Source organism: Microbulbifer sp. SE14 (assembly GCF_059834885.1).
Genome location: NZ_JCBAJA010000041.1, coordinates 1 through 43,335, shown reverse-complemented (window position 1 = coordinate 43,335; position 43,335 = coordinate 1). Strand labels below are relative to the sequence as shown.

Annotated in this window: 32 protein-coding genes; 21 read left to right on the top strand and 11 right to left on the bottom strand. The window is 59.6% G+C overall.

Annotated features, from left to right (window positions below; translation table 11 throughout):
• Positions 1–665 precede the first annotated feature (665 nt).
• From AC6R19_RS21060 to AC6R19_RS21045, 4 genes are all read right to left on the bottom strand, one after another.
• Positions 666–1,685 carry an alpha/beta hydrolase gene (locus AC6R19_RS21060; RefSeq protein ID WP_500581848.1) on the bottom strand — a complete coding sequence of 340 codons (1,020 nt, stop codon included), beginning with the start codon at positions 1,683–1,685 and terminating at the stop codon, positions 666–668.
• A 40-nt stretch (positions 1,686–1,725) separates the two neighbouring features.
• The gene (locus AC6R19_RS21055; RefSeq protein WP_500581847.1) at positions 1,726–2,154 is read right to left on the bottom strand and encodes an organic hydroperoxide resistance protein; all 429 of its coding nucleotides are present in this window, start codon (positions 2,152–2,154) and stop codon (positions 1,726–1,728) included.
• 168 nt (positions 2,155–2,322) lie between these two features.
• Complete coding sequence (locus AC6R19_RS21050) at positions 2,323–2,784, bottom strand: MarR family winged helix-turn-helix transcriptional regulator (protein WP_500581846.1); 462 nt, start codon at positions 2,782–2,784, stop codon at positions 2,323–2,325.
• Between the two features lie 72 nt (positions 2,785–2,856).
• Positions 2,857–3,894 (bottom strand): lipid A deacylase LpxR family protein, encoded by a 1,038-nt coding sequence (locus AC6R19_RS21045; RefSeq protein ID WP_500581845.1) that lies wholly within the window; start codon positions 3,892–3,894, stop codon positions 2,857–2,859.
• A gap of 383 nt (positions 3,895–4,277) precedes the next feature.
• Between AC6R19_RS21045 and AC6R19_RS21040 the strand changes: the two genes are divergently transcribed.
• The 3 genes from AC6R19_RS21040 to AC6R19_RS21030 all read left to right on the top strand — a co-directional run bounded on the left by AC6R19_RS21040 (position 4,278) and on the right by AC6R19_RS21030 (position 5,924).
• Positions 4,278–4,760 (top strand): RNA polymerase sigma factor, encoded by a 483-nt coding sequence (locus AC6R19_RS21040; RefSeq protein ID WP_500581844.1) that lies wholly within the window; start codon positions 4,278–4,280, stop codon positions 4,758–4,760.
• 2 nt (positions 4,761–4,762) lie between these two features.
• The gene (locus AC6R19_RS21035) at positions 4,763–5,353 is read left to right on the top strand and encodes a hypothetical protein (RefSeq protein ID WP_500581843.1); all 591 of its coding nucleotides are present in this window, start codon (positions 4,763–4,765) and stop codon (positions 5,351–5,353) included.
• Positions 5,354–5,642: 289 nt separating this feature from the next.
• On the top strand, positions 5,643–5,924 hold the full coding sequence (locus tag AC6R19_RS21030) for a superinfection immunity protein (RefSeq protein WP_500581842.1): 282 nt from the start codon (positions 5,643–5,645) through the stop codon (positions 5,922–5,924).
• 7 nt (positions 5,925–5,931) lie between these two features.
• On the opposite strand, the gene map is transcribed toward AC6R19_RS21030, so the two are convergent.
• Entirely contained in the window at positions 5,932–6,711 is a 780-nt protein-coding gene (gene map, locus AC6R19_RS21025; protein WP_500581841.1) for a type I methionyl aminopeptidase, read from the bottom strand.
• On the bottom strand, positions 6,704–6,910 hold the full coding sequence (locus tag AC6R19_RS21020; RefSeq protein ID WP_500581840.1) for a ParD-like family protein: 207 nt from the start codon (positions 6,908–6,910) through the stop codon (positions 6,704–6,706). The genes map and AC6R19_RS21020 overlap by 8 nt, the downstream gene beginning before the upstream one ends.
• A gap of 157 nt (positions 6,911–7,067) precedes the next feature.
• On the opposite strand from AC6R19_RS21020, the gene AC6R19_RS21015 reads away from it, so the two are divergent.
• Entirely contained in the window at positions 7,068–8,768 is a 1,701-nt protein-coding gene (locus tag AC6R19_RS21015; RefSeq protein WP_500581839.1) for a phytoene desaturase family protein, read from the top strand.
• A 202-nt stretch (positions 8,769–8,970) separates the two neighbouring features.
• Positions 8,971–9,639, top strand: a complete 669-nt coding sequence (locus AC6R19_RS21010) for an RluA family pseudouridine synthase (protein ID WP_500581838.1) — start codon at positions 8,971–8,973, stop codon at positions 9,637–9,639.
• A gap of 153 nt (positions 9,640–9,792) precedes the next feature.
• Here AC6R19_RS21010 and AC6R19_RS21005 read toward each other — a convergent pair whose 3' ends face one another.
• The gene (locus AC6R19_RS21005; RefSeq protein WP_500581837.1) at positions 9,793–12,138 is read right to left on the bottom strand and encodes a Tex family protein; all 2,346 of its coding nucleotides are present in this window, start codon (positions 12,136–12,138) and stop codon (positions 9,793–9,795) included.
• Between the two features lie 385 nt (positions 12,139–12,523).
• On the opposite strand from AC6R19_RS21005, the gene AC6R19_RS21000 reads away from it, so the two are divergent.
• From AC6R19_RS21000 to AC6R19_RS20960, 9 genes are all read left to right on the top strand, one after another.
• Complete coding sequence (locus AC6R19_RS21000; protein WP_500581836.1) at positions 12,524–13,789, top strand: efflux RND transporter periplasmic adaptor subunit; 1,266 nt, start codon at positions 12,524–12,526, stop codon at positions 13,787–13,789.
• 2 nt (positions 13,790–13,791) lie between these two features.
• Complete coding sequence (locus AC6R19_RS20995) at positions 13,792–16,926, top strand: efflux RND transporter permease subunit (RefSeq protein WP_500581835.1); 3,135 nt, start codon at positions 13,792–13,794, stop codon at positions 16,924–16,926.
• Between the two features lie 156 nt (positions 16,927–17,082).
• Positions 17,083–17,817 (top strand): 16S rRNA (uracil(1498)-N(3))-methyltransferase, encoded by a 735-nt coding sequence (locus tag AC6R19_RS20990; protein ID WP_500581834.1) that lies wholly within the window; start codon positions 17,083–17,085, stop codon positions 17,815–17,817.
• An 85-nt stretch (positions 17,818–17,902) separates the two neighbouring features.
• Entirely contained in the window at positions 17,903–18,268 is a 366-nt protein-coding gene (locus AC6R19_RS20985; protein ID WP_500581833.1) for a hypothetical protein, read from the top strand.
• A 3-nt stretch (positions 18,269–18,271) separates the two neighbouring features.
• Positions 18,272–18,919, top strand: a complete 648-nt coding sequence (locus tag AC6R19_RS20980) for an HAD family hydrolase (RefSeq protein ID WP_500581832.1) — start codon at positions 18,272–18,274, stop codon at positions 18,917–18,919.
• Positions 18,920–18,991: 72 nt separating this feature from the next.
• Positions 18,992–19,588, top strand: coding sequence for an OmpA family protein (locus tag AC6R19_RS20975; RefSeq protein ID WP_500581831.1), 597 nt, complete (start codon positions 18,992–18,994; stop codon positions 19,586–19,588).
• Positions 19,589–19,723: 135 nt separating this feature from the next.
• A complete protein-coding gene (locus tag AC6R19_RS20970) occupies positions 19,724–20,281 on the top strand; it encodes a YciI family protein (RefSeq protein WP_500581830.1) in 558 nt (185 codons plus the stop codon).
• Positions 20,282–20,361: 80 nt separating this feature from the next.
• The gene (locus AC6R19_RS20965) at positions 20,362–20,772 is read left to right on the top strand and encodes a VOC family protein (RefSeq protein WP_500581829.1); all 411 of its coding nucleotides are present in this window, start codon (positions 20,362–20,364) and stop codon (positions 20,770–20,772) included.
• A gap of 80 nt (positions 20,773–20,852) precedes the next feature.
• Entirely contained in the window at positions 20,853–22,100 is a 1,248-nt protein-coding gene (locus AC6R19_RS20960) for an RNA polymerase sigma factor (protein ID WP_500581828.1), read from the top strand.
• A gap of 26 nt (positions 22,101–22,126) precedes the next feature.
• Here AC6R19_RS20960 and metF read toward each other — a convergent pair whose 3' ends face one another.
• From metF to AC6R19_RS20940, 4 genes are all read right to left on the bottom strand, one after another.
• Positions 22,127–22,951: a methylenetetrahydrofolate reductase [NAD(P)H] gene (gene metF, locus AC6R19_RS20955; RefSeq protein ID WP_500581827.1), complete on the bottom strand. Its 825-nt coding sequence runs from the start codon at positions 22,949–22,951 to the stop codon at positions 22,127–22,129.
• Positions 22,952–23,039: 88 nt separating this feature from the next.
• Positions 23,040–24,425 (bottom strand): adenosylhomocysteinase, encoded by a 1,386-nt coding sequence (gene ahcY, locus AC6R19_RS20950; RefSeq protein WP_500581826.1) that lies wholly within the window; start codon positions 24,423–24,425, stop codon positions 23,040–23,042.
• A 180-nt stretch (positions 24,426–24,605) separates the two neighbouring features.
• The gene (gene metK / locus AC6R19_RS20945) at positions 24,606–25,826 is read right to left on the bottom strand and encodes a methionine adenosyltransferase (protein WP_500581825.1); all 1,221 of its coding nucleotides are present in this window, start codon (positions 25,824–25,826) and stop codon (positions 24,606–24,608) included.
• Between the two features lie 16 nt (positions 25,827–25,842).
• The gene (locus AC6R19_RS20940; protein ID WP_500581824.1) at positions 25,843–26,823 is read right to left on the bottom strand and encodes a metalloregulator ArsR/SmtB family transcription factor; all 981 of its coding nucleotides are present in this window, start codon (positions 26,821–26,823) and stop codon (positions 25,843–25,845) included.
• Between the two features lie 278 nt (positions 26,824–27,101).
• Here AC6R19_RS20940 and tkt point away from each other — a divergent pair, with 278 nt between their 5' ends.
• From tkt to AC6R19_RS20905, 7 genes are all read left to right on the top strand, one after another.
• Positions 27,102–29,105, top strand: coding sequence for a transketolase (tkt, locus tag AC6R19_RS20935; protein ID WP_500581823.1), 2,004 nt, complete (start codon positions 27,102–27,104; stop codon positions 29,103–29,105).
• Between the two features lie 126 nt (positions 29,106–29,231).
• A complete protein-coding gene (gap, locus tag AC6R19_RS20930) occupies positions 29,232–30,254 on the top strand; it encodes a type I glyceraldehyde-3-phosphate dehydrogenase (protein ID WP_500581822.1) in 1,023 nt (340 codons plus the stop codon).
• 398 nt (positions 30,255–30,652) lie between these two features.
• Positions 30,653–39,655 (top strand): RHS repeat-associated core domain-containing protein, encoded by a 9,003-nt coding sequence (locus tag AC6R19_RS20925; protein ID WP_500581821.1) that lies wholly within the window; start codon positions 30,653–30,655, stop codon positions 39,653–39,655.
• Positions 39,619–40,023, top strand: a complete 405-nt coding sequence (locus tag AC6R19_RS20920; RefSeq protein ID WP_500581820.1) for a hypothetical protein — start codon at positions 39,619–39,621, stop codon at positions 40,021–40,023. The genes AC6R19_RS20925 and AC6R19_RS20920 overlap by 37 nt, the downstream gene beginning before the upstream one ends.
• A gap of 8 nt (positions 40,024–40,031) precedes the next feature.
• On the top strand, positions 40,032–40,382 hold the full coding sequence (locus tag AC6R19_RS20915; protein ID WP_500581819.1) for a hypothetical protein: 351 nt from the start codon (positions 40,032–40,034) through the stop codon (positions 40,380–40,382).
• Positions 40,383–40,637: 255 nt separating this feature from the next.
• Entirely contained in the window at positions 40,638–42,317 is a 1,680-nt protein-coding gene (locus AC6R19_RS20910) for an RHS repeat-associated core domain-containing protein (RefSeq protein ID WP_500581818.1), read from the top strand.
• On the top strand, positions 42,314–42,925 hold the full coding sequence (locus tag AC6R19_RS20905; RefSeq protein WP_500581817.1) for a hypothetical protein: 612 nt from the start codon (positions 42,314–42,316) through the stop codon (positions 42,923–42,925). Before AC6R19_RS20910 ends, AC6R19_RS20905 begins: the two co-directional genes overlap by 4 nt.
• Positions 42,926–43,335: the final 410 nt, after the last annotated feature.

The window sequence follows — 43,335 nt, the reverse complement described above, 5'->3', positions numbered from 1 at the left end:
AAAGCACGTTTGCTCCGATCCATACCGGATAATTTCCTGATTTTATGATGGGCTCAAGCTCCTTAAACCCTTTTCTTGTTATTGCAAATATGACCATGATCGAAATTTAACATTTATATCGTAGCCCTGAAGGCCGATTTTCCCTCGCCTCATATCTCCAGACGCAACTCACGCCAGAATGTGACGAAACCCTTGCAGCGTCAAGCCTGAGAAAGACTTGGTGCAGGCGTACAAGCTGGGAAAAACGGTCTGCACGATTGATATCCGCATTTCCAACGATATCTATAACTTTTTGATTTTTCTATATTTTTATTGACTTTCAAAGTTCGGCCACAAATATCGGCCCCGACGACCGAAATTGTCCTGCTGACTTGGTCACATTACGCAGGTTGCCGTATAAATAGACAGGTCCGCTGCAGAGTTTGGTAGGCGCTGCTTAAAAATCGATCAGCGATGATCTCTTGATCTGGCCGCTGCTGGCAAAAAAGTGCGCTTTTCTGTGTGCTTGCGGTGAATCTCATTGCCCATGCCCAAACTGGCTCCTGAACAAATCAACTACTTATAATTTTCCGGACCCAGATACAGATACTCATCCCACCGGGTTCAGGGGCCGAGAATGCAAAAAGGCCCCAATAGGGGCCTTTTTGCTTTGATTGCCGGAGATCTTACTGAAGATGATCCCTCAACTCCGCCCCCGCCTGATCCAGCGCATCCTGCACCGCCGGTACATCGCTCAGGGCATTGAGCAGGCCGAAGTCGTGGATCATGCCGTTGTAGCGCACCGTGGTGACGGTGACGCCGGCGTCGTTCAGCTTGCGTCCATAGGCCTCGCCCTCGTCCCGCAATACGTCCATTTCCGCGGTCTGTATCAGCGCCGGTGGCAGTCCCTGCAGTTGTGCGGTGGTGGCGCGCAGGGGGGAGGCGTAGATCTTGGCGCGCTGCTTGGGGTCGGTGGTGTAGTTGTCCCAGAACCACTGCATCATGTTGCGGGTCAGGAAGTGGCCCTCGGCAAACTCCTTGTAGGAGGCGGTATCGAAGCTGGCGTCGGTCACCGGCCACAGCAGCAGCTGGAAGCGGATTTTGGGCGTGCCCTTCTCCTTGGCTTTCAGTGCCACCACCGCGGCCATATTGCCGCCGACGCTGTTGCCGGCTACTGCGAGACGGGAGCCGTCCACGCCGATTTCTTCGCCGTGCTCCGCGACCCACTTGGTCGCGGCGTAGGCCTGGTCGATCGCGGTGGGATACTTGGCCTCCGGTGACGGCGTGTAGTCCACATAGACTGCCGCCGCACCGGAGCGGTTGACCAGGTCGCGGATCAGGCGCTCGTGGGTGGGGTAGTCACCCAGTACCCAGCCGCCGCCGTGGAAGAACATAAATACCGGCAGGCTTCCCCTGGCGCCTTTCGGCTTGACGATGACCAACTTCAGGGGCTTGCCGTCCGCCTGAATGGTCTTCTCGGATACGTCCGCCGGTGGCAGTTTGGCGCCTTTCTGGGCGTTGGTCAGGACCGCGCGCGCTTCCTTCGGCGACAGTTGTTCTATCGGCTTGCCGCCGCCCTGTTCCAGGGCTTCGAGAAACTTCTGGGTGTTCCGCTCCACGCCGGGGGAACCGGCGGCGAAGGCGATGCTGGTATCCAGGGCGAAGAGGGCCGCGAACACCAGTCGGGCCAGGGGTGACTTTTTCATGGGGCTTTCCTCCGTACTTCGGGATTCACTTCTGGCTCTCTCAGGTCTCGATATGCAGGCGCACATCCACATTACCGCGGGTGGCGTTGGAGTAGGGGCAGACTTCCTCGTGGGCGCGGTTCGCGATCTTCTCTGCGGTTTCCTTGTCGAGACCGGGTAGGCTGACGTAGAGATCGATATCCAGACCGAAGCCCTTGCCGCTGTCGAGCGGGCCTATACCCACCTCGCCGCGCACGCTGGTGTCTTCCGGTACCTCGACTTTCTCCTTGCCTGCGACGAATTTGATCGCGCCGATAAAGCAGGCGGAGTAGCCGGCGGCAAACAGCTGTTCCGGGTTGGTGGCGTCGCCGCCGGGGCCGCCCAGTTCCTTCGGGGTGGTGAGTTTGACGTCCAGGATGCCGTCGGAGGATTTGGCCTGGCCGTCGCGGCCTCCGGTGGCGGTGGCTACGGCTTTGTAGAGTACTTGCATGACAGTTTCCTCTCTGTGGGTGGTTCTGAAGTCTAGGTGACTGTGCTGGGCACGGGGAGAAAGTTATCGCGATTACAGTTATTGCGATAATCGCTTTTGGCTATGGCGCTGATAGCCTGGCCGAAGGTGACGGCTGGCAGGGGGCGACTCTTCGGAAGGGGAGATGGCCTACTGGTCGGTGGCCTCGGCGAGGCTGTTCAGGGCCCGGCGCACCGCCTCTATCTGCGCCTTCAGCTGGCGCGCGGACTTGCGGTCCAGGCCGCTGGCGCGCAGTACCTGCTGCGGTATCGCCTCGGCCTTGCGGCGCATGGATTTGCCGGCGGCGGTGAGCTGCAGGTGGACCCGGCGCTCGTCCTTGGGGTCGCGGCGGCGGTCGATCAGGCCCTGGACTTCCAGGCGCTTTATCACCGGGCTCAGGGCGCCCTTGTCCTGCCCCAGGCGCCGGCCCAGTTCGGTGGCGGTGATGCCGTCCTCCTCCCAGAGCACCAGCATCATCAGGTACTGGGGGTAGGTGAGCCCCAGCTTCTCCAGCAGCGGCTTGTACATCTTGCTCATGGCCAGGGAGGTGGAGTAGAGGCTAAAGCAGAGCTGGTTGTCGAGTTTCAGGTCTTCGAACGCGGATTTGGCCATGGGTGTGCTCGATAGGGGCGGCAAACTTGCGCCAGTTTAGCGCAACTGTGAATGGGGTGGTTCACCGGCCGCTCAGAGTTCCCGCTGGATGGTCAGGCTGCCCAGTTGCGGCGGCACCGACTGCCCGGCGAACTCGCGCGTGCGCAGGTAGCGCGCGAAGGCGAGCCGCCAGTGTCCGTAGCTGGCCGCCACACCCACGCCGAGGCCGGCCACATAGGGGTTGCGGTCCACGTTGTGGCTGTCCTTCCAGGTGTTGCCGTCGAGCGTGATATCGTGAAAAACGATGTCCAGGTTCGCGACCACAAATCCGTGTATTTCCATTCGCGAGGGGAAGCGGCGGGCGCGGGTCGGTGCCGAGTTCACGGCGGCGGGTACCAGGGGGGCACTGCCGAAGTTGTCCGGCAATTGCGGGCCGAAACGCCATTCCGCGCCGAAGTTTACGGCGGAAACCAGGTTGCCGATACTGCCGCCGCTGCGCAGGATCAGGTCCCGCTGCCAGTCTCCCGCCGACTTCCGTTCGAAGCGGAAGCGGTGCAGTCCCGCGGACTGGATGCGGAAGACAATTTCGTCGTCGAGCTGGTTGCGCCAGCCGCGGAACCTGTCCGAGCCCAGCAGCCTGTGTACCCCCTGCTGAAGCTCCTGTCCCCGCGCGGAAGGGCCGACCATCCCCAGGTTGATCGAGACACTGCGCATGCTGTCGTCATCCCTGCCGTTGTAGTCCACTCCGAACAGCAGCACGCCCGCATAGGGCCGGTCATCCTCGATCAGGTCGCGCTGTTGCCAGTCGCCGGGGGTGAAAATGCCGTGGCCGACGTTGACCGCCATGTTGTATTCGGAAAACCCCTCCGGCTGCAGCCAGCCCAGCCCGCGGTTGAGCCAGCGGTAGCCTGCCGGCAGGCGCCTGTCCTGAAAGTGCCCGACCGTCTGCGACAGGAAGCCGATTTCAATCCCGTTGGAATAGCCCCGGTCGCTACCGGCAAACAGGTCGTTGTCGAAGCGCAGGTTGACCGCCTGCAGGGACGAATCCCCGTGCTCTGTGCCGGGGATTTCAGCGGCGGCAGTGGGCAGGGTGCTCGCGGCGACTAATACCGCAACCGCAAATCGGCTCAACTGAGCGTAAAAAAACTGGTGAATGGGCGAAATCTGCTTGAGGCTTGGGGTACAGCTGGGCATGGCCTTACAAAAAATGGGGTGGAAAAACTCTGATTCCGATGGCGCAATCTATGGGCTTTGAATGCCCTGGAAAATATCGGTTGCCGGGAAAAGCCATCGACTCACCGCAATCCGGAAGGCGCTGGAGGGATGCCTTCCCGGCGCCGGCAAAGTCTGCGGCAGCCGTGGACATTCCGGTTAGCACAGGTCTGCGCAATACTTGCCGGATTCTCCACGGGCGGCCCTTTCCCATGTCCGCCAAAAAATTTTGTAAGTTTTTCCGCCCCGCCGATACAGTACTCGCAAAATCAGTGGAGAGACCGGTGGACCCTCGCGATCGAATGTTCCGACAAGCCATGGCCGAATGCGGCGCAGGTGTCGCGCGCGTCGCCGGCAGCTATGTGCGCAACAGCGCCGAGCGCGACGACCTGGTGCAGGATATCTGGCTGGCGGTGTGGCGCGCGCTGCCGTCCTTCCGCGGTGACGCCAGTCTCAGGACTTTCATATACCGCATAGCCCACAACCGCAGTGTCACCGCGCTGGCGCGGCGGCGCGCCGTCCACGGCGGAATCGAGGCGCTGGAAGCGCTCGAAGACGAGGCCCCCGGCCCCGAGGAGCAGCTGGCAGCCCGGCGCGATGCCGAGCGGCTGGTGCAGGCGGTGCGAAAACTGCCGCTGGGCCTGCGCCAGACATTGACCCTGCGTCTCGAGGGCCTTAGCTACGCGGACATCGCCGAGGTACTCGGTATCAGCGAATCCAATGTGGCGGTGCGCCTGAACCGCGCCCGCGAACGCCTGAGTGCCCGCCTGGGCCGGGAGAGATAAGCATGAATGCGGAAAAAGAACGGGACTGGCAGGAACTGGAAAACCTCTGGCGCGAACAACCTGCCGCGGCGCCGGTGCCGGAAGAAATCCGCCTGCGCATCCGCAGGCAGGAGCGGCGTATGCGCGCCGCCGCCCTGGTCGAGTGGCTGGTGGCGATAGCCCTGTGCACCTTTGCCCTGTACCTGGCGGTCAGCGATTTCACACCGGTCAATCTGGTATGGGGGCTGATAGTCTGCGCATTGGTCGCCTGGGCCCTGAATTTTTCCACTGTTAATCGCCGCGATCTCTGGCACCCCGTCGCGGAGAGCGCCCAGTCCTATATCGAACTGGCCCTGCTGCGCCTGGCGCGCAAGCGCCGCGCCATCTGCTTTGCGTGGGTTCTGTTTGGAGTGGAGCTGGCGATATTTACGCTGTGGGACCTGCTCGCGCTGCTGGGGTGGTGGGAGCCGCTGCTGTCGGGAACACCGATGCGCAGCTTTGCCTGGCTGGCTGCGATCGCCCTGTTGCTGGCTGCCTGGAGCCTGGTTTCCCTGCTGCGTGTAAAACGGGAAGCCGAGGTTCTCGCGGGGCTGCGACGGGAATCAAATTTGTAAGGAATTTGTAGATTCGCGGACAGTAGTGGGTGAGTCAGGTGGTTTTACGGAGATGGCGATGACAGTCGCGCGACTTTACATTTTTCACGGCACGGCTTTTGTTTTGCTGGCTGTCCTGTGCGGAGTGGCGGAATCCGGTTTCCGTCCCGGTGATAGTGCCGGCTTGATAACCGGCTGCGCCGGACCCACTAAGGATGTTACCCCTGGCCGCCCATTTATCCGCGTTATCTAGTGTGGAAAGGTCGACAGGAAAATGAATGGACTTATCGATAACAGGGATATGAAAACTATGAACTTTGATCTCTCGGAAAAGCTCGACGCCTTCCTCGCGGTCTTCGAAAGCCTCAGCCTGCTACAGGGCTTGATCTTCGCGGTGCTTTTTCTCGCCGTCTGGTTCCTGCCCAGTATTCTGGCGGCATTCCTGAACCGGAAACATCTGGGCAAGATAGCCGTGGCCAATGTGCCCGCCGGGCTTTCCTGGGTCGCCTGGGTGGCGTTGCTGGCCTGGGCGGTCACCGGAAAAATGCGTAATAAAAAAGGGGCGGAAAGCCCGGCGGAACCATCCCCCTGATATTCGTTTACTGGCGAGGTAACTCTTCATTCCTGAGGGTCAGCACCTCACAGCCGCTCCCGGTGACGAGCACCGTGTGCTCCCACTGGGCGGACAGCTTCCCGTCCCGGGTGACCACCGTCCAGCCGTCCTTTTTGACTTTCGCATTGCGGCCGCCCTGGTTGATCATCGGCTCTATGGTAAAGGTCATGCCCTCTTGCAGCACCGCGCCGCTGTTCGGGCGGCCGTAGTGCAGCACCTGCGGCTCCTCGTGCATGTCCCGGCCTATGCCGTGGCCACAGTAGTCGCGCACCACGCTGTAGCCGCGCCCCTCGGCACAGCGCTGGATCGCGCAACCTATATCGCCGAGGGTGGCCCCGGGCCGGACCGCGTCTATGCCCCGCCACATGGCCTCGTAGCAGGTCTGCACCAGCTGCCGGGCCGCCGGTGCAACGCCGCCGATCATATACATCTTGCTGGAGTCGGCGATAAAGCCGGATTTCTCCAGGGTGATATCCACATTGACGATATCGCCGCTCTTCAACAATTGTGATGCCCGCGGCATGCCGTGGCAGATTACCTCGTTGACCGAGGTGTTGAGCGCGTAGGGGTAGCCGTACTGGCCCTTGCTGGCCGGCCTGGCCCGCAGCTCCCCGACGATAAAGGCCTCGGCCCTGTCGTTGATCTGCATGGTGGATACGCCGGGGGCGATAAACTCGTCCAGCATCGCGAAGACGCGAGCCAGCAGCCGGCCGGCGTCGCGCATCAGCGCCTGCTCGGCGGCGTTTTTTATCCTGACACTATTCACGGGTCAGCTCTTCCAGCGACGGCGTCTGCGCGCGCAGCAGTTTCTTGCACAGCTGGTTGTAGCCGAGCTCCGGGTTGAGTTCCGCCAGCATGCCGATCTTGATCCAGAACTCCGCCTGCGCATTGATGGAGCGCGCCATGGCGGTACTGGCCTTGCGTATCTCGTCGTGCAGCTCTTCGGAGATTTTGACGATGCCCATGAGTGACCCTTTCCGATTGAATATGCGAACCATATATAAAACATATATATAGCATAGGACGGACCTTCCCTGGAGTTCAATATGCAATTAGTTGCATATATATTCCTGCGAGGCTATGGTTGAGCGACAACAATAAGCAACCAGCCGAGAGGCCAATATGGCGGATTCCGCAGCAAGCGGGCGCAAAGCCCTCCAACCCAGCCGGCTGAGGATTGGCCGGCGCTACAGGGCCAACCGCCTGGAGGGGCCCTACGATGCCCTGGTGATCGGCTCCGGAATCGGCGGTCTCACCACCGCGGCCCTGCTGAGTGCCACCGGCAAGAAGGTACTGGTTCTGGAGCAGCACTACACCGCCGGCGGTTTCACCCACGCCTACGACCGCAACGGTTACGAGTGGGATGTGGGGGTGCACTATATCGGCGACGTGGGTGATCACCCGACCATGACCCGCAGGCTGTTCGACTTCCTCTCCGCCGGCAACCTGAAGTGGGCGCCGATGGACAGCTGCTATGACCGCATCTGTATCGGCGAAGAGCAGTTCGACATGCGCGCCGGGCGCGACCAGTTTGTCGCCGGGCTGCTGAAACACTTCCCCGGCGAAGAGAAAACCATCGAGGCCTATCTGCAGCGGATCTCCGTGGTGGGCAGCGCCATGCGCCTGTTCACTATGGAGAAGCTGCTGCCGCGCTGGTGCGCTCCGCTGCTGGCGCTGTGGAAAAAATTCTCCTGGCCGGACTACCTGAACAGGACCACCTACGAGGTGCTGCGCGAGCTGACCGACAACGAGAAACTGATCGCAGTGCTCACCGGCCAGTGGGGCGACAACGGCATGACGCCCAAGACCGGCAGCTTCATCATCCACGCGCTGATCGCCAAGCATTATCTGTACGGCGGCTATTACCCGGTGGGCGGTGCCAGCCAGATCGCCGCGACCATCATCCCGCAGATACAGAAAGCCGGCGGCGAGGTGTTCACCTATGCGCAGGTGGAGACCATCCTGCTGGACGGCAATCGCGTGCGCGGCCTGCGCATGGCGGACGGCACCGAGATAGAAGCGCCGCTGGTGATCTCCGGCGCGGGCGTATTCAATACCTTCGAGCGCCTGCTGCCGCGCAGTGCCGGCGAGCGCGCCGGCTACGGTCGCGACCTGCAGGGCGTGCAGCCATCCATGGCCCATCTCTGCCTCTATATCGGCCTGCAGAAAACCGCCGGGGAGCTGGGGCTGCCGAAGACCAACTACTGGCTCTACCCGAGCGCCGATTACGAGGGCGAAGTACAGAAATTCCTCGCCGACAGCGAGGCGGAAATCCCGCTGGTCTATATCTCCTTCCCGTCGGCCAAGGACCCGAGTTTCACCAAACGCTACCCGGGCCGCGCCACCATAGAGATAGTTGCGCCGGCAAAATTCGAGTGGTTTGAGAAATGGCGCGACCGGCCCTGGGGCAAGCGCGGTGAGGACTACGAGGCGCTGAAGGAAAAATTCAGCGAGCGGCTGCTGGGGCACCTGTACAAACACTTCCCGCAGCTGCGCGGACAGATCGACTACTGCGAACTGTCCACGCCGCTGTCGACGGACTATTTCTGCTTCTATCCTCGCGGCGAGATCTACGGCCTGGACCACGACCCTAAGCGCTTCCGGCAGTCCTGGCTGCGACCGCAGAGCCGCATCAGGGGCCTCTACCTGACCGGCCAGGACATCATGAGCTGCGGCGTGGCCGGGGCCATGATGGGCGGTGTGGTGGCGGCGCAGAGTATTCTCGGTTGGCGGCGCGACCTGCGCTTACTGAAGTGCATACTGGCCGGGAGCCTGACATCAGGCCGCCCGCAGGCGCCTTCGGCGGCGCAGACCGAAGTCTGACGTAATGGCGCTTTTCCTCGACTGGTGGTCGCTAAAGCAGGGCACAACTGGCCGGGGGGCGACCATGCGCAGCGAATACAAGGCGCTGTTGCAGTAGACAGTTTTGCGGTTGCGGATAGTATGATCGCGGCCCATGGCCGCGATCGAGTTTTAAGGTTTTACCTAAGCCGCGGTTATACGTACAGATGTTTGATGTTGGAGAATGGAGTTGCGGGAATACCGCCCACCCACCGAGCCGTTCCTGTCGGTAGTTTACGCCGATGAATCGCTGCTGGTGCTGGACAAGCCCAGCGGCCTGCTCAGCGTACCCGGCCGCGACCCGGCCCATAGGGACAGCCTGGCCAGCCGGGCGCAGGAACGCTATCCCGGCGCGTTGATCGTGCACCGGCTGGATATGGATACCTCCGGCCTGGTGATCATGGCGCGCAACCCGGAGGCGCACCGCAAGCTCAGTGCGCTCTTCCAGAAGCGGCAGGTGGAAAAAAGCTACTGCGCCAGGGTGTGGGGGCAGCCTGAGAGTGATTCCGGGGAAATCGACTTGCCCCTGATCTGCGACTGGCCCAACCGGCCGCGGCAGAAAGTGGACTTCGAAGTGGGCAAGCCGTCGCTGACCCGCTGGGAAAAGATTTCCGTGTCCGGTGGCTGCAGCCTGGTCGAACTCAAGCCGGTCACCGGCCGCTCGCACCAGCTGCGGGTGCACCTGCAGGCGATAGGCCACCCGATACTCGGCGATCCCTTCTACGCCCACCCGCAGGCGCTGGCGGCGGCACCGCGATTGTTGCTGCACGCGACTGAGCTGTCATTGCCCCATCCGCAATCAGGCGAGAGGACGCAATTTAGCAGCGCGCCGGACGAGCGATTATTCCTCTAAACAAAAAAATACGCGGGGCTCCCCATGCCCCCTACAGAGGGCTCTCGCCATACCGGCGCAGGCCGGAATCCAGGTGCCGCAAAGCTGGATTCCGGCCTGCGCCGGTATGACGAACCGTTAGATATACGAACGGGAACAGGTACGGATCGGGTTTTATTTTTTCTTGCCCGCCAGTGCCGCCGCGAGGATATCGCCCATACTGCCGCGACCGCCGCTGTTCTGCTGTTGCCGGCTTTTATTGTTGTGACGCTGCGCCTGGCGGCTCTCGCGGTGATCGCCCTTCCTGACGCCGCCGCTGCCCTGCTCGCCTGGCTCGTCGCTCATGCGCATGGACAGGCCGATGCGCTTGCGCGCCACGTCCACTTCCATCACCTTCACCTTGACGATGTCGTTGGCCTTGACCACTTCGTGCGGGTCCTTGACGAACTTCTCCGACAGCGCGGAGATATGCACCAGGCCGTCCTGGTGCACGCCGATATCCACGAAGGCGCCGAAGTTGGTGACGTTGGTGACCGTGCCCTCCAATACCATGCCCGGGCGCAGGTCCTTGATCTCCTCCACGCCCTCTTCGAATTTCGCGGTGCGGAATTCCGGGCGCGGGTCGCGGCCGGGTTTTTCCAGTTCGGCGATGATATCGGTCACCGTCGGCACACCGAATTTCTCGTCGGTGTAGTCGGCCGGGTTCAGTTTTCTCAAAAAGGCGGAGTCGCCGATCAGGCTGTTGATCTCGCGGCCGTTCTTCTCGGCGATGCGCTTGACCACTATGTAGGATTCCGGGTGCACGCCGGACTTGTCCAGCGGGTTCTCGCCGTTGTTGATGCGCAGGAAGCCGGCGGCCTGCTCGAAGGCCTTGGGCCCCAGGCGCGGCACTTCCTTCAGTTGGTTGCGGTTTTTGAAGGCGCCGTGCTGGTCGCGGTAGCTGACGATATTGGCGGCGATGGAGGCGCTCAGGCCGGACACGCGCGCCAGCAGCGGCGCCGAGGCGGAATTGAGTTCGGCGCCGACGCCGTTTACACAGTCTTCCACCACCGCATCCAGGGAGCGCGCCAGCTGGGTCTGGGACACGTCGTGCTGGTACTGGCCGACGCCGATGGATTTCGGCTCGATTTTCACCAGCTCGGCCAGCGGGTCCTGCAGGCGGCGGGCGATGGAGATGGCACCGCGGATGGTCACGTCCAGGTCGGGGAACTCCCTGGCGGCGAATTCGGATGCGGAGTACACCGAGGCGCCGGCCTCGTTCACCATGACCTTCTGTGCGCTGAGCTTGAATTGCTTGATGGTTTCGCCGACGAACTTGTCGGTTTCGCGGCTGGCGGTGCCGTTGCCGATCGCGATCAGGCCCACATCGTACTTCTTGCACAGGGCGGCGATGACTGCGGCGGACTCGGCGAGCCTGTTCTGCGGCGGGTTGGGGTAGATGGCGGTGTGGTCGAGTACCTTGCCGGTGGCGTCGACGACGGCCACTTTCACACCGGTTCGCAGGCCCGGGTCCAGGCCGATGGTGGCCTTCTGGCCGGCGGGCGCCGCCAGCAGCAGGTCTTTCAGGTTGCGGGAGAAGACCTTGATCGCCTCCTCCTCCGCTTTCTCGCGCAGCTCGCCGAGCAGATCGGTTTCCAGGCTGGTCAGCAGCTTGATGCGCCAGGTCCAGCGCACCACCTCGCCCAGCCACTTGTCCGCCGGGCGGCCCCGGTCTTCGATCCCGACGTGCTTGGCGATCATCGTCTCGCAGGGGTGGCCCTGGGTCGGCGCGCGCTCCTCGTCGCCCTCCAGTCCCAGGCTGATGGCCAGCACGCCCTCATTGCGGCCGCGGAAGATCGCCAGGGCGCGATGGGAGGGTACCTTGGCCCAGTCCTCGGAATACTCGAAGTAATCGCGGAACTTGGCCCCTTCCTCCTCCTTGCCATCCAGCAGTTTGGATTTGACCTGGCCGTCGCGCTTGAGGAAGTCGCGCAGCCTGCCCAGCAGTTCGGCGTCCTCGGCGAAGCGCTCCATCAGGATGAACTTGGCTCCGTCGAGGGCGGCCTTGATGTCCTTGACGTGCAGGGAGGCGTCTTCGTTGTCGGTGTTGAGGTACTGTTGCGCTTCCTCTTCCGGGTTCAGGTCCGGGTTGCCGAACAGAGCGTCGGCCAGCGGCTCCAGGCCGGCCTCGATGGCGATCTGGCCTTTGGTGCGGCGCTTGGGCTTGTAGGGCAGGTAGAGGTCTTCGAGGCGGTTCTTGGTGTCGGCGGCCTGGATCTGTGCCGCCAGTTCCGGGGTCAGCTTGCCCTGCTCGTCGATGCTCTTCAGGATGGTGGCGCGGCGGTCCTCCATCTCGCGCAGGTAACGCAGCCGCTCCTCCAGGGTGCGCAGCTGGGTGTCGTCCAGGGCGCCGGTGACCTCCTTCCGGTAGCGGGAGATAAACGGCACTGTCGCGCCCCCGTCCAGCAGCGCCACCGCGGCGGCCACCTGTTGAGGGCGTACGTTGAGTTCTTCGGCGATTCGGGCGTTGATATCCAGCATCTTGTTCTTACATCCGTACTGCGGGGCTTCTTTCTGTCGTAGGAGCGGCGGGGCGGCCATCCGCCGTTGGTCGCGAAGGGTCTTTGTTCAAGGTCCGATCGCGGCAACCGCCATGGATGGCGGGAATGCCGATTGTACATGGAGCACACAATCGGCCAACAGCCGCTCCTACCAGGGCAAATTCGGTGGGGCATTATGCGCGACGCGCGCGCTGCGAGAAAGGTTTGACAGCGGTCCCGCCCCCAATGCCTGGTTATTTGCGGCGAATCGCAGCCGCTTGCGGTGACCTGCATCCGAAACGGCCCCCTTCGCCGTCGAACTCCAGTAGAATGCGCAGCTAGTTAAATTTTGAACAATTTCCGTGCCGTCCGGGTTGAGGGTTTTCGTGAAAATTTCCAACAAAAACAAGTTACTGGCGATCGTTGTTGCCGCCGGCGTTGCCTCCATAGGTCTGGTTTCGGTCCTTGCGCCGAAACCTGAGGAAAAAGTTGTCGAGGCGGCGGTGCCGCCTGTGGCCGACGTGCTCTACGCCGAGCCCGGCCGCCACACCCTGCTGGTGCCCAGCCAGGGTACGGTGCACGCGCGCCACGAGATCGAGGTGGTGGCCCGGGTCGGCGGCGTGATCGAGCGGGTGAACGACGCCTTCGTGCCCGGCGGCTTCTTCGCCGAGGGGGATTCGCTGGTGCAGATTGAGTCCGCGGACTATGAGCACCAGCTGACCCGCGCCGAATCACAGCTGGCCAATGCCAAGTCCACCCTGGCCCAGGAGCAGGGCCGAGCCAAGCAGGCCAGGCGCGAGTGGCGCGACCTGGGCAGCAAAGCTGCCAACGATCTCTTCCTGCGCAAGCCGCAGCTGGCCGCCGCCGAGGCGGCGGTGGCCGCGGCCCGCGCCGATCGCGACCAGGCCAGGCTGGACCTGGAGCGCACCCGGGTGCGGGCGCCCTTCGCCGGCCGCGTGGTGGAGACCTTCGTCGACCTGGGCCAGTACATCACACCCGGCACCCGCCTGGCGAAGATCCACAGCACCGGCATCGCCGAGGTGCGCCTGCCGCTGACCGACCACCAGCTGTCCCTGCTGGACCTGCCCCTGGGCCAGTCGATCGAGAACGGCCCCGCGGTGCGCCTCTCCGCGCAGATCGCCGGGCAGCAGCGCGAGTGGCGCGGCGAGATAGTGCGCACCGAGGCCAGCATCGACCCCAACAGCCGTTTTGTCTACGCCGTGGCCCAGGTAGCTAATCCCTACCAGGGTGAGGCGCCGCTGGTGAACGGCCTGTTCGTGGAGGCGGATATCGCCGGCAAGACCTTCGACAATATCCTGCGCCTGCCGCGCCAGGCCCTGCACGAGGGCGATCACCTGCTGGTGCTGGATGCGGAGAACAAGCTGCTGTTCAGGGAAGTGGAGCTGCTGCAGGCTGTGGACGAGGACGTCTGGGTGCGCGGCGATATCGTCCCCGGCGAGCGGGTCATCGTGTCCAGCCTCGGCTACTCACGCGAGGGCATGGTGATAACCGCCAACCCGCTGAACGAAAAGCCCACCGGCCTGCTGCTGGGCGATGAGGGCGAGGCCGACGAGTCCGCCGCTGAAGCCGCCAGCGCCGCTGCCGCCGGCCATGTCAAATCCGCCGCGGGCGCTTCGAAGGGAGCGCGCTGATCATGCAGGGCATCATCGGATGGTTCGTCCGCAACAGTAAGGCCGCCAACCTGCTGATGATCATGATCATCATCGGCGGCATCTTCGGCATCTCCCATATCGGCCGCGAGGTCTTCCCGGCCATCAACCCGGGCATAGTGTCGGTGGATATCAGCTATCCCGGCGCCGGTCCCCGGGAGGTGGAGCAGCAGGTCACCCTGCGGGTGGAGCAGGCCATCTCCGACGTGAAGGGCATCAAGGAGGTGAACTCCTTCTCCCGCCGCAGCCACAGCACCGTGCGGGTGGAGGCGGTGGACGGCTACGACGAGCTGCGCCTGCTGAACGATATCAAGGTGCAGGTGGACTCGATCAGCACCTTCCCCGCGGATATCGAGCGCCCGGTGGTGTCGCTGGCGGAGTGGTCGACGCAGATAATGCATATCGCCATCGGCGGGCCCGTGTCGCCGCGCCAGCTGAAAGACACGGCGCTGGACCTGCGCGACAAGCTGCTGCTGCTCCCCGGTGTGCGCCAGGTGGAAGTCTGGGGCGACCGCGCCGACGAGGTGTCCATCGAGGTCTCCGAACTGGACCTGCGCCGCTACAACCTGAGCTTCGACGACGTCGCCAACGCGGTGCGCCGCTCCTCCCTGGACCTGCCCGCGGGCATGGTGCGCTCCGACCGCGGCGACATCCAGGTGCAGACCCGCGGCCAGGCCTACTCGGCCGACGACTTCGCGCGCATTCCCCTGGTCAGCCGCGCCGACGGCACCCAGCTGCTGTTGGGTGACGTGGCGGATATCGAGGACGGCTTCGAGGAAGAAGGCTCGGTGATCCGCTTCAACGGCAATCCGGCCATGAACCTGCGCGTGCTGCAGGGCGAGCCCCTGGACGTGGTGGCCACCGCCGATGCGATCAAGGCATTCATGGCCGAGGCCCGCGAGCAGCTGCCGCCGGGCATGGAGTTCGATGTCTGGTTCGACTTCTCCAAGGCCTACGAGGGCCGCATGAACCTGCTGGCCGGCAACGCCCTCGGCGGCCTGGTGCTGGTGTTCGTGCTGCTGATGCTGTTCCTGCGCCCGGCGCTGGCGGTCTGGGTGACCGTGGGCATCGCCACCGCCTTTATGGGCGCCCTGTGGCTGCTGCCGGTGACCGGTGTGACCCTGAATATGCTGTCCCTGTTCGCCTTCCTTCTGATCCTGGGGATCGTCGTCGACGATGCGATCATCGTCGGCGAGGCGGTGCACGCGGCCCACGACCGCGGAGTGACCGGCCTGGCGGCGGCGGAGGAGGGCGTCAAGCAGGTGTCCTCGCCGGTGCTCTTCGCCGTGATATCCACCATGGTGTTCTTCGTGCCCATGCTGTTCCTGCCCGGCTATACGGCGCAGATGATGCTGTCCCTGCCGGTGGTGGTGCTGCTGGCGCTGTCCTTCTCGCTGATCGAATCGCTGCTGATACTGCCGGCGCACCTGGTGAACCTGAAACCGGAGAAGAAGGCCACTTCCGGTCCGGGCAAAAAACTACAGGCGCTGCGCGGCAAATTTGCCGGCGCCATGCAGGTGGCCAGCGAAAAATACTATATGCCGCTGCTGGAGAAGTCCCTCTCCAACAGCCGCGCCACGGTGATGATCTTCCTGATGGCGCTGTTGCTGTCCTTCGCGGTGTACAAGGGCGGCTACGTCGGCTCCTCCTTCTCGCCCAAGGTGCCCTCGGACCTGCTGGAGCTGAACACCGTCATGGCACCCGGTGAATCCTTCGAGGAGGCCAAGCGGGTCATGGAGCAGTTCGAGCGCGCCGGCGAAAAGCTGGCGCAGGACGAGGAGATGCTGAAGCTGAACAACGGCGAGCCCTTCGTGAAGAACACTATGGTGTTCCTGTGGCGCGGCAACATTCACGTGCTGCTGCAGCTCACCGACGGCGAACTGCGCGACGTCACCTCGGAACAGCTGGCGCTGCGCTGGCGGAAATATATCGGTGAGCTGCCCGCCAGTGTCGAGGAGATGAATATCTCCGCCACCATCGGCGAAGACAACGCCGGCATGTCCCTGAACCTGAGCACTGCCTCCGGTGATATGGACGAGCTGCGCGCGGCAGCCGACGCGGTGAAGGCGGCGCTGGACGGCTATGCCGGTGTCTACGACGTGCGCGACAACCTCACCAGCGCGCGCAAGGACATTGAAATCCAGCTCAAGCCCCACGCCACCAATATGGGCATCGGCCTCGCCGACGTGGCCAAGCAGGTGCGCCAGGGCTTTTACGGCGAGGAGGTACAGCGGATCCCCCGCGGCCGCGAGGACGTGCGCGTGATGGTGCGCTACCCGGAGGAGGAGCGCGCCAGCGAGGAGCAGATGGACCGCATCCGCATCCGCACCAACCAGGGCGAAATCCCCTTCAGCGCGGTGGCGGACGCCATCTATGTGCCCGGCTATACCACCATCCGCCGCAACGACCGCGAGCGCGCCGTGCGGGTCACCGCGGAACTGACTCCGGGTGCGGCCGATGCCCACGAAGTTCTTAAGCAGCTGCGCGAGAAAAATGTGCCGGCGTGGGAAAAGCAGTTCCCCGGCTTCTCCCTGAAGACCGCCGGTGAAATGCAGGAGGAGCAGGAATTCAACGGCGCCATCATCGCCTTCTTCGTGCTGTCGCTGTTTACCATCTACGCGCTGCTGGCGATCGCCTTCCGCTCCTACTCACAGCCGCTGCTGATCCTGACCGCGGTGCCCTTCGGCTTCTTCGGCGCCGTCTTCGGCCACCTGCTGCTGGGCCACGATATCAGCATCATGTCCATGCTCGGCTTCCTCGCCGCCGCGGGCGTGGTGGTGAACGACAACCTGGTGCTGATGGACCGCATCAACCAGCTGCGCGCCAAGGGTATGGCGGTAATGGATGCGGTGGTGCAGGCGGGCCGCGACCGCTTCCGTCCGATCATCCTCACCTCGCTGACCACCTTTATCGGCCTGGTGCCGATCATGTTCGAGCGCTCGATACAGGCGCAGTTCCTGATCCCGATGGTGGTCAGCCTCGCCTTCGGCGTCCTCTGCGCCACCTTCGTGACCCTGATCCTGGTGCCGAACCTGTACAAGGTGATCGAAGTACTGCGCCTGAAGCTGGGCGGCCGCAAGGGCGAGGCGGAAGTACTCGTCTCCCTGGAAAACGCCTGAGGCCCAGCTCCCCTCTCCCGCTGGTGGGAGAGGGGCGGGAGAGAGGGGCGGGCGGACCCATTGCGCGGCCCCGCACAAAGTGCCTAAACTAGCCGCCGATAAAACGCCGACTCTGTGTCGGCTTTTTTATGTCTTGCCCAAAGGATTACCCCACCCATGCGCATACCGCGTATCTTCTCCCCCGAACCTCTGGCCGGCCGCAGCGAAATCGAACTGGACGAGGCCGCCTCCCGCCACCTGGTCAAGGTGCTGCGCCTGGGCCCCGGCCGTCCCCTGGTGCTGTTCGACGGCAACGGCGGCGAGTACAGCGCGGAGCTGGTCGAGAGCGGCAAGCGGGCCCGGGTGCGCCTGGGGGAGTTCACCGCCGGAGACCGCCAGTCGCCCCTGGCGCTGACCCTGGCCATCGGCATCTCCCGCGGCGACCGCTTCGACTGGGTGATTCAGAAAGCCACCGAGCTGGGCGCAGCGGCAATTCAGCCGCTGTTTACCGAGCGCTGTGAGGTGAAGTTGAGCGGCGAGCGGCTGCAGAAAAAACTCGCCCACTGGCGCCAGATCGCCGCCAGTGCCTGCGAGCAGTGCCAACGCAACCGGCTGCCGGTTATTGCCGAACCGCTGAAGCTGGCGCAATATCTCGATCGTGCGCAGTGCGAGCTGAAACTGGTGCTGCACCACCGCACAGAGCTGGACCTGCGCCAACTGGAAAGGGAGCGCGGTGTGCCGCAATCGGCACTGTTGCTGGTGGGCCCCGAGGGCGGTCTCTCCGAGGCGGAGATAGACGCGGCCCTGGCCCGGGACTTCCTGCCCCTGCGCCTGGGGCCCCGCGTCCTGCGCACAGAGACGGCCCCGGTGGCAGCGCTGTCGGTGCTGCAGTTCCAGTGGGGCGACCTGTAGGGTGCGCCGCGCGCACCATTGGCCCTGCCCGGTGCGCACGGCGCACCCTACTCTTACATCGGCAAACCAAGTTATGGAGAACTCAATGGTTAAACTGATCCTGTGGATGCTCGGCCTGGCGATCATCGCCCTGTCTGTCGCCATCATCGTGCAGCCGCAACTGGCGCGCAGTATCAGCGAGCGCCTGAACGAAACCGGCTACGCGGTCTCCGCCTGGGCGCGCATCGTGATCGGCCTGATACTGCTGCTGATCGCCGACACCCGCGCCTGGAATATCCTCTTCAATGCCCTCGGCGTGCTGATAGTGCTGAGCGGCGCCTATATGCTGCATATCGGCTTCGAGCGCAGCAAGGCACTGGCGCTGCGCATAGCCGGGAGCAATGAAAACTTCCTGCGCGTCAGCGGTGCCGTGGGTGTGTTGCTCGGCCTGCTGCTGATCTCGGCGAGCTAAAAGATGTTTGCCACCGAACTGGTGATCTTCGATTGCGACGGCGTGTTGGTGGACAGCGAGAGCATCGTCTGCCGCGTGCTGGCCGAGGAGATGAACAGGCTCGGCATGGAGACCACTGCCGAGGAGCTGGACGAGCAGTTCAGCGGCCGCCCGGCACAGGACTGCCTGCTGGAGATTGAGACCCGCTACGGCGGCCCGCTGCCGGAGCACTATTTCCACAACACCGAGCGACGCATCCGCGAGGCTTTCCACGCGGAACTGGAGCCGGTGGCCGGCATCGAGGACCTGCTCGACCACCTGCTGCAGGTCAACCTGCAGAGCTGTGTCGCCTCGTCGGGCTCCCACGAGAAGATGCAGCTGACCCTCAACAGGACCGGCCTCTACGACTATTTCGACGGGCGCATCTTCAGCGCCGAGGACGTGTCCCGCGGCAAGCCCCACCCGGATCTCTTCCTGCACGCGGCCCAGGTCATGGGGGTGGAGCCGCAGCACTGCCTGGTGGTGGAGGATTCCATCGCCGGGGTCAAGGCGGCGGTGGCCGCGGGCATGCCGGTGGTCGGCTACAGCCGCCACCCTGTGCGCGGGCCACAACTGGCAAAGGCCGGCGCGCGGGTGGTTGGCGACCTGATGGCGGTGCTCGACTTCCTGTGAATCCCTGTCCCTGTGGGAAAGGGTGCCGGCGACACTAGAATTCTGCCGACGCCAGCCACCGGGAGTACCGCTATGGGCAGTCCCTGCCGCTGTTGTCCGTCCCTGGTGGCGGGCCTGCTACTGGGGGCCACCCTGCTTGTGGGCGGCTGCGATGACCCCTACAAGAAATACGCCCTGGATCCCCTCACCGAAGTGCAGGACAGTGAGGGCGAGCAGGCCGCGCGCCGGGCAGCCCCCTTCGCCGACGAACTGGTGCGCTACCTGCGCGGTAAGCCCCGCGAGGACGACAACGAATTCATCCTGCGGGTGGAATTCGAGCCCGGCGGCTTTGCGCCGCTGATGGATACCATCGGTGAGATAGAGGCGCTGCTGGTGATCATGCGTGACTTCCCGGATCTGCGCATCGCCATCGAGGGCCACACCGACAACGAGGGAGAGCCGGAGAAAAATTTAAAGCTGTCCCAGTGGCGCGCCGACTGGGTGCGGCGCTTCCTGCTGGAACGCGGTATCGCCGGGGAGCGGGTCCAGGCCGAGGGCTTCGGCGACAGCGACCCCATCGCCGACAACGGTACCCCTTCGGGACAAAAGAAGAACCGCCGCCTGGTGATCCGCATACTGAATTTCGATCGCCAGTCCGCGTCGATAGTGCCGCAGGCAGGTTCCGAGTAAACGAAGATTGAAGCGCCCCCGCGCGTCCCAGGGCCGCTGGCTGCACCGCTGACCGATAAAAATTTTTCCCTCCCCTGTCGATTTTCCCTGTCCCGCCCGACTAACCCCTGAGAACACTGCGAGCGCGAGGGTATTGTGAAATACCTGTGCCTGGTTTATCCGCTAACATCGCCCGATTGGCCCCCGCCCGCCGGGGGGCCGCCGCTGGCCGCGGCGCTGCTCCTGCGCGCGCGGGACCTGAACCTGGCCGTGCAGCGGATCTCGGCCCTGCTGCAGCAAAGTGATATTGCCGTCATGTGGCGCCTGGCCCCAGCCGACGCCGGAATCACGATAAACAAGGAGATAGCCATGAAATACCTGTGCCTCGTTTACAGCGAAGAGGACAAGCTGCACTCGCTGCCTGACAGCCCCGAGGATGCCGAGTGCCAGGCCTACGCCGAATCGGTTGCGGGGAGCGGCCGCATGCTGGCGGCGGAGGCCCTGGAGCCGGTGAGCAGCGCCACCACGGTGCGCATGCGCGGCGGCCAGGTGAGCATCACCGACGGACCCTTCGCCGAGACCAAGGAACAGCTGGCCGGCTTCTACCTGCTGGATGCGCAGAACCTGGACGAGGCGCTGGAAATCGCCGCCGGCATTCCCGCCGCCCGGGTCGGCAGTGTGGAAGTGCGCCCGGTGCGCCAGCTGCAGGTGTGATGCGGCTCCCCTTTCCCTAACCCACTCCCCGAGGGGAGTGGGGACAAATCGTGCAATCAACTAAAGGAAGAGAATCAACCATGCAATTTTCCCCCTACCTGAATTTCAACGGCAACTGCAAGGAAGCCTTCGAGTTCTACGCCCGGGTGCTCGGTGGCGAGATAATTTTCATGTCCACCTTTGCCGAGGCGCCACCGGAGGCGGACGTATCCCCGGACGCGAAAGACCAGGTGATGCACGCGCAACTCAAGGTCGGCAACCAGATCATCATGGCCTCCGACGCGCCGCGGAGCTTCCAGCCGGCCCAGGGCATGCACATCACCATCGGCGTCGACACGCCGGAAGAGGCGGAGCGCATCTACGGGGCCCTGTCCGAGGGCGGCGAGATCTCCATGCCCATGGAGGAGACCTTCTGGGCGCAGCGCTTCGCTGTATTCAAGGACCGTTTCGGCACACCCTGGATGGTCAACTGCGACAAACCGATGCCGTAAACCGCTGTTGGCCGCTGTTAACCGCCGCCATTCAATGGTTGAATAACTGCCTCAATGTGTAGGAGCTTCAGCGGAGAGGCATGGCGGTGGTGCAGGGAAAAGGCATACAGATACGGCTGGAGGAAATCTACCGCGCGGAGTCGCGCCGCGTACTGGCCACACTGATCCGCCTGCTGGGGGATTTCGAGCTGGCCGAGGAGGCGTTGCACGAGGCCTTCGCCGCGGCTCTCAAGCAGTGGCCACAGGAGGGGCTGCCGGACAACCCGCGCGCCTGGCTGGTGTCCACCGGCCGCTTCAAGGCCATAGACCGGCTGCGTCGCCAGGCCCGCCAGGCCCCGCTCACCGAGGAGATGGCGCAGCAGCTGGAATCCGAAAGCGGCGATCCCGCCGACTGGGCCGAGGACCGGGTGGAGGACGACCACCTGCGCCTGATCTTCACCTGCTGCCACCCGGCGCTGTCCGTGGACGCGCGGGTGGCCCTGACCTTGCGCGAAGTCTGCGGCCTCACCACCGAGGAAATCGCCAGCGCCTTCCTGAGTTCCCCCGCGACCCTGGCCCAGCGCATAGTGCGGGCGAAGAACAAGATCCGCAGCGCCGGTATTCCCTACCAGGTACCCGGCCGCCGCGACCTGCCCGAGCGGCTCGACGGCGTGCTGCGGGTGATTTACCTGGTATTCAACGAGGGCTATTCCGCCTCCGCCGGCGAGGAGTTGACCCGCGCCGATCTGAGCGGCGAGGCCATCCGCCTCGGCCGCCTGCTCAACCGCCTGTTGCCGGACCCGGAAGTGCAGGGTCTGCTGGCGCTGATGCTGCTGAATGAGTCCCGCCACCACGCGCGCACCGATGCCGCCGGCGAACTGGTGCTGCTGGAAGACCAGGACCGCAGCCTGTGGAGCAGGGAACTGATCGCCGAGGGCGTAGCACTGGTGCAGGCTGCGCTCCGGTCCCAGCGCTTCGGCCCCTACACCCTGCAGGCGGCCATCGCCGCAGTACACGCCGAGGCCCCCAGCACCGCGGAGACCGACTGGCGGGAAATCGTCGGACTCTACGATGTCCTGCAACGCCTCGCCCCCGGCCCGGTGGTGGCCCTGAACCGGGCCGTGGCCGTGGCCATGCGCGACGGCCCCGAAGCAGGCCTGCAGCTGGTGGAGGACATTCTCGCGAGCGGTGAACTGGCCGACTACCACCTGGCCCACGCGGCCAGGGCGGATTTCTGTCGGCGGTTGGGAAAAACAGAGGAAGCGAGGTCGGCCTATGAAAAGGCGATGGCGCTTGCGCGGCAGGAGCCGGAGCGAAAATTTCTGCAGAAAAGGCTGGCGGAGCTGTAGGGGCGAACACAAGGTTCAGCCCTGCATTATTTTTCCAGATCCAGCGCGCGCAGAATTTCCGCCGTCGGCTCCACCTGGTTCATGGTGTAGAAGTGCAGCCCCGGCGCGCCGCCTTCCAGCAGCGCCTCACACAAGTCAGTCACCACTTCCAGCCCCAGCTTCCTGACATCCTCCGGATCGCGATAGCTCTCCATCCGCTGGCGCAGCCAGCGCGGAATCTCGGCGCCGCAGTTGCGCGAGAAGCGCGCCAGGTTGGCAAAATTGGTGATCGGCATTATGCCCGGATAGATGGGCGCGTCTATGCCGGCCTTTTCGCACTGGTCGATAAAGTAGAAGTAGGCATCCGGGTTGTAGAAGTACTGGGTCAGGGCGCTGTCGGCGCCGGCCTCGAACTTGCCCTTCAGGTAGCGGATGTCGTCGTCGTAACTCTCGGACTCCGGGTGGATCTCCGGGTAGGCGGCCACTTCCAGGTGGAAGTGATCACCGGTGTGGCGGCGGATAAAAGCGACCAGTTCGTTCGCATAGACCAGCTGTGCCACCGCACCCATACCGGAAGGCATGTCGCCGCGCAGGGCGACGATGCGGTCCACGCCCGCTTCCTGGTACTGCTTCAGGAGGCCGAGGATGGTCTGCTCGTTGTCGCCGCCGAACGACAGGTGCGGGGCTATGGAGATGCCGTCGCGGCGCAGGCCGGTGACGATATTCGCCGTGGTCTCGCGGGTGGTGCCGCCGGCGCCGTAGGTGACGGAGAAGAACTCCGGGTTGAATGCCTGCAGCGCCTCGCGGGTCTTGTAGAGTTTCTCCCGGCCCTCGGGGGTTTTGGGCGGGAAGAATTCAAAACTGATTCTCATAGTTTCAGGCTCGTTTGGTCAATGCGTTGCAGAGCTCTGCCCGTAGGAGCCTGCAAGCAGGCTCCTGCAGAACAGCGTCAGCGCCGCATTAGTACTTGTAACTTTCCGGCTTGTAGGGCCCATCGACGGACACGCCGATATACTTGGCCTGGTCCTCGGTCATGCGTGTGATCACGCCGCCGAAGCCCTCGACCATGTAGCGCGCCACCTCCTCGTCCAGCTGCTTCGGCAGCACCTTCACGTAGAGGGCCGAAACCTTCTGGTCCGCCGGCAGTTCGGCGAACTTCTCCTGGAACAGGTGGATCTGGGCCAGCACCTGGTTGGCGAAAGAGCCGTCCATGATACGGCTCGGGTGACCGGTGGCGTTGCCCAGGTTCACCAGGCGGCCTTCGGACAGCAGCAACAGGTGATCGTTGGTTTCGCTGTTGCGAATGATCTTGTGCACCTGCGGCTTCACTTCCTGCCACTCCCAGTGCTTGCGCATATAGGCGGTGTCGATTTCGTTGTCGAAGTGGCCGATATTGCACACCACGGCGCCGCTCTTCAGCGCGCCCAGCATATGGGCATCGCAGACGTTGGTATTGCCGGTGGTGGTGACGATCAGGTCGGTGTTGGCCAGCAGTTCCCTGTTGATGCCTTCGGCGGTGCCGGTGTTGATGCCATCTTTATACGGAGACACCAGCTCGAAGCCGTCCATGCACGCCTGCATCGCACAGATGGGGTCCACTTCGGAGACCTTGACGATCATGCCCTCCTGGCGCAGCGATGCGGCGGAGCCCTTGCCCACGTCCCCGTAGCCGATCACCAGTGCCTTCTTGCCGGCCAGCAAATGGTCGGTGGCGCGCTTGATGGCATCGTTGAGGCTGTGGCGGCAGCCGTACTTGTTGTCGTTCTTGCTCTTGGTGACGGAGTCGTTGACGTTGATCGCCGGCACTTTCAGCGTGCCCTCGCGCAGCATTTCCTGCAGGCGGTGCACGCCGGTGGTGGTCTCCTCACTGATGCCATGGCAGTTGTCGAGAATCTCCGGGTACTTGCGGTGCAGCAGTTCGGTCAGGTCGCCGCCGTCGTCGAGGATCATGTTCGGCTGCCAGCCGGCCACGTCGGCTCCCACGGTGCGCTCCAGGCACCACTCGTACTCCTCCTCGGTCTCGCCCTTCCAGGCGAATACCGGGATGCCGCTGGCGGCGATAGCCGCGGCGGCGTGGTCTTGGGTGGAGAAGATATTGCACGAGGACCAGCGCACTTCGGCACCCAGCGCGACCAGTGTCTCGATCAGCACCGCGGTCTGGATGGTCATATGGATGCAGCCCATGATGCGCGCGCCTTTTAGCGGCTGCTCGGCCCGGTATTTCTCCCGCAGGGTCATCAGCGCCGGCATCTCGCCCTCGGCGATCTCGATCTCGCGGCGGCCCCAGCCGGCCAGGGTGATGTCGGCGACTTTGAAGTCTTTGAATTCGGTGCTCATCTGGTTCATCGTGTTTCCCAATCAATTCGTTTCTTTGTTGGTGTAAAGCGCTGCGCTTATTACACCCTACGGCCTAGATTTTTCCTGTAGGAGCCTGCTTGCAGGCGAATATTGCCGTGTCTCATCAACCTTTTATTCGCCTGCAAGCAGGCTCCTACGACATAACTCCCGAGTCCCGAGTCCCGTAATTTACAGGCCCGCCTGCGCGCGCAGCGCCTCCGCCTTGTCGGTCTTCTCCCAGGGGAAGGCGGTGAAGGTCTCGCTGCGCTCCTCGCCGTTGCCGTCGACCCAGTTGTAGGTGTGCTGGAAGGGCTCGCGGCCGAAGTGGCCGTAGGCGGCGGTCAGCTGGTACATCGGGTGCAGCAGGTCCAGCGCCTTGGAAATCGCGTAGGGGCGCAGGTCGAAATTCTCTCGCACCAGTTCGATCAGTTTGTCCTCACTCACCGCGCCGGTACCGAAGGTGTTGATGGACACCGAGGTGGGCTCGGCCACGCCGATGGCATAGGACACCTGGATTTCGCAGCGCTTGGCCAGGCCGGCGGCGACGATGTTCTTGGCCACATAGCGGCCGGCGTAGGCCGCGGAGCGATCCACCTTGGACGGGTCCTTGCCGGAGAAGGCGCCGCCGCCGTGGCGGGCGGAGCCGCCGTAGGTGTCGACGATGATCTTGCGCCCGGTGAGGCCGCAGTCGCCGACCGGGCCGCCGATCACGAACTTACCGGTGGGGTTGATATGGTACTTGGTGTCCGCGTGCAGCCATTCCGCCGGCAGCACATGGTGCACGATCAGTTCCAGCACCGCCTCGCGCAGGTCCTCCTGGCTGACGTCCGGGTTGTGCTGGGTGGACAGCACAACCGCGTCGATCGCGCAGGGCTTGCCGTCTTCGTCGTAGCGGAAGGTCACCTGGCTCTTGGCGTCCGGGCGCAGCCACGGCAGCAGGCCCGACTTGCGCACTTCCGCCTGGCGCTCCACCAGGCGGTGGGCGTAGTAGACCGGTGCGGGCATGAATGTGGGGGTCTCGTCGGTGGCGTAGCCGAACATCAGGCCCTGGTCGCCGGCGCCCTGGTCTTCCGGCTTGGCGCGGTCGACGCCCTGGGCGATATCCACCGACTGCTTGCCGATCACGTTGATCACACCGCAGGTCTCGCCGTCGTAGCCGACATCCGAAGACGTGTAGCCGATATCGGTGATCACCTTGCGCACCAGTTCCTCCAGGTCCACCCAGGCGGTGGTGGAGATCTCGCCGGCGATCACGGCGATGCCGGTCTTCACCAGGGTCTCGCAGGCCACCCGCGCCTGCTTGTCCCGCGCCAGCAGGGCATCCAGAACCGCGTCGGAAATCTGGTCGGCGATCTTGTCCGGGTGTCCTTCGGATACGGACTCCGAGGTAAACAGTCTGTATTCACTCATGTGAGCGTCTCCTTTCCTATTCCGCCGCGGGCGGTTTTATAAATTCGCGAATCTGAATCTGGAATCCGTTGCGCAGCGCGCTGTATACACTGCGTCCGTTCTGCAGCCCCGCATCCTCGGCCCAGGCCTGCAGCTGTTCCGGTGCAAAGCCCAGCCACAGGTCGCCGCAGGCCTCGCGGGCCCAGTCCTGGCGGTGGTCCTGCAGTTCCGCCACCAGCAGCTGGCCGCCGGGCTTCAGCGCCGCCTGCAGGTCCCGGAGAATCTGCGCCGGTTCCGGGGTGTGGTGCAGCACCATATTCACCACGATGCTGTCCGCGCTCTGCGGGCGCGCCGCGGCCTCGCGGGTGTCGCCGCAGACAAATTCGATATTCCCCAGCTGCCGCTCGCCGGCGAACTGCCGCGCCCGCTCGAGCATGGTGCCGGACAGGTCCAGCGCGGTGACCCGCTCGAAGCGGCCCGCCAGCTCTTCCAGGAATTCCCCCTCGCCGGGCCCCACTTCCAGCGCCGCGGCGCCGGGTTTCAGCAACTGCGCCACCTGGGGGCCGTAGACCTCGTAGCCGGCGATCAGCTCCTGTTGTTCGCGGAAGCGGTTGCCGTAGTCGGCAAAGAAGCGCCGCGAGGCCTCGGCGCGCTCCTGGGCCACCTGTTCCACCGCCTCCGCCAGTTCGGGGCGCAGCGGCAGCCGATCCAGGCCGGTAAACAGCGGTTGCAGGCCGTCGCCACTGCGGCGATAGAAGAGGTTGTTGCCCTCGCGGCGCCTGGTCACCAGCTCCGCCTGGGCCAGCACCTTCAGGTGGTGGCTGAGCGCCGGCTGGCGCAGGTCGAAGATGCGGCACAGCTCCAGCACGCTGTAGGAGTCCTGGCTCAGCAGGCGCAGTATCTCCAGGCGCAGCGGGTCGCCGGCGGCCTTCAGGCGCGCGGCCAGCTGCGCTATGTCGCCGCCGGGCCCCTTTTCGGTATCCGCGGCGCTATCAGGAGATTGCGGAGATTGAAGCATGGCGGAGAGTCTAGCAGTGGTTTTGTTCTGCATCAAAGTTTTTTGATATAGTTGCATAAGAAAATTTTGATGCAGCTGCCGGTGCGGCCGGCCGACAGTCCGCAGGCCGCTGTTGCCGGTCAGCGCATTTGGGCCGTCCGGCCTTTGCGCCCGGCGGCCGATTACGGGAAAATACGCCTCCTTTTTCAGCGGCTGTGTCTGTGCGCGCCGCATTTTCGCCGCCGTGGCCTATCTTCAGGAACAGCCCGGCCCCAATTCGCTTTCAGAGAGTTGATTCTATGCCTTCCCGCAACCCGTCCCGCACCGAGCTGGCCAACGCCGTTCGCGCCCTGTCCATGGATGCCGTCCAGAAAGCCAACAGCGGCCACCCGGGGGCGCCCATGGGCATGGCGGATATCGCCGAAGTTCTGTGGAACGACTACCTGAAGCACAACCCGGCCAACCCGCACTGGGCCGACCGCGACCGCTTCGTGCTGTCCAATGGCCACGGCTCCATGCTGCTCTACTCCCTGCTGCACCTGTCCGGCTACGACCTGCCGATGGACGAGCTGAAGAACTTCCGCCAGCTGCACTCCAAGACCCCGGGCCACCCGGAATACGGCTACGCCCCGGGCGTGGAGACCACCACCGGGCCCCTGGGCCAGGGCATCACCAACGCCGTGGGCATGGCGCTGGCGGAGAAGGTGCTGGCGGCCCAGTTCAACCGCCCCGGCTACGAGCTGGTGGACCATCACACCTACGTCTTCCTGGGTGACGGCTGCCTGATGGAGGGCATTTCCCACGAGGCCTGCTCCCTGGCCGGCACCCTGGGCCTGGGCAAGCTGATCGCCTTCTACGACGACAACGGCATCTCCATCGACGGGGAGGTGCAGGGTTGGTTCACCGACGACACGCCCAAGCGCTTCGAATCCTATGGCTGGCACGTGATCCCGGGCGTGGACGGCCACGACTCCGCGGCCATCAAGGCCGCCATCGAAGCCGCCCGCGCCGAGACCGGCAGGCCCACCATCATCTGCTGCAAGACGGTGATCGGCTTCGGCTCCCCCAACAAGCAGGGCCGCGAGGAGTGCCACGGTGCGCCCCTGGGCGACGACGAAATCGCCCTGGTGCGCGAGACCATCAACTGGAACCACGCCCCCTTCGAGATCCCGGAAGAAATCTATGAGGGCTGGAGCGCCCGCGGCAAGGGCGAGGCCCAGGAAGAGGAGTGGAAGGATATCTTCGCCGACTACCAGGAGGAGTTCCCGGAGCTGGCGGCGGAGTTCGAGCGCCGCATGAGCGGCGAACTGCCGGCGGACTTTTTGGTGAAGGCCGACGACTACATCCGCGAGTGCCAGGAAAAGGCCGAGAAGATCGCCTCGCGCAAGGCCAGCCAGAACGCACTGAACGCCTACGGCCCGCTGCTGCCGGAATTCCTCGGCGGCTCCGCCGACCTGGCCGGCTCCAACCTCACCATCTGGTCCGACTCCAGGGGCGTGACCGCCAATGACGCCTCCGGCAACTACGTCTACTACGGTGTGCGCGAGTTCGGCATGAGCGCCATCATGAACGGCATCGCCCTGCACGGCGGCTTCGTGCCCTACGGTGCGACCTTCCTGATGTTTATGGAATACGCCCGCAACGCGGTGCGCATGGCCGCGCTGATGAAGCAGCGGGTGATCTTCGTCTACACCCACGACTCCATCGGCCTCGGCGAGGACGGCCCCACCCACCAGCCGGTGGAACAGCTCACCGCCCTGCGCGCCACGCCCAACCTGCACACCTGGCGCCCCTGTGACGCCACCGAATCCGCGGTCAGCTGGAAAATGGCCGTGGCCCGCAAGGACGGCCCCAGCGCACTTATCTTCAGCCGCCAGGGCCTGGCGCCGCAGAACCGCGACGACGCGCAACTGAAGGCGATCGAAAAGGGCGGCTATGTGCTGGCCGACTGCGACGGCGCGCCGGAAGCCATCATCATCGCCACCGGTTCCGAAGTGGATCTGGCGATGGCGGCCAAGGAGCAGCTTTCCGACAGGAAGATCCGCGTGGTCTCCATGCCCTGCGCCGAGACCTTTATGGAGCAGGACGCGTCCTACCGCGAGTCGGTGCTGCCGTCGAGCGTGCGCAACCGCGTCGCCGTGGAGGCAGGCCACGAAGATTACTGGCACAAGTTCGTCGGCCTCGACGGCGCCATCGTCGGCATGAACAGCTTCGGCGAATCCGCCCCCGGCGGCGAGCTGATGAAGTATTTCGGCTTTACCGCCGAGAATGTGGTTGCCTCAGTGGAAAAACTGTTGAAGTAATTCAGCGCGCTTATTCTGTAGGAGCGGCCCGGCGGGATGCTGCAACGCCCATCGCGGCCAACGGCCGCTCCTACGGGAAAACAACACCCCTGTGGGAGCGGGCCTGCCCGCGAATAGCCAGCCCTTATGACCATACGACTCGCCATCAACGGCTACGGCCGCATAGGCCGCTCGGTACTGCGCGCCCTCTACGAAGGAGGCCGCCGCGACAAACTGCAGATAGTCGCCATCAACGAACTGGCCGACTGCGCCACCATCGCCCATCTGACCAAGTACGACTCGGTACACGGCCGCTTTGTCGGCGAAGTGTCCATTGAAAATGACACCCTGATCGTCAATGGCGACCGTATCGCCGTGACCCACTGCGAACGTCTGGAAGGCCTGGACTGGTCAAGGGAGAAGGTCGATATAGTACTGGAGTGCACCGGCAGCTTTTCAGAGCGCGAGCGCGCCGAATTACACCTGAAGGCCGGTGCCAAGAAAGTACTCTTCTCCCAACCCGCGAAAAGCGACGTGGACGCGACCATCGTCTATGGCGTCAACGACGGCACCCTCACCGGCGAGGAAAAAATCGTCTCCGCCGCCTCCTGCACCACCAACTGCAGCGTGCCGGTGATCGCCGCTTTAGATAAAGCCTTTGGTATCGAGGCCGGTGTTATCACCACCATTCACTCGGCGATGAACGACCAGCCGGTGATTGATGCCTACCACCACACTGATCTCAGAAAAACCCGCTCCGCGGTGACCTCTATCATTCCGGTTGATACAGGCCTGGCTCGCGGCATAGAGCGCATCCTGCCCGAACTCGCGGGCAAGTTCGAAGCCCAGGCGATGCGCGTACCCACCGTCAATGTCTCCGCTATTGACCTCTCCGTGCAGCTGCACAAGCCCGTCACCCAAGCCGAGGTAAACTCGCTTCTCAAGTCCGCAGCGCAAAAACAATTCAAGGATGTGCTCGGCTACACCGAAGAACCCCTCGCCTCCTGTGATTTCAACCATGATTCCCGCTCCGGCATCGTCGATGCCAGTCAGACCCGCGTTGCCGGTGGCAAGCTGGTGAAGATATTGACCTGGTTTGATAACGAGTGGGGCTTCGCGAATCGGATGCTTGACGTTGCTCAAAGTCTGGCGGGCAAAGGGGAGAAGTGACTCATAGCTGTATCCAGACAAGGTTACTACTGAGTACCGAGCTGCCCCTCCTCGTCCAAAATTATCTCCTCAAAAAACATCTAATACAGTTTAGTCAGCGGTGTAATTGCATGTAATGGCATCAGGCTTCACGTCCTCACAAACAGTCGTTAGTCTTTGCCGCTTCATAAGTGGGGGCTGTTTGGGGCTAAAAAGTGATCAGTTGCGAAAAAACAAAACTCTCAAAGAGTTCAAAGGGAATAAAGTCAGGAAATATAGTAAGAAAGCCTGTACTTATTTTTCTAACCCTGGCCTCCGTTCTTTTTGCCTCTGTAAACACTTTTGCGGCAGTGTATGGATATGCCTACGGTAGCGGCTCGATTCACGTGGATTGGTCCGGCTCCTATGGCGGAGTAACTTTGGCCGAATATAAGAATGGCGTATATCAAAGAACTATAAGTGTTGCTGGTGTAACAAGCGATTACACGGTGACCGGAAGAACAGACGCTATCTGGAAGTATGTTGTTTCCGGAACAACAGTCGGCGGCGGCGGAAGTAGCGGTGGAGGTGGATGCGTGCCCAATTGCCCCGTTGCATTCCTCGACAAATTAAATAGAAACCCACTATTTTTTCTCGTTTCCTCTGCTCATGCTGCCACATACATAGGCACTGTCGAAGTTGAAATGTTGCGAAACCCGGGCGTACCGGGAGCCATTAGTCTGGCTTCTACGGATACTGATGGTTCCTATTCAATCAGCTGGGGTGCCGCAACCGGGCCGCTGGATCGCTATGAGTTGCAGGAGCGGAAAGATGGCGGTAGCTGGGCACGTATTCACAACAGTAGTTCGAGAAGCAAAAGCGTCAGCGGGAAGACCACAGGCGTCTATGAATATCGAGTCAGGGCGTGTAATGATAGTGCCTATTCATCCAAGGTGACCTGCTACAACTATACATCCACTAAATCGATTACTGTTATCCGCACTCCAGGCTCAATCAATGTTCCTGCGAACAGTACGAATGGGAGTGTAGCAATATCCTGGAGCGGGGTTACCGGTGCAGCGAGCTACAAACTGCAAGAGCAGAAAAACAGCGGCAGCTGGGCCGACGTCTATAACGGCACCGGAACCAGCAAAACGGTTACCGGTCGTGGTACAGGGTCCTATAAGTATCGCGTGGCGGCGGTCGAAAACGGAAAAGTAGGTAGCTACAGAACTTCATCCAGTGTCATTATTTCCCGGGCTCCCGGCATTCCTGCCGGGCTAACCGTGCCTGCTTCCTCAGGCAATGGCGTGTATTCAGTTAGCTGGAATTCTGTAGCGACTGATGGCACTGCAAGCTACAACCTGAAGCAGAGCGGCGCTGCTACGGGTAGCTGGAACTTGGCCTCTACCAGCAAATCATTCACCAAGACCAGCGACGGCAGCTACAGCTATCAGGTACAAGGATGTAGTACTTATAGCGGTGTCACTTCCTGTGGTGGTTGGACGGGTGTCAAAACGGTAAGTGTATCTCTTCCCGAGCTGTATATTCAGTCGGTCGTCGAGGGAGAAGTGAGATTGCGCTGGAAGGACTGGGATATGGACCGGGTCATTCTCAAGCGCGGCAATATCGAGATCTACGATTCAGGTTGGGGCTACTCGGGCGCGGTACAAAGCCATATTGATACCGTTTCATCCAGTGGCACCTACACCTATACACTGGTAGGAAAAACCTGTATTCCAGAAGGCGCAGGTGGTACCTGTTTGCCCGGTAACCAAGAGACTCGTGGTCCTGTTAACGCAAGTGTCATCTTCAAGCCTGGTAAAGCCACATTGACTGCAGATTCAGCGGAATCTTATGACGGTGTGATTTCCTTTGAATCGAATGGTAGTGGACCTATAGATTCGGTAATCTGGCAGAAACGCACGATAGGAGGTGTCTGGCCTTCAGGCAGCAATTATCAAACCGAATCGGCTAGCACCTATTCAGTTTCCGGTCTGAATGACGGCGACTGGGAGTTCCGCAGCAAGAATTGTAACTCGAAAGGGTGCGGCGACAGCTGGAGCGATGCAGTATTAGTCAATGTATGGAATCAGCCGATCCCTTCTTCTCCTTCAATTGATCAGTTGCCAGATGACGACGATGGTAGTTTCACGCTGGACTGGACGGATCTGCGGCCTGAGTTTGTTTACGAATATCATGTCTACGAGAATGGCGTAAAGATCAAGACGCTATCAAGCGATCCTAAAAGTCCGAATACTCCACACTCTTACAAGCCTTCTGAGGCAAGAAAAGATGGCATTTACAACTACAAAGTAGAAGCCTGTAATCTTAGGGATTGCTCCCCTGTAGGTGGAGTGATGACATTGACAGTTGCGCATAGACCGGGTGCACCAGCTGGTGCCAGTCTGTCGAGCCGTTTTTCAAAAGATGGAGAGATGACGGTTACATGGAATAGCGGCAGTGGCAAGATTGTTCGCTATGAGTTGGTTCATGGTGTTGCGCCGGATGCCAATAGCAGTGTCACCTGGGATGACGCTAATCCAATTTTTCACAATGACTTTGAACTGCTAAGTAAGGCATTTGCGCTTTCGGAAGGATTCTTTGCCTATAAAGTCCGGGCGTGTAACCAGGTTTCAAATTACTCAACGTGTTCTGCCTTTTCTGAGACTGAAATTGCTCAAGTAAAGTTTCTGGAAGCGGCCGTACCCACGAATGTGCTACCACATCAGGAGACCGCTCCGCTGAATACGTCACTTGAAGTTACGGCGTCGGATAAAATCGGGACGGTAGGTGGAGAATTTCGTGTAACAGAATCGGGTTCAGCAAGTTACAGTATCCCTGTCTTGGTTGGGCCTTCGTCTGGCGGTTCTGTGCCCTCTATTTCAATCTCCTACAGCAGTGAAAGCGGAAATGGTCCTTTAGGAATCGGGTGGGGCATTAGTGGCCTTTCCAGCATCACCGCCTGCAGAAAAACGTTTGAAGAAGATGGGGAAAATGGTGGTGGTTTTGAGCGTTTCTGCCTGGATGGGCAGCGTCTTAAGCTGACCCCGACAGGTGCTGCCTATGGAAGTATCGGGTCGGAGTACAGGACGGCCCTGGATTCCTTTTCCCGTATCCGGCTGGTTGGTTCGTCCGTAGGGTCTAATATAGGCTTTGAAGTCTATGGTAAAGACGGCTCTATTTCCTACTACGGTTTCAATGAAGATTCGCATGAAGAAAAGGTTTGGTACAAGGATAGGCAGGTTGATAGCACAGGAAACTATATTGAATACGAGTATTTAAAAGATAACAGTAATGGCGAACATTTGATCAAGAATATTCGTTATTCAGGCAACGGATATGATTCGCCGAAAAATGCCATTACCTTCAATTACGACGACGACCGCAATGACAAGGTATATGGCTACTGGTTTGGCGACAAGAAGTCAATGACGAGACGTTTGACCTCCATCATATCCAGTGCAAATGGAGTGGAATTGCGGCGCTATGACTTTGCCTATGATGTAAGCACTACAGGCAGACTGCTTCTGGATGGCGTTAGTGAATGTGTTGCTGACAATTGTCTACCGACGACCGATTTTGAATACTCGGAAGCGCCCAGTAACGGTTTTACCAGAACGTTTGGTGCAGTCAGCTCTTTCCCGAGTAAGTTTGCCGGTGCAAAAATGGGAGATGTTAACGGCGACGGAAAGACCGATCTCGTGTGGCTGGAACTGGATAATAGTGAAGGCACAGATATCTACTATTTCCGAATGGCTGTCGCAAATGACCAGAATGGATTTGACTTAAGGCCTCAAAGAATCAGAGCCCGCACCAATCACCGAAAAGAGTGGTATCTGATTGATTACGACGGCGATGGCGACGATGACCTGCTGCATGTGCCTACAGGTGGCGATACAGGATACTGGAAGTTAAATCGATCTTTTGGTCACGCATTTGATACAGAGGAGCTGAATACTTCTATAACCTACGAGAAAGACCAGAGAGGTAACATGTATGACTTTAATGGAGACGGGTTGCCTGATTTTGCACAGTTTTTAGATGGTTCCTGGAAGTACGGGGAGGGTGGTCCGCTTAAGATAAAAGTAACTCCGATGCGAAGGAAAGTCGGCGGTGAACCCGGGATAGAATTTTCCTCAACAGTACTGGAGAAAAATGTATCAATTCCTGAAGTCTCCTCTCCTATCGGAGATCCAATGCCGCTGTACGAGAAGACTACAAATGTCAATCTGCGGAGTCATGACGCGGTAACTGACATTAATGGTGATGGCGTTGCGGATATGACCGCGATTGCCACAACGACATGGAAATGTATAGAGCCTGGCAGTGGTTGTTCCGTAGAGGAAAAAATTAAGAGACATTTCGTTGTGTTGCTATCCAGTGAGTACGGATATTCAACATCCTATTCGGTGGATTTGCCGGGTGCTGATGGGAGTGCGGTGGAGCAGCATTTGGTTGATATCAATGGCGATGGACTTGCCGATCTCATATATCGCTTGAGTGACACTAGTCAGTGGCGCCTGTATCACTTTAACGGAAATGTCTTTTTACAGGCAGGATTCCTGCCGTCCGAAATAGACGGGAAGTTACAGCTCTATGATTGGGACCAGAACGGATTGACGGATATCCTGTATTCTGGTGGTACAGAAGTTGCCGATAATTACAAACACTTACATGTGCTTCCCAATAGTGCTTCCGGATTTGGTCAAGCATTTGATACCGGTCTGATTTATGCGGAAAGCGATGATCACAGCCATTACATGATGGATTTGAATGGTGATGGCCGTGTCGAGCTTCTGGAGAACTGTGCTGATTTTGATCAGACAAATGACCACTGTGACAATTACTTTTTCGACAACAAAGCATATCTGCGCATTTTTCAGACGGAGAGCTTCAGTGCTCCGGTAGACAGACTAAAAACGATAACCAATGGTTTTGGGGTAAAAACGCGAATAGAATACGGCAGGATGAATCGGTACGCGGATCGCGTTTACACGCGCAAAACCGGTTCTCTATCCTTGAATTACGGTAATGGATCGCCTGTCTTCGATTTGTATGCGCCTACCTACCTGGTCAGGAAGGTAATTTCTGATGCCCCCGCTGCAAATGATGATGGCAATACTGTTGAGGCGTATTACCACTACTCCAGCGCCAGAGTTCAGGGCGGGGGGCGAGGCTTCCTTGGCTTTGAAAAAGTCACCTCCTACGATCCACAAAATCAGATAAAGACGACAACTACCTATCGTCAGGACTATCCATTTACCGGTATGCCGGTAGAGACGGCCAAGGTTATAGAGCCGGATTTGGCCAAAATATCTACTCCCGCGGCGTGCAGTGGAACGGGACTGACACTGATCAGCTGTTCCAAGAACGAACTGGATTTCATTGAGCCTCTGCCGGGAATTACCAAATTACCGTATATTAGTAAGGCTATCGATCAGTCATATGACATCCATGGTAATTATCTGGGCAAGATAGAAACACAGACTGTTTACAATGCTGGAGAAAGCACGAGATATGGCAACGTATGGAAGTTAATTGTTGAAACTTTTGATGCATCTGATGTTAAGTTGCAAAGTAAGATAACCACTAATACATATCAAAATACAGTTGACGGAAACCGCTGGCATCTGGCACGTTTGAGCAACAGCGAGGTTGTCACAGAGCGATTCGGCAGTGTGGTCGCAGCGCCTGTTACTAGAAGTGCGGGCTTTGCGTACGACCCTGTAACCGGCCTGCTGACCGACGAATGGGTACAAAAGAGTGACGTCGGTCTGGCACTGCATACCCACTATGAACACGACCGTTTCGGGAACCGCACGGAAACCACTGTTACGGATGTTGATGGAAACAGCCGTACCAGCAGGACATTCTATGACGGCTACGGCCGCTACCCGGTGTCCGAGGTCAATGCGCTCGGTCAGACGATTGAGCAGAGAAGGAGCATAAATGCTTTCGGCCAACCGGAGCTGATACTGGATGTTAGTGGGGTAGCGACCACCTTTGCCTACTCCCAGTTCGGTGAGCAGTATTTCGAGCATTCGGAAACAGGGGGCCACAGTACTTCACTGAAGGCGCTTTGTTCCGATACCGGTGACTGTCCTACGGTGGCCGGTGTTCCCGCACACTTTAAAGTGACCACATCAGGTATCGAAGCCACAGAAACGGTGGTGTACTACGATCGCATGGGGCGCGAAGTGCGCAAACAGAGCCAGGATTTCGAGGGGAATCCGGTCTACGTCGATACCCAGTACGATGAGCAGTCCAGGGTGCACAAGGTCTCCGAGCCCTATGCGGCGGGCCAGACGCCCCGCTGGACTGAGTACCAGTACGACCTTCTCAGCCGCACCACCTTCGTGAATGCACCTGACGGCCAGTGCGATATCAGCACCCAGTACACGGGGCTTAAAGAAACAACTACCACTTGTGGCCAGAACAAATCCACAACCAGGAATGCGCTCGGTGAAGTACAGGAGGTTACTGATAATATCGGCGGAAAGCTCAAGTACGAGTACTATGCGGATGGCAAGCTGAAGCATGTAAGAGTATTCAGCAGTGCAGGAGTGGAGACCTCAGCAACCACCGTTGAGTATGACAAGCTCGGGCGGAAAGAAAAACTGATAGACCCGGACAAGGGAACCTGGAGTTATGGCTATACCGGGTTCGGCGAACTGAAATGGCAAGCGGATGGCAAGGGGCAGGGCACGGTGATGAGCTATGATGCCCTGGGCAGAATGGTCAGCCGTGCGGACTATACCAATTTCGATTCCTTGAGCCAGAGCGGTTCTCTGAAGGGTTTCAGCCGCTGGTATTACGAGCGAGACCCCAACTGCGCGGAAGTCAATTACTCTGAGGGCAAGCTCGTGGCGGTTGCTCAGGCGCCGGTAGCCATCGCGGCCGGTTGCAACCCGAATGTGGAGGATGTCACCTATCTGAAGTTGCTCAAGTACGATGTCTACGGACGCCTCGGGGAGACCTCAACCTCGTTGGGCCTTCTGGAAGGGGATGGTGACTTCTTTGAGCTGGTCACCTATGACCAATACAGTCGCGTCCACCAGAGCTTCGATGCCAGTAACCAGCGGGCTTACGACAATGTTGAGCCGGGCGAAATCGGCAATTACCAATACGGCGTGGAAACCCTGTACAACGCCTACGGCTACAAAACCGGTGTCAAGGATATACAGAGCGCAACGCCTTACTACACCGTAAAGCGCATGAACCCCCGTGGTCAGGTTGAAGAAGTTACATTGGGTAACGGCCTTACCACGACCTACGTGTACCATCCCCAGCACCACCGCCTGACGGATATTCTCACCGATATCACACCCGGAATCGGCCAGGTGCAGAATCTCCACTACGACTGGTACGAGATCGGCAACCTGATGTCGAAGACGGATCGGAGCGGCGACGGCAGCTATACCAAGGATCTGCAGGAAACCTATGAGTACGATGGTCTCAACCGGCTGCGCTATGCCCGTCTCTACCAGAGCGGCAGCCAGGCGGATGTGCAGGAGGTACGTTACGACGATGGCGGCAATATAGAATACAAGACCGGCGTCGGCACCTATGGCTACGGCAATGGCGCCGGGCCGCACGCGGTCACCAGTACCGATGGCATAACCTATCAGTACGACGCGAACGGCAACATGACCGGTGATTCCGGCGGCCGCAGCCTGCAGTACTCGGTTTTCGATAAGCCGGTACTGGTCGAGAAGGGTGGCCACAGTACCCGTTTTCTCTATGGCCCGGATCGCAATCGTTACAAGCGCGTGGACGACAACGGCAGCGGTACCGTCACCACGCTGCAGATCGGCAGTGTGGAAAAGGTTGTCGAGCGCGGCAGCTCCGGAGGCTTCATCAGGGGTTTCTACCGGCGCTCAATTGCCGGCGTTGCCATCGAACGCATGGAATTGGATGCCAGTGATACCGTTGGCACCAGCAGTATCGAGTACCTGCACAAGGATCTGCAGGGGTCGCTGGATGTTATTACCAACAGCGTCGGCCAGGTTGCCGAAGACGATGGTGGCAACAAGCTGGTCTACAGTTTCGACGCCTGGGGCAAACGCAGGTTCCCGCTGAGCTGGGAGCGGCTCGACACCCCGGAAAGTATCGTCGCCACCCTAAAGGTAGGCACCTTCTACCACCTCACCAGCAACCGTGGCTACACCGGCCACGAAATGCTCGACGAGATGGGCCTGATTCATATGAACGGCCGGATCTACGACCCGACCCTGGCCCGCTTCGTCTCGGCAGACCCGACCATCGATGGCATTACCTCGGCGCAGGGGTTCAATCGCTATGCCTATGTACACAACAACCCACTGACCTATACCGACCCCAGTGGCTACAGCCGCTGGATGAAGTACCGAGACCGCTGGATCAAACCTCTCGCGGCCATTGCTATCACTATCTATACTGGCGGAGCTGCAGCGGGTAGCTGGAATTTCTTCGGCGTAGCGGTAAACAGCGCTTCTGCAGGATTTGGCGTTGTTGCCCTGGGCGGGGCTGCATCCGGGGCTATCCAAACGGGCACCGTCAAGGGCGCATTTACCGGCGCGTTCACGGCCATGACATTCCATGGTATAGGTATGGCCTTCGATGGGGCTGCCTGGGCGAAGGCCGGGCAGAACTCGAATGGAGTGCTGGGCAGCGGACTGAACGCGAAGGGCTTCGCCGCCAAGGTCTTCACCCATGCCGTGGCTGGCGGCCTGATGTCCGATATGCACGGCGGGAAGTTCGCACATGGGTTTGCCAGTGCTGGTATTACGCAGGCGTTTTCCGGCGCTATAGATGGTCTCGATCCTGATCCTGGGTTTAGTATTGTTCGGGTGATTGCGGCGGCGATCGTTGGTGGAACGGCTTCGGCGGCCTCTGGTGGTAAGTTTGCAAATGGGGCTGTTACCGGTGCGTTTTCGAGGGCTTTTAATGACGAGTTGTCTCGTAGTCATAGAAAAGCCAATAGCTTTGATGAGGCTGTGGATAAGGCAATAGCCAGGGGTAGAGCGATTAGAGCAAGGCTTCAACAGGCGAAAAAATATAATTTGCCAGAGGGTGATATTGCATCCGAGTCAATAGGTGCGCCAATTTTCCAGGATGGAGATAATTTCTATTATCCATACGCACTAGAGTACCATGGGGATCTTCAGGGGTGGAATTGGGCGAATGGTCATGGTCTATTGCAACAATCTCCTGGTGGTGGTTACGTTGATGTCCAAGACGCTAAAGCAATGGTCATAAACGTTTTCAAAAATATACGGATTCCTCGAATTTCTCAATATTCTGAAAACTTCGGAGGTACTAGTTTTTGGGGGAGAAACTTATACTTTGAGGGGCCAATTTATGTCGATTTTATGGCTACAGAAAATGTGTTTAAATATGAAGTCAATGGTAATGGAGTAGTTTCATGTTCCGTACATTCTGGATCTGCCTTGTCCTGTTAATGACAAATGCAGGATATGGGTGTGGCTATAAAGTGTCGAAAAGTGATGTTGTTTCTGTAGATGTTTTGACATCCAGATCGTCTGATTATCTTGGCAAGAAAGTACATGTGAGAGGGTATTTGGCAGAGTCAAGCGCTGGAATTCGACTGTTCCCAACAGCTGAGTATGCCAACTTGTCTGGTCGGTATTTGCCGTCTAGTACATTGCATGTTTACGATGGTCGTCGCTTGATAAAGAAGGACTGTTTAAATAAGTATGTTGTAGTCTATGGTGATATTGGCGTTTTCAGTGGCTTTTTGACCATTAAGGATTTATTAGATGCCGAAATCTTCGGGGAAGAGCAGAAATCTTGTATTATTGATCAGTGAGGAGCTTCTTGGCAGAAAATCGTCCTTGGGAACTGTCTATAAATAGCAAGATGCTTTTATGGGATTGGGGAGTTAATAAGCTTGTCCATATTCTGTTGTGTTTGATGTTGGCATATACTTTTTTTGCAATTGTTCCTAATTTCACAGCGGAATTAGGCCAGTACTATGTAAGCAGAGGTAGAGCCATGTTTTTCTTGGCGGGAATATATTTTTTTATATCTGTTTTGAGCTTTGGTGCTAGAAAGCTAACCATTATTAATGATCGATTTTTCTTGATAATTGATTTGACATTACTAGCTTTTCTGCTTGTGGGTTCTGTGCTATTGGCTGGCAACTACGGGTTTCTTGCAGCTATATAAGTTAAGTGGCGAATGAAGAGTGGAAAAGACAAGACTGCGAAAAGTAGGCCTTAAAATTTACACAAGTAATAAATGGGGGCCACCCCTTAGCTATTTCCCATTATGTGGGCATAGAAGTCTATAGGCTTCCGCCCATCACCTGCTTGAACAGCTGGGTCTACGACCCGACTCTGGCCCGATTTGTCTCGGCAGACCCGACCATCGATGGCGTCACCTCGGTAAATCGATAGGGCAAATCGATGGGGTCGGAGTCGTTTGATTTCCTATGGTCCGGACCGCAATCGTTACAAGCGCGTGGACGACAACGGCAGCGGTACCGTCACCACGCTGCAGATCGGCAGTGTGGAAAAGGTTGTCGAGCGCGGCAGCTCCGGAGGCTTCATCAGGGGTTTCTACCGGCGCTCAATTGCCGGCGTTGCCATCGAACGCATGGAATTGGATGCCAGTGATACCGTTGGCACCAGCAGTATCGAGTACCTGCACAAGGATCTGCAGGGGTCGCTGGATGTTATTACCAACAGCGTCGGCCAGGTTGCCGAAGACGATGGTGGCAACAAGCTGGTCTACAGTTTCGACGCCTGGGGCAAACGCAGGTTCCCGCTGAGCTGGGAGCGGCTCGACACCCCGGAAAGTATCGTCGCCACCCTAAAGGTAGGCACCTTCTACCACCTCACCAGCAACCGTGGCTACACCGGCCACGAAATGCTCGACGAGATGGGCCTGATTCATATGAACGGCCGGATCTACGACCCGACCCTGGCCCGCTTCGTCTCGGCAGACCCGACCATCGATGGCATTACCTCGGCGCAGGGGTTCAATCGCTATGCCTATGTACACAACAACCCACTGACCTATACCGACCCCAGTGGCTACAGCCGCTGGATGAAGTACCGAGACCGCTGGATCAAACCTCTCGCGGCCATTGCTATCACTATCTATACTGGCGGAGCTGCAGCGGGTAGCTGGAATTTCTTCGGCGTAGCGGTAAACAGCGCTTCTGCAGGATTTGGCGTTGTTGCCCTGGGCGGGGCTGCATCCGGGGCTATCCAAACGGGCACCGTCAAGGGCGCATTTACCGGCGCGTTCACGGCCATGACATTCCATGGTATAGGTATGGCCTTCGATGGGGCTGCCTGGGCGAAGGCCGGGCAGAACTCGAATGGAGTGCTGGGCAGCGGACTGAACGCGAAGGGCTTCGCCGCCAAGGTCTTCACCCATGCCGTGGCTGGCGGCCTGATGTCCGATATGCACGGCGGGAAGTTCGCACATGGGTTTGCCAGTGCTGGTATTACGCAGGCGTTTTCCGGCGCTATAGATGGTCTCGATCCTGATCCTGGGTTTAGTATTGTTCGGGTGATTGCGGCGGCGATCGTTGGTGGAACGGCTTCGGCGGCCTCTGGTGGTAAGTTTGCAAATGGGGCTGTTACCGGTGCGTTTTCGAGGGCTTTTAATGACGAGTTGGTCAGCCGGTATAAAACATACGGTGACGTGCCAAATGATTGGCGTAAAGTCGGAGCCGCTCTTAATATCGATGAAGGTGTGTTTTATGTGCTGGTTCATGGAAATGAGAATACGATAGATTTACCGGTAAACTCTGTAAGATATCCTTTCGGTGCAACAGGCGATGCGGCTGCTGAGTGGATCGCTCCGGACCTGCCCGATGGGACGCACACCATATACTTGATTAGCTGTAACACAGGAAAGTTAGCAAATGGTTTCGCTCAAAAATTTGCGGACGGATTATTAAAGTATGGTGTTAAGTCAGTATATGCACCAGATAACTTTATTTCTCCAGCTTATGAAGATTTCTATAGGGGAACCGTGCAATATATTAAGCCTGGAACTGTAGAGTGGTGGATCGGGCCGGCGGATCATTCCGGGTCAAAAGTTAAAGAGAATGTCGGGAAGTTCAATGAATTCAGGGGGCGCCAATGATCGTAAAACTTTTTTGTAGTTTTTTTGTATTATTAACTTTTATGTTGAATTCTGCATTTGGGAAAAGTAACCTTGCGTTGTTCAAAGAATCTGTAAAAAGGAATGATTTGAAAAGCGCGGAAATATATCTAAATTTGGCGTTAGAGTCAGAGTCGGAAAATGGTGAGGCAAAGCTTCATTATTATTTCTTTTGGAAAGCCTACCTTGTAGGAGATAAAGAAAAGGCAATTAGAGGGTTGGAATCTCTAATGACTAGTGATAACTGTTCCTTTATTAAATTGTCCGGATATTACTTGGCTAAGGAGTCGAGCGAAAACTTTTCCAAGCCTAGCCTAACGGCGAATGAAATCGAGTTTCTATATGCTTCTGCCGACGCGGGAAGTAGAGAAGCAATGGATAAGCTTTTTCAGCACTTTGAAGATGAAAAAGATGCAAAGAGTGCTTGGTTTTGGAATGAGATTTATGCTACGAAGGTGTTACCTGGCACAATTGGTGATTCTATAGTGAAAGAGCGACGCTCTCGATTAGAGTCAGCTATTGATGATGAAGAAAAACGAAAAATTTCAAAAAAAATTGCTGAAAGAAAGGTATGTGATAGTGGGAAGTGATTTTTAATAACTTGAGTCGTTAAATGGTTATAGAAAAACTCAAGTTTATTTCATTTTGCTTTGATAAAGATGAGGGATAGAAAAGTATTGTCTAGGATTTGGTGAGGGTGTAAAGAATTCTGTGTAACTGCCCCAAAAGCTGGCTTTCGTTGGTCTAGCACTTCCCCGGACGCCTCACTCCAAGCAAATGATACTCTCAATGGACTAGAAAAGTATTTATTTTGGTAGAGCTAGTGTTGAGGCTCTATCTGTAGCCGCCTAATTGCCGGCGTTGCCATAGAGCTGGATGCCAGTGATACTGAGGGTGTTCAAAACTCTGTGTCAGCCAAATAGCCTCACAGGCTGATGTATTTCTCCAGGCGGTCCGGGAAGTGGATCGTCAGCTGTGATAGCGTCAGGTTCCAGTTCTG

Bases quoted from the DNA above. Each gene is read 5' to 3' on its own strand.
- AC6R19_RS21060 (WP_500581848.1), bottom strand. From the start codon at position 1,685: ATGAAAAAGTCACCCCTGGCCCGACTGGTGTTCGCGGCCCTCTTCGCC.
- AC6R19_RS21055 (WP_500581847.1), bottom strand. From the start codon at position 2,154: ATGCAAGTACTCTACAAAGCCGTAGCCACCGCCACCGGAGGCCGCGAC.
- AC6R19_RS21050 (WP_500581846.1), bottom strand. From the start codon at position 2,784: ATGGCCAAATCCGCGTTCGAAGACCTGAAACTCGACAACCAGCTCTGC.
- AC6R19_RS21040 (WP_500581844.1), top strand. From the start codon at position 4,278: ATGTTCCGACAAGCCATGGCCGAATGCGGCGCAGGTGTCGCGCGCGTC.
- AC6R19_RS21035 (WP_500581843.1), top strand. From the start codon at position 4,763: ATGAATGCGGAAAAAGAACGGGACTGGCAGGAACTGGAAAACCTCTGG.
- AC6R19_RS21030 (WP_500581842.1), top strand. From the start codon at position 5,643: ATGAACTTTGATCTCTCGGAAAAGCTCGACGCCTTCCTCGCGGTCTTC.
- AC6R19_RS21020 (WP_500581840.1), bottom strand. From the start codon at position 6,910: ATGGGCATCGTCAAAATCTCCGAAGAGCTGCACGACGAGATACGCAAG.
- AC6R19_RS21015 (WP_500581839.1), top strand. From the start codon at position 7,068: ATGGCGGATTCCGCAGCAAGCGGGCGCAAAGCCCTCCAACCCAGCCGG.
- AC6R19_RS21010 (WP_500581838.1), top strand. From the start codon at position 8,971: ATGGAGTTGCGGGAATACCGCCCACCCACCGAGCCGTTCCTGTCGGTA.
- AC6R19_RS21005 (WP_500581837.1), bottom strand. From the start codon at position 12,138: ATGCTGGATATCAACGCCCGAATCGCCGAAGAACTCAACGTACGCCCT.
- AC6R19_RS20995 (WP_500581835.1), top strand. From the start codon at position 13,792: ATGCAGGGCATCATCGGATGGTTCGTCCGCAACAGTAAGGCCGCCAAC.
- AC6R19_RS20990 (WP_500581834.1), top strand. From the start codon at position 17,083: ATGCGCATACCGCGTATCTTCTCCCCCGAACCTCTGGCCGGCCGCAGC.
- AC6R19_RS20985 (WP_500581833.1), top strand. From the start codon at position 17,903: ATGGTTAAACTGATCCTGTGGATGCTCGGCCTGGCGATCATCGCCCTG.
- AC6R19_RS20980 (WP_500581832.1), top strand. From the start codon at position 18,272: ATGTTTGCCACCGAACTGGTGATCTTCGATTGCGACGGCGTGTTGGTG.
- AC6R19_RS20975 (WP_500581831.1), top strand. From the start codon at position 18,992: ATGGGCAGTCCCTGCCGCTGTTGTCCGTCCCTGGTGGCGGGCCTGCTA.
- AC6R19_RS20965 (WP_500581829.1), top strand. From the start codon at position 20,362: ATGCAATTTTCCCCCTACCTGAATTTCAACGGCAACTGCAAGGAAGCC.
- AC6R19_RS20960 (WP_500581828.1), top strand. From the start codon at position 20,853: ATGGCGGTGGTGCAGGGAAAAGGCATACAGATACGGCTGGAGGAAATC.
- metF (WP_500581827.1), bottom strand. From the start codon at position 22,951: ATGAGAATCAGTTTTGAATTCTTCCCGCCCAAAACCCCCGAGGGCCGG.
- ahcY (WP_500581826.1), bottom strand. From the start codon at position 24,425: ATGAACCAGATGAGCACCGAATTCAAAGACTTCAAAGTCGCCGACATC.
- metK (WP_500581825.1), bottom strand. From the start codon at position 25,826: ATGAGTGAATACAGACTGTTTACCTCGGAGTCCGTATCCGAAGGACAC.
- AC6R19_RS20940 (WP_500581824.1), bottom strand. From the start codon at position 26,823: ATGCTTCAATCTCCGCAATCTCCTGATAGCGCCGCGGATACCGAAAAG.
- tkt (WP_500581823.1), top strand. From the start codon at position 27,102: ATGCCTTCCCGCAACCCGTCCCGCACCGAGCTGGCCAACGCCGTTCGC.
- gap (WP_500581822.1), top strand. From the start codon at position 29,232: ATGACCATACGACTCGCCATCAACGGCTACGGCCGCATAGGCCGCTCG.
- AC6R19_RS20920 (WP_500581820.1), top strand. From the start codon at position 39,619: ATGTTCCGTACATTCTGGATCTGCCTTGTCCTGTTAATGACAAATGCA.
- AC6R19_RS20905 (WP_500581817.1), top strand. From the start codon at position 42,314: ATGATCGTAAAACTTTTTTGTAGTTTTTTTGTATTATTAACTTTTATG.